Here is a 47,586-nt window from a genome sequence, read left to right on the forward strand (position 1 = left end):
GGAGCTCTACTATTTGCCATCCTTTTTCTGGCGACAGTATTCGACATAGTGCTACCACTCAATAAGTGGACCTTGTTCATCATAGTGCCGATTAGCCTTTCAACATGACCACCATAATGCTTCTTCCCTCTCGGTCTATGGGCATAGGAAATGCGAGCACGATCCAGGGATGAAAGGTACTTAGCGCTTGTGTACTCTTTTGCATTATCCATATGAATCGTTGATGGAGGCCCAAATATTGGATAATTGAATTCCGATAGATTCAATCTGCGAAGGAATTCATCCTTTCGCATAACAGCATGAGTTAATGCACAAGCGACAGATAGCGTGCTAGGGGCATGTAGACTTAAATAATATCCGAGTATTACTCTGCTATACACATCAATAAATAGAGTTAGCCAAGGACGACCAATTATTTCTTTACGATCATCCGACAGAACTTCGATGTCAACGAGCGTGTGATCTGACTGCACCCATTCCAAAGGCTTAGATACTTTATGCTCACCCGGCCTAGCGTCATGAGTTTGAGCAGCGACTTCCCGCCCATATCTCATGCGAGTTACTTCTTTTGATGTGAGACTAGCATTAATCCGGCTTCGAAGTGTTTTTCGCGAAGGGCACTTAACGCCGAGTGATATGCAGGCCGCCTCCAAATGACGCCGCATCTCGGCCAACGTCACACCGACCTTCCTTTTGAATTTATTTATTGTATTTTCTATTGCTTTTTCCACCACTAGATCTAAGTGCCTTGATCCTTTTTTATTTCCGCGCCGCTGAACCAATTGGGCACAATAACCGACATCATCATTGTGTTTCCCAAGCAACCTATAAACGTGCTGTGGTGAAATACCCAACCTTGACGCTGCTTGAGCGACAGTAATTTCTTTTTGCATAAGTTTCGAAATCACATTGTGACGCGTGGTAGCCAAATCTATTTCAATCTCAGTCGCTTCCGACTCTAGCTTAGCTATGAAAAGCAAATCAGAAGCAACATTTTCCTGCTCTACGTTCTTAATGAACTCGATTTCATGCAGCCCCACAACAATACGTTGCCGAGTTGAGAGCAGTAGGACCTCAAGTGACAATGAATCGACAGCCCCGATTACTAACGCAACTTTGCCGCGGGCTACAATTTGCAACCCTTTCACGATTTGCACATTCATGATCTGGAATTTTCTTATCCGAGAGAATTCCGTATAGCAAAAGAAATTTTACTTTCCATCGAAATTTGACCGCTCATCGGAAATCCTCACGAGAGATAGACGATAAGCTGTTGAGTTGTATGTTTTTTTACTTGGCTAATTTTTTTTCATTATTTTTTGCACTTGTGTAACGGATACACGACCATAATTGGTGCGGATTTTGCCGATAGGGCATGGTTTGGTACATCACTCACCCTTCGGCATCATCCATGATGGGCTGAGGGCAGATGTGCACCAAAAATGATAAATTCGAAAATCTCTTCATTTTATTTTCGCACCTATCAGGAACATTAAGCTAAGTTGCTGATAAATCTAGACTTAGAAAATTCGTATTTATGGATAACGGCGACACACCGCCTGAATCTGCGAAACCACCTGCATCGTTGCCTCCTCGACGGTTGCTTCATTACGGCACAACACCCAGCCCTGATCGGCAACCGCTTGCTCGAATGCCTTGGTACTCGCGACATGTTCTTCCAGCGTATGCATCACTGTACTGCTCAGCCCACGCCGGCGTGCCGCGGCCCTCGCCCATGAAACTTCAGGGTCGGTGACAACGCCCACATGCAGGTCCGGGACTTGCACCTTGCGGTCGATGTTCAATTGTAGGGTCTGTGCAAACGGGATGAGCCGGCGAAACGCGGCATCAGATGGGTACCAGCGATCAATCAGGATGATGCTGTCCTGCGGCTGTTTAGGCAGCACATGCCGGGAAATCCAGGCACGGCTGTCCGCGAAGCGCTCGCACACTGCCCACTCCAAATCCCGGCTGGGATGCCTGGCGAGCTGGTTGACGATGGCCATGGTTTCCCCTCTGTGGGGGTCGTTTTTTCTCTCGCACAGCCGGATCACTTTTGTGTTGGCTGCCCGCAGTGCTTTTGTAACTGCTTCCAACAGCGTGGTTTTACCGGTTCCCTTGGGACCATCTAAAGAAACAAACAGTGGACGATTCATGCTTCACATAACGATTGATGATTGACGGCCACTCTAACGGGTTTCCCTGTATTCAGCGCAGGCCAAAGCCCATGCGGTTCAGTTCTTCAACCAGCGCCTCGCGGCCATTGAGGTTTTTGACATTGCGCAACCGGTTGATCACCTGCTCCGACCACCCGGCTGCCTGGAGCCCTTCGCGCTGGTAAAACGCCCCCAGGCGCTCGTCATATTGCGCTATTACCTCTGGTTCACTGGCGACCGAGTAGGTGTCGTGGTGCAGCACGGCACGCTGAGGCAACCTGGGCTTGACCTGGGCCGTACGCTCGGTTGAGGGGTAGCCAACGCACAGCCCGAACACTGGGTACACCTGCGGGGGTAAATGCAGTTCCTTGGCGACGCCCTCGATGTCGTTACGGATGGCGCCAATGTAGACACTGCCGAGCCCCAGGGACTCCAGCGCGACCACCGCATTCTGCGCCGCCAGCGCGGCGTCTATCGTCCCCAATAGCAGGCTTTCCAGGTACGGCAGCGCCTCCAGTTTTACCCCTTGCTGTTCAGCCACCCGCGCCACCCTGGACAGATCGGCAACCCAGACAAAAAACAGGGGCGCCTGGCGAATGTAGGCCTGGTTGCCGGCCAGTGCCGAGAGCCGGTGCTTGCGCTCCGTGTCTTGAACGGCGACCACGCTCCAGACCTGCAGGTTCGAGGACGTGGAGGCAGACTGCGCTGCGGCGATCAAGGTTTGGATCGTGCCTTCGGGTAAAGGCTGATCCGTGAAGGCCCGGACACTGCGGTGGTCGAGCAATTGGTCGAGGGTGTCGTTCCAAGGCTCTAGCGGTGCGATGTCAGGCGCGCCATAGCGAGCGGATAATTTTGCCTGGGACGTAATAGTCATGGGAGTGACTCCGAAAAAAGTGAGTGGTTATTCAGCACCTTGATGACCAGCCCTTGCACTAGATGTTGCGTTGAAAGCGCGGCACCTCCAGCCCCAGGCTCTGGCGCAACGTCGTGCCTTCATACGCGGTGCGATACACCCCGCGCGCTTGCAGCAACGGGATGACCTCTTGGGTGAACCGTTTGAATTGCTCCGGGTGCCCGATGTAGATGTTGAAACCATCCACGGCCCGCGCCTCAAGCCAATCGGCCATTTTCTGCGCGACCGTATCAGCCGTGCCCACGAATGCGCCTGGGCGCAGTTGCCGGCCGAACTCCACGGTTTGGCGCAGCGTAAAGCCTTTCTCGCGGGCTTGGTCGGCGATGCGTTTGGCGGCGGTAAAAAAGCTGCTGCGCGCGGCCTCAAGGCTTGCCTGGGGAAACGGCGCATCCAGGTCGTACTGGCTGAAATCATGCCAGCCAAAATTGCGCCCGAATTCCTTTAATGCCAGTTCAAAGCTGTGATCGGCCTGATGATAGTGCTGCTCGATTTCACGGGCGTGCGCGTCGGTATCACCCACATAAACCTCCGCCCCCGGCATGACCAATAACTGCTCCGGGTCGCGCCCGTGCTGCACTGCCCTGCCCTTTATATCCCGGTAAAACGCCTGGCCCTGCTCGATGCTGGCAGCATGGGTAAAGACCACATCCGCCGTCGCAGCGCCAAGGTCACGGCCTTGCTCTGAATCGCCAGCCTGGAATATCACGGGCTGGCCCTGGGGTGAGCGCTGAATGTTCAACGGGCCCACCACAGAGAAATGCTCGCCGCTGTGGTTCAGGCTGTGCAACTTGCTCGGGTCGAGAAACTGGCCGGTGGCCCGGTCGCGTACAAAGGCATCGTCTTCGTACGAGTTCCACAGCCCCTGCACCACCTGCACATGTTCCGCTGCACGGCCATAACGGGTGTCGTAATCGTAGTGCTCGTCGCGGCTGTAATTGCCCGCAGTGCCTGCATCACCGCTGGTCACCACGTTCCAGCCAGCGCGCCCTTTGCTGATCAGGTCCAGGGAGGCCAACCGGCGTGCGACGTTGTAAGGCGAGTTGTAAGACGTGGTCAGCGTACCCACCAGGCCCAAATGCTGCGTGCTCACCGCCAATGCCGATAACAGCGTGAGCGGCTCCAGGCGGTTCAGGTAATGGGACGGCGAACCAGGGGTGATGAACTGACTGTCGACAATGAACATCAGGTCGAACAGCGCCGCCTCGGCCTGACGTGCAATGTCGATGTACCAGTCGATGTTCACGCTCGCATCGGCGGGCAATTGCGGGTCCAGCCACAGGTTATGGCGCCCCGGCCCGCCGCAGCCCATCGTCAAGGCGCCGAGTTTCAGCTGTCTTTTGCTCATGTCTAACGGATTCCTGGCAGGCTTCAAGGCTGGTTTTTGGCAGCGGCGGGTTGCAGGGACGCCGCGAACGAAGCGTCGAACAAACTGGCGGCCGAGTAAGACTTGACCAGGCTCTGTGCGGCAAAAAAGTCCACGGTCTTTTGCGCCTCTACCGGCGACTGGGCCGTCACGGGCTCGACCGTGGTGCGCGCGCGGGCAAACCAGGCGCGCGCAATGTCGGCATCCGCACGGGTGCGCTTGGCCCACGCATCGGCGTAGGCCTCGTTGTTGGCGGGGCTCTGGCGGGTCCACTCGCGGGCTTTCTTCAGGCGATCGAGAAAATCGCTGATCTGACTACGCTTGGCCTCCACGGCCTTGGCGTTGGCGGCAATGTAACTCTGCGCCGGGATCAAGCCGTCTGCCGTCGCCAGCACGCGCGCACCTTGGCGCTCCTGTTGAGTAACGTAGGGTTCCCAGGTGGCGATCACGTCAACCGAGCCGCCCTCCAGTGCGTGGGAGGCGTCCAGTGCGCTGAGGTAGCGCAGCTCCAGTGAGTCGCGCGGCACGCCGGCTTTGTCCAGCGCCGTGAACAGCAGTTGCTGGCTCCACGACCCCTTCCAGACGGCTGCGCGCTTGCCCTTGAGGTCGGCAAGGCTGTGGATGGACGAGTCCTTTTTCACCAGGATGGCCACGCCGTCGAGGCTTTGCCGTGTGACACCAATTACCTTGATCGGCGCACCCAAGGCGCCCAGGAACAATACGGGGGCATCCCCCAGCAGGCCGATGTCCAGGCTGTTGGCGTTCAGGGCCTCGGCGACGGGTGAACCCGCCGTAAATTGCTTCCACTCAAGGGTATAGGGCAAATCATCCAGCACTCCGGCCGCCTCCATCACGGCCTGGGCGTTGTAGCTTTGATCGCCCACCACCAGCGTCTGCGCGTGCGCAGTCAGGCACAGCAAGGTTGCGGCTATGCCGGTGGCCAGTTTTGTCAGGTAACGCACGTTCGTCTCCAGATGCCTTTGCAGGCAGTGCAAGTCGATCCGCGCGCGCGGTCTCGGCAGTATTCATGAGACGGGTACGATGAGGGGCTTAGCGATGCCTGTAAAATACTATTAATGCATATCTTAATTCTTTAATAATGCACGATATGCATTTAGGGACGACCTCAGGTCGAATGCGCTTCGTAGTGGTCATTTTCCAGGCGGGAATACCGCTGATAATTGGTTTGTTTGATATGTACATCAAAGTCCGTTTGGTCAACGGTTATGCCGGTTTGCTCGATCGAAGGCAGGTCGGCACGAGGCATGGCCAAAAGGTGTGGGTTCACGATGAATTCTTTTTGGTCCGCTCGCAAAATCCCCAGCATAAAGTGGGGCAGCAACCCGCCTCGCACTGCCACTTCACGTTGCCCAGGAAAAAGACCACTGTCGGCAGCATATTCGGGCAACCGCAACCTTCTGATGTGGCTGAAGGCCGAGCTGCCTATCGCCGAGCTGATGCAGTAGCGTTCAAAAGGGGTGGGGATGAAGTAGTAATAAACCACCTTGGCAGGCTGGTTGATGTCGTTGAATTTAGCTGCGGCATTCCATGAGGTGGACGTTGAGACGAGTATCGATTCGCTGGAAACACCTCTTAGTCCGGCCGTATGCAGGAGAAACAGATAATAGTCGCGCACCAAAGCCTTTATTTCCGGGGATTCGTTTTGTACCGATGCAATAAAGTCGGACCGGTTTTTTGTCCGCGTGAATAATTGAGCTATGTCGGGGTTAAGCCGCAAGAACTCTTCTTTTTTATGGAAATCACCTTGAAGGACCCTGGCGATCTTATTGAAGATAAAACCAAACGTGGCGTCGCTTACATCCTCGATCGTTTGCAAATAGTTCCGGCTGGCAACGGTTCGCTCCTGCTCCACGAAGTGTTTGGATTTGGCACCAAAATAAAAGGTTTTTTGGTAGACCTCGCCTTCACCATCGTCCTTGGTACAACCCACGCGCATCATTAGGTTGGTAAAGCTATCACCCCTGAAAGTGTTGAGTGCCTTGCTTTTGCTCAGCAACGCCACCGCGTTCCTGAAGGTGGTCTCCTGCTTCCTGGTCAAGGGCGCCACGTTCGCGCTGTAGGACGCTGTTGTCTTCCAGTCGTAGTCTCTCAGATAGTCAAGCAGGCGCATTGATGGTCCTTATCGTCGCAGCGTACAAAAGAGCGCAGATGCTACCCGTTTCACCCCCGCCACACACCCCTTCCCAACGCCTACGTATGTCTATAACGCATACCCCATTCTCAAACGTCATAATCCTACGTTTTCCTACATGGTAATCTCACACGTCTACCAATAGGCATTGATCGTATGCAGTCAATGGCCCCAACCAGGAAAGATCATGCCGAAAAAGTCTCACACAGCCCTGCGCCGTAATTTCCGTGAACTGCTTGCAACGCCAAGCTGCGTTGAAACCGCTTCTGTCTTTGACCCGATGTCTGCACGTATTGCCGCTGACCTGGGTTTTGAGGTTGGCATCCTGGGAGGCTCGGTGGCCTCGTTGCAGGTACTGGCAGCACCTGATTTTGCGCTTATCACGCTGAGTGAGTTCGTCGAGCAGGCCACGCGCATTGGCCGTGTGGCCCAACTGCCGTTCATTGCCGATGCCGACCATGGCTATGGCAACGCCCTGAACGTGATGCGTACCGTCGAAGAGCTTGAGCGCGCCGGCGTTGCCGCGCTGACCATTGAAGACACCCTGCTGCCTGCGCAGTTCGGGCGTAAATCCACCGACCTGATTTCCATTGACGAAGGCATCGGCAAGGTTCGCGCCGCGCTGGAAGCACGGGTTGACCCCGAGTTGTCGATCATCGCCCGGACCAATGCCGGTGTACTGCCGACCGAGGCCGTGATCGAGCGCACCCTGGCCTATCAAAAAGCCGGGGCCGATGGGATCTGCATGGTCGGCGTGAGTGACTTCGACCATCTGGAAAAGATCGCCGAACACCTGACGGTGCCGCTGATGCTGGTGACCTATGGCAACCCCAAACTGCATGACGCCCAGCGTCTGGCCAGCCTGGGTGTGCGCGTGGTGGTTGCCGGGCATGGCGCCTACTTTGCAGCCATCAAGGCCACCTACGACAGCCTGCGCGCTCAACGCCAGCTGACCCACAGCACGTCGAACCTCAGTGCCACCGAGTTGACCCACACCTACACGCTGCCGGAAAGCTACATGGCCTGGGCCGAAGAGTTCATGGACGTCAAAGAGTAAGCCTGCAAGCGGTGAGCGCCCTCCCCTGGGCTCACCGCTGCGCTGTCCTGCCCTAGGCCAGCGTCGGTAATGGCGAAGACGTCCCCCCCCCGATTGATCCCGTTACAGCACCGCGTATTCACGCCCGGAAAAACCGGTTGGCCGGCCTCGGCAGCCCCAGGTTGTCACGCAAGGTGGTGCCCGCGTACTCGCGGCGGAATATCCCGCGCCGTTGCAGTTCAGGCACGACGTTATCGACAAAGTCATCCAGCCCGCCCGGCAGCCACGGGAACATGATGTTAAAACCATCGCTGCCCTCCTCCTCCAGCCATTGCTGCATCTGATCGGCAATGCTGTGGGCCGTGCCCACGAACGACAGCCCCGCATAACCGCCCAGGCGCTGGGCCAACTGGCGCACGGTGAGTTGCTCGCGATCGGCCAACGCCAATACGCGTTCGCGGGAGCTCTGGCTGTCATTGGTGGGCGGGATACTCGGCAGGAATTTATCCAGATCGAACTTGGAGGCGTCCGTACCCAACGCGACGGACAGCGAGGCGATGGCGCTCTGTTCATGTACCAGGCTATCCAGGTGCGCACGTGTGCGCCGGGCGTCTTCCTGGGTAGCGCCCACAACCACAAAGGCGCCGGGCAGGATTTTCAAGTGATCCGGGTTGCGCTGGATCAACCGCATGCGGCGCTTGATGTCGGCATAGAACGCCTTGCCCTCCTCCAAGGTGCCCGGCGCCACGAAGATCACTTCGGCAGTTTCCGCCGCCAATTGCCGCCCTGGCTCAGAGGAGCCGGCCTGCACGATCACCGGCCAGCCCTGCACGGGGCGGGCAATATGCAGCGGGCCGCGCACGCTCAGGTAACGGCCTTTGTGATCCAGGGTGTGCAGTTTGTCTGGGTCGAAAAATACTCCGCTGTCGGCATCGCGGATAAACGCATCGTCGGCCCAACTGTCCCACAGCCCGGTGACCACATCGTAGAATTCGCGCGCACGGGCATAACGTTCATCGTGGGAATAGGCCTCGTCCAGGCCGAAGTTCAACGCCGCGTCCGGGTTGGCGGTGGTGACGATGTTCCAGCCGGCGCGGCCGTTGCTCAGGTGGTCGAGGGACGCAAAGCGCCGGGCGATATGGAAAGGCTCGTCGTAGGTGGTAGAAGCCGTGGCCACCAGCCCGATATGGTCGGTGGCCTGGCTCAAGGCGGACAACAGTGTGAAGGGCTCGAACGAGGTGGCCGTGTGGCTGCGCTTCAACGCCTCGGTGGGCATATTCAACAAGGCCAGGTGATCGGCCATGAAAAACGCATCGAAACGCCCACGTTCAAGGGTTTGTGCGAAACGCTTGAGGTGGGCGAAATTGAAGTTGGCGTCGCGAAAAGCGCCGGGATAACGCCAGGCGCCGGTGTGAATACTGACGGGGCGCATAAACGCGCCCAGCTTGAGTTGGCGGTGTGCAGTCATGGAGGGCTCCCTGAGGGTAAGCCCCAAGCATCGGCCGCACGGGTTTGGCCTGTCCAATAATCAAACGTGCTGGCTTATGCCTTAGCGGTTAAACGTCATGACGTGCGGTCGCGCCCAGCGTACGTGGTGTACCCAACAGCCTTGCACCTTTCCCGATAGGGATCAGGTTGCAGGGGCTGGCTCACCAAGTGCAACTAAGCGTCCAACTTTAAAACCAGCGCAACGAAAAAATCCGCCGCAGAATCTGCGGCGGCAACCAAAGGATTTTGTCGAAGCAGAGCGGCTAAGACAGTCGCCACCCTACTCTCCTGATTGATTAAAAAACGTGAAGTTTAATTAATCGAATTTCATCCCATTCCCCGCTGCAACCCCCGTCAACTGTGCTTAGAATCGGCCTCGGCACCCTCGCCGAGCACAATAAAAAACTGTAGCGCCTCACTTGCAAACCTCTGCCAACTCACTCTTTTCGCTGTTCAACCAGTGCAGTGTTTCTGTGCGCGCGTTCATTATTCCGGGGAAGTCAATAACATGATCAAACAGTCGAGCCTGTTAGCACTGGCGGTGTGTGCCAGTATCAGTCAGATAGCCCTTGCCGAGTCCGTGACGGACCAGGGCGAGGCCAAGGGTTTTGTCGAAGGCAGCAGCGTCACCGGGTTGCTGCGCAACTATTACTTCGACCGTGATCGCCAAAGCACCAAGGCCGATAACCGCGACTGGACCCAAGGCGCGATGCTCAACTACGCCTCGGGGTTCACCCAGGGCACTATCGGGTTTGGAGTGGATGCCTACGCGTATGGCGGGCTGAAACTGGACGCCACCCATGGGGATGCGGGCACCGGCGACCTGCCGACCGACCGCCATGGCGACCCACAAAATGCCTACGGTTCGGTAGGGGCGGCGGTGAAGATCCGGGTGTCCAAGACCGAGCTGAAATTCGGCGACATGCAGCCCACCGCTCCAGTGTTTGCCACCGGCGGTACGCGCCTGCTGCCGCAGACCGCCACCGGTTTTGACCTGACCAGCAGCGAGATCGCCGGGCTGGACCTGGAGGCCGGGCACTTCACCAGCACCAACAGCGGCATGACCAGCAACCATGACCACGATATTTATGCGACCTACGCCAATATCCCCGCCAGCAGCGCAAGTTTTGTCGGCGGCAAATACACCTTCACCCCGTCCCTGAGCGCAACCTTGTATGCCGGTGAACTGGAAGACATCTGGCGCCAGTACTACACCAACCTCAACTACGTGCTCCCGTTGGGCAATGACCAGTCCCTGGCCCTGGACGGCAACCTGTACCGCACCCTCGACACTGGCAGCGCCAAGGCCGGGGCGATCAACAACACCACCTACTCGCTGGCGGCGGCGTATTCGTTCTGGCAGGCGCACACGCTGACGCTGTCATTCCAGAAAGTGCATGGCGACACGCCGTTCGACTACATCGGCACCGGCAACAATGGCGCGGGTGAAGGCGGCGATTCGGTGTTCCTTGCCAACTCGGTGCAATGGGGCGACTTCAACGGCCCCGGCGAGCAGTCGTGGGGGATTCGTTATGACCTGAACATGGCCAGCTATGGCGTGCCGGGGCTGAGCTTCATGGGGCGCTACATCAATGGCTCCGACATCGATGGCACCCACACCCCCGAGCACAGTGCTTATGCCAATGACTACGGCTCCGACGGCAGCCATCACGAGACCGACTTGGAAGCCAAATACGTGATCCAGAGTGGGCCAGCGAAAAACCTGTCGCTGCGGGTGCGCGATGCCATCGTGTCGTCCAATGCCGACCAGGGCGATGGCAAGTTGAACGAGCTGCGCGTGATCGTCGACTACCCGTTTACCCTGCTCTGACGACCAGGAAGCGCCGGCCCCTTGGCAGGCCGGCGCATCGGCATCAGCCCATCCAACCGACGGCGGTCTTGGGAATGACGTCCGACTCGTCCAGTTTGGAGGCAAACATGCTCACCGCTTGCACTGCATCACTGGTGCTGGTGCGAATCTGCAGAATCACCGACCCCGCCTGATCCGCCAGGTGGACGCCACGTTGTGCACCTTCCTGGGTCGCCTGCATGCTGCTCACCGCGTCACGGGTTTCGCAGAGGATCAAGCCGATCATCTCGGCAATTTCCGCCGTGGAGCGGCTGGTACGCCCGGCCAGTTGCCGTACTTCATCGGCCACCACCGCAAACCCGCGGCCTTGATCCCCGGCGCGGGCCGCTTCGATGGCGGCGTTGAGCGCCAACAGGTTGGTCTGATCGGCAATGCCGCGAATGGTATTGACGATGGCGGTGATCTGCTCGGAACGGTCGCCCAATTGCCCCACCAGCCGCGCGGACGCACCGATGTTGTCAGCAATTCGACGCATCTCGGTGGCGGTGTCCTGAATCACCTGGGTGCCGTGCTCGGCGAAGCGTTCGGTCTCGGAGGAAATATGGTAGGCCCGGGACGCGCCACGGGAGTCTTCCTCGAACTTTTCCACGCGCTCGGTGATGTCGCTGGCAAACTTGACGATCTTGACCAGCTTGCCCTCGCCGTCGTAGACCGGGTTGTAACTGGCCTCCAGCCACACCACCCGGCCATGCTTGCCCAGGCGCTTGAATTGCCCGGTGAAGAACTCCCCGTTGTTCAAACGACGCCAGAAGTCGGCGTATTCATGGCTGTTGATCAGCTCTGGCTCGCAAAACAGCCGGTGCTGCTTGCCTTTGATTTCCGCCAGGGCATAACCCATCACGCTCAAGAAGTTCGCGTTGGCGTCCAGTACCAGGCCGTCGAGGTCGAACTCGATCACCGCCATGGCACGGTCCAGGGCAACCAACTTGCTGCGCGTGGCCGCCTCCTGCTCCACTTTGGTGGTGACGTCCAGGGCGTACTTGACCACCTTGAGCACTTGGCCGCGCTCATCCAGCACCGGGTTGTAGCTGGCTTCCAGCCAGAGGGTCCGACCCCGTGCGTCCACTCGCTTGAACGTGCCGGAGACAAACTTGCCGGCCTTCAAATCCCCCCAGAACTGGCTGTAGGACGGGCTGTTGGTCAGCGCCGGCAAACAGAAATCACGGTGCGACTTGCCGGCCAACTGCTCGGCGCTGTAGCCCAGGGTTTTCTGGAAGTTGTGGTTGGCTCGCAATACCTTGCCGTTCAGGTCGAATTCGACCACGGCCATGGAGCGCTCCAGTGCGGCGATCAGTCCCTTGTACTCAGTGGCTTCAGCCGTCCTGGCTGCCAGTTCTGTTTTGAGTGCTTGGTTGAACATGACGTACCCTCAGCCGTGCGCAGAACCCTGCGTATGCATTCGCTATCGGCTGGGAAATACACGACTTTACGCGGCGTGCAGGGTTTATTTTCTGACGTCAATTTGCTGCTTAATCAGCGCTTTATGGCCAGGGGCGCCAACCGTTCGCGCATGCCGGTACTGGCCGCAGGGCCTGCCTGCAACGTGCATTGATCCAGCGGCACCACCTGGCCTTCGGCGCTGGCCATCACCGGCTGCACAGGCTGGCCGGTGTCACGGGCCACCAACTCCACGCTGGTGCCTTCCTCGGCGTAATGCCGATTGCCCCAGGCCACCAGCGACATCAGCACCATGCGAAAGTCTTCGCCCTTGGCCGTCGGCACGTATTCGTAGCGTGGTGGCCGCTCACTGTAGGCCCGGCGCTCCAGCATCCCGGCCTCCACCAGGGCGTTGAGGCGACGCGTCAGCATGTTGGGCGCAATGCCCAGGCTGCGGGAGAACTCATCGAAACGGCGCAGGCCGTGCAGCGCGTCGCGCATGATCAAGATGCTCCACCACTCCCCTACCCGCTCAAGGCTGCGGGCAATGGGGCATTCGTCGCTGACGAGGGACTTGCGCTGCATGTGGGCTCCGGCGTGTGGCTACAAAGTTATGGGATGGCATGTTACTTTCATGATGATAGTGACGTCCATAGGGTCTGTTCCCTCAACGCAACCGGAGTCGATTGATCATGAGTAAACGCATCGTTGTGACAGGCATGGGCGCGCTGACGCCGCTGGGCGCCAGTGTGGAATCCACCTGGCAGCGCCTGTTGAGCGGGCAGTCGGGCATCCGTCGCCTGCCGCAAGACCTTATCGGCGACCTGGCCGTCAGCATTGGCGGCCAGGTACAGGACGTGCTGCAAGACCCCCAGGCCGGGTTTGATCCGGATCGCCTGCTGGCCGCCAAAGAGCAGCGCAAGATGGACCGTTTTATCCTGTTCGCCCTGGCAGCAGCGGATGAAGCCTTGAAGCAGGCCGGCTGGGCGCCGCACACCGCGCAGCAGCAGGAACGCACCGCAACCATCATTGCCTCCGGTGTCGGCGGCTTCCCGGCGATTGCCGAGGCGGTGCGCACCACCGACAGCAAGGGGCCACGGCGGCTGTCGCCGTTCACCATTCCGTCGTTTCTCAGCAACATGGCGGCCGGGCATGTCTCGATCAACTACGGCCTCAAAGGTCCGCTCGGCGCACCGGTCACCGCTTGTGCGGCAGGCGTGCAGGCCATTGGTGATGCCGCGCGGATGATTCGCGCCGGCGAAGTCGATGTGGCCGTGTGCGGTGGCGCCGAAGCGGCGATCCACCGTGTGAGCCTGGCAGGCTTTGCGGCAGCGCGGGCGTTGTCCAGTGACTTCAATGACACCCCGGCGCAGGCCTCACGCCCGTTCGACCAGGCCCGCGACGGCTTCGTGATGGGTGAAGGCGCCGGCATCCTGGTCATCGAAGAACTGGAACACGCCCTGGCCCGTGGTGCGCAACCCATCGCCGAACTGGTGGGCTACGGCACCAGCGCCGATGCCTATCACATGACCGCCGGCCCCGAAGACGGCGACGGTGCGCGTCGGGCCATGGTGCAGGCCTTGCGCCAAGCCGGTATCGAAGCCGCTGCGGTGCAGTACCTCAATGCCCACGCCACTTCCACGCCTGTGGGTGACAAGGGCGAGCTGGCCGCGATCAAGACCGTCTTTGGTACCAACGGCAGCCCCGCCATCAGCTCGACCAAATCCGCTACCGGCCATTTGCTGGGCGCTGCGGGCGGTATCGAAGCGATCTTCACGGTGTTGGCCCTACGTGACCAGGTCGCGCCGGAGACGCTTAACCTGGACAACCCCGACCCTCTGGCCGAGGGCCTGGACATGGTGCGCGGCGCCGCCCGGCCCATGGCGATTGAATACGCGCTGTCCAATGGCTTCGGCTTTGGTGGCGTAAACGCCAGTGTGGTGTTCCGCCGCTGGGCGTAGTTTGCCCCTGTTGTGATTTTCGGGGACCATGGGCGCCTTTCTGAACCTGCCAACAAGAGGCGCCCATGGCCAACCACGACTTGTCCTATACCCCTGACCCGGATGCCGACTCGATTTCTTCCGATGTGATCGGCTTCAACGGCATCCTGGTGTCCACCCAGATCCCCACCCGCGCCGACGGTAGCCTGGAGCTGGGCGATGTCACCGCCCAGAGTGAATGCACCCTGCAAGCGCTGAAAGTGGCCCTGGAAAAGGCCGGTAGCTCGATGGACCGAGTGATGCACTTGACCATCTACCTTACCGACATGGCCGACCGTGCCGCCTTCAACGAAGTCTACAAGCGCTTTTTTGCCAAGCCATGGCCGGTGCGTGCCGCAGTGGGTGTGGCTGCCCTTGCGGTTGAAGGCATGCGCGTGGAAGTGACTGCAATGGCCGCAAAAGCCTAAGCCGCCCCCCCCTATTTGGACCTGCGACAGGCGCAGATACCCAACACGCCACCCACCCCCTGTAGGAGCGGGCTTGCCCGCGAAGGCGGTGGGTCAGCCAATAAATATGGCGACTGACACTCCCCTATCGGGGGCCTGCCCCTTTCCACAAATGGCCCACCTCGCCCGCCAGCCCTGTGGTAGGTGCCCCTCCAGCGTTTCACGGCTACAATGCCCGCCTCGACCGTGACAAGCCTGACTAAAAAAACTATGTCCTTGCCCAAGCATCACCTGGAATTGCTCAGCCCTGCCCGCGATGTAGCCATTGCGCGCGAGGCCATCTTGCATGGCGCCGACGCCATTTACATCGGCGGCCCGAGCTTCGGTGCACGCCACAACGCCTGTAACGACGTGAGCGATATCGCCTCCCTGGTGGAATTCGCCCGCCGTTACCACGCCCGCGTGTTCACCACCATCAACACCATCTTGCATGACAACGAACTGGAACCTGCGCGCAAGCTGATCCATCAGCTCTACGACGCCGGTGTGGATGCGCTGATCGTGCAAGACCTGGGCGTGATGGAGCTGGATATCCCGCCCATCGAGCTGCATGCCAGTACCCAGACCGATATCCGCACCCTGGGCCGTGCCAAGTTCCTCGACCAGGCCGGTTTCTCCCAGTTGGTGTTGGCCCGCGAGCTGAACTTGCAAGAAATCCGCGCCATCGCCGACGAGACCGATGCCGCCATCGAGTTCTTCATCCACGGCGCCCTGTGCGTGGCGTTCTCCGGGCAGTGCAATATCTCCCACGCGCAGAATGGCCGCAGCGCCAACCGTGGCGATTGCTCCCAGGCGTGCCGCTTGCCGTACACCTTGAAAGACGATCAGGGCCGTGTCGTAGCCTTTGAAAAGCACCTGCTGTCGATGAAAGACAACAACCAGAGCGCCAACATCCGCGCGCTGGTCGAAGCGGGTGTGCGCTCGTTCAAGATCGAAGGCCGCTACAAGGACATGGGCTATGTGAAGAACATCACTGCCTATTACCGCCAGCGCCTCGATGAAGTGCTGGAAGACCGCCCCGACCTGGCCCGTGCTTCCAGCGGCCGTACCGCGCATTTCTTCCTGCCCGACCCGGAAAAAACCTTCCACCGTGGCAGCACCGACTATTTTGTCACCGACCGCAAGGTCGACATCGGCGCCTTCGACACCCCAACTTTCACCGGCCTGCCGGTGGGTGTGGTGGAAAAAGCCGGCAAGCGCGACTTGCAGGTGGTGACCCATGAGCCGCTGTCCAACGGCGACGGCCTCAATGTGCTGATCAAGCGTGAGGTGGTGGGGTTCCGCGCCAATATCGCCGAGCCTAAAGGCGAGTTCGAGGAAGACGGCGAAAAACGCTACCGTTACCGCGTCGAGCCGAATGAGATGCCGGCCGGCCTGCACCAGTTGCGCCCCCACCACCCGCTGAACCGCAACCTGGACCATAACTGGCAACAGGCCCTGCTCAAGACCTCATCCGAGCGCCGTATCGGCCTGTCCTGGGTCGCGCGTTTGCGTGAAGACGAGCTGACGGTCACCGCCACCAGCGAAGAAGGCATCAAGGCCAGCGTCACCCTGCCCGGCCCGTTCGGCGTGGCCAACAAGCCAGAGCAAGCGCTGGATACCCTGCGCGACCTGCTGGGCCAACTGGGTACCACCGAATACCACGCCACCGACATCCAGTTGGACGCACCGCAGGCGTTCTTCATCCCCAACTCGCAGCTCAAGGCCTTGCGCCGCGAAGTGGTCGAAGCGCTGACCGCCGCCCGTGTCGCTGCACACCCGCGTGGCGGCCGTAAAGCCGAAACCACACCAGCGCCGGTGTACCCGGAAGCGCATCTGTCGTTCCTGGCCAACGTCTACAACCAAAAGGCCCGCGACTTCTATCACCGTCACGGGGTGAAGCTGATCGACGCCGCCTTCGAAGCCCACGAAGAAACCGGCGAAGTGCCAGTGATGATCACCAAGCACTGCCTGCGTTTCTCGTTCAACCTGTGCCCTAAACAGGCCAAGGGCGTCACCGGGGTGAAAACCAAGGTCGCGCCCATGCAATTGATTCATGGCGACGAAGTGCTGACCTTGAAGTTCGACTGCAAGCCCTGCGAAATGCATGTAGTGGGCAAGATCAAGGGGCATATCCTTGGCCTGCCGCAACCGGGTAGCGCGGTGGAGCACTTCAACCCGCAAAACATTATTTTCCAGGGCACGCACTAACCCCATGGGCGCGGGGCCACCACCAGCCCCGCTGCAACCCCGCAGCGGCGAGTAGAATCGCCGCCACGCCCAGCCACTGCAACCAGCCCAGCCGGTGCCCGAAGGCGATCCAGTCCACAAAGATCGCCGCAATCGGGTAGATAAACGACAGTGCGCCGGTCAAGGCTGTCGGTAGTTTCTGGATCGCACCGTACAGCAGCACATACATCAAGCCGGTGTGCACCACCCCAAGTGTCACCAGCGCAGCCCAGGCATGGGGCGCTGCGGGCAAGCTGTGCCAAGGCACTAATGGCGCCAGCAGCACAGCGCCCGTGGTGACCTGAATCAACGCCATCAAATGCGGCGGCACCGCCTTCAAACGCTTGATGATCAATGCGGCAATCGCATACAACAACGCAGCCCCCAACGCCAGCGCAATGCCCGCCAGATAATCCCCACCACGTTGCTGCTCGCCGTGGGCGGTAACGATCGCCAGCATCCCCAGGAACGCCACGCTCAACCAGGCCAGCTTCTGCACGGTGATCTTCTCACCCAGGAACACCGCCGCCAGCATCACCAACATGAACGGCTGCACGTTGTACACCGCCGTACTGATGGCGATGGACGCATGGGAATAGGATTCGAACAACAGCAACCAGTTGCCGACGATGGCCACGCCACTGAGTACCGCCAAGCCGAGCGAGGCCCAACTGAGCAGGTCCCGACGCAGATAACCCCGCAGTGCACACACCAACAACAGCGTCAGCCCGCCGATCACGCAGCGCCAGAACACCACTTCGATCACCGACACGCCCGACACCAGCACACACCAGCCAATGGTGCCGGAGATCAGCATGGCGGCGACCATTTCCCACGTACCGCGACGGATGGATGTATCCACGATGAAGGCTCCTCAAATGAGGCTGAATTATGGCAATCTGCGCGACAGCGCCTCCAGCGACTAAAAAAGGCAAAACCTTGGGATTACCTTTTGTTATTAGGCAGACACCATGATTGACACTATCGACCAGCAACTGATTGCCGCCTTGATGGACGACTCGCGGCTATCCCTCAAGGCGTTGGCAGGCATCACCGGGTTGTCCTCCCCCAGCGTGGGCGAACGCTTGCGGCGCCTGGAAGAACGCGGTGTGCTCACCCACTACACGGTGGACATCGACGCCAAGCACTTCGGTTATCTGCTCCAGGCCATCGTGCGCATCCGCCCCCTGCCCGGCAAATTGCAGGAGGTGGAGCGGCAGATCCAGGCGATCCCGGAATTCACCGAGTGCGACAAGGTCACCGGCGACGACTGTTTTATCGCCCGCCTGCATGTGCGTACCATGGAGCAGTTGGACACCCTGCTCGACCGCCTCAACGCCTATGCCGAAACCAACACCGCCATCGTCAAGAAAACCCCAGTGAAACGGCGCTTGCCGCCGCTGGCAGGCCAGTGAAGGCAGGTGTTCAGTGTGTGAGTGTCTGGGCCGCTAACAGTAAACCCTGGAATTTGTGATAGCGCGCTTCCAGCACGGGTCGGTGTGCCAGGTCAGGCACATACCGCGCTTTCACCGGCAGGCCCGCGTGCAACAACCCCTCCCCCTGCCCAATCGCCATAAACCCCAGCTTCGCCGCACCAATGCTTGCGCTCAACTCACTGCCGTGCAGGGTGAAAATCTCCCGCTGCAGGATATTGGCCAGCAACTGCGCCCAATACTCACTGCGGGCCCCGCCTCCCACCAAGGCGCAGGCGCCCACCTGGGCACCGGCCGATTGCACCGCGTGCAAGGCATCCAGCAGGCCAAAGCCCACCCCTTCCATCACCGCATAGCCCAACATCGCCGGTGTGCAGTCGTGGCCAAGGTTCATGAAACCACCGCGCAGCAGCGGGTCGTTGTGGGGCGTGCGTTCACCGGCCAGGTAGGGCAAAAACAGAGGGGTACTCAGGGGCACCGTTTGTTCAATGGGCAATTGCGCCTGGACCTGGTCCAGCAAGGTTTGCTCATCGGCCGTCCCCGTCAGTCGGGTCACCCAACGCAGGCAACTGGCGCCGGCCAACATCGCCCCCATGGTGTACCAACGGTTGGGCAGCGCATGGCAAAAGCTGTGCACGGCACTGGCGGGGTTGCCGGCGGCATGTTCGGTAATAGCCACAATCGCAGCACTGGTGCCCAGGGTGATGAACCCATCACCGGCATTGATCGCACCGATGCCCACGGCGGCCACCGGGTTGTCGCCACCGCCTCCGGCGATCACCACTTCGTGTGGCAAGCCCAACTCGCGGGCCGTCACTGCCGCACTGGCGGCGCCACCTTCCACCAGCCGCGGCATTTGCTGCGGCGTCAGGCCCGTGGCCTGCAGCATGGGGTTGAACCATTGGCGCTGGGCCACGTCCAGCCACAGGGTACCGGCGGCGTCCGACATCTCGCTGACCCGCTCGCCACTCAAACACAAACGCAGGTAATCCTTGGGGGACAACACGCAGTCGATCGCCTCGAACACCTGCGGTTCATGGCGCTGCAGCCACAGCAATTTCGGCGCCGTCAGCCCCGCCATGGGCAAGCTGCCGGTGATCGCGGCAAACGCCGGCCCCAACTGTTCCGCCTCAGCGATGGCGCGGGAGTCGTCCCACAGAATCGCCGGGTACAGCACACGGTTGTCATCCCCCAACAACACCGCGCCGTGCATCTGCCCCGACAGACCGATACAGGCCACGCGGGCGAAGGCTTCGTGGCCACGCAATTGGGCCAAGGCCTGCAAACAGGCCTGCCACCAGTCTTGCGGGGCTTGCTCGGACCAGCCGGTGTGGCGCCGCGAGACCGTCAGGCGCACGCCAGCCTGGGCCAATACCTCGCCTTCAAGGTTCATCAGGATGGCCTTGAGTTCCGACGTGCCCAGGTCGATGCCCAGGGAAACAGGGTTGTTCATACGCAGGTCATTCCAGTCCAGTACAGCCACATGAATTACGTACCTGAAGCTGCGGCGCCAGGCGCAGGCTGACGGTCGGCGCGCTGGGCACCGTCATGCGTTGCAACAGCAAATGCACCGCGCGCGCGCCCAGGGCCTTGACCGGTTGCGCGATCAGCGTCAGGCGCGGTACGAAAAAATCCGCCCAGTCAAAATCATCAAAGCCTACCAACGCCATGTGCCCCGGCACGTCGATGCGGGCATCGCGCAGGGCATGCATGGCGCCAAGGGTCATCAGGTTATTGCCGGCCATGATCGCCGTGGGCGGTGCTTGCAGCGCCAATAACCTGGCAGTGGCCAAGCGTGCCGGCTCACTGCTGGAGCCGCCAGACACCAATAATTGCGGATCAAACGCCAGGCCCGCGGCCTGCAGCGCCGCACGGTAGCCCGCAATGCGTTCATCGGTGGTGCCCAGCCCTTCGCGCCCGGCAATAAAGCCGATGCGTCGGTGGCCATGCTCGATCAGATGAGCAATCAGGGCCTGGGTGGCTTGGCGGTTCTCCACCCCGACCTGATCAAATTGCTCGCTCATCATGCGGTCCACCAGCACCGTTGGCACCTCGTTGGCGCGCAAGTATTCCAGGGCCTTGGAGCCGGTGGACGGTGCCAGCAAAATCCCGTCCACCCGCCGGTGATGCAGCGCCGCGACCACCCGCAACTCCTGCTCCGGGTCATCGTGGGTGTCGACAAACAGCATCATGTAGCCGTGCTTGGCGCACTCGGTTTCAATCGCGTGCACCGTTTCACTGAAGTAGTGGTTGGACAGCGCCGAGATCGCCACGCCAATCGTGTTGGTGCTCGACCGGGCCAGCGAGCGCGCCAGGGTGTTGGGGATGTAGCCCAACGCCTGGATCGCTTGCTGCACCGCCTGCACCGTGGCCGGGCTGACCTTGCGGGTGCCGTTCAATACATGGGACACCGTGGACGTCGACACGCCCGCCCTGCTCGCCACGTCATCCATGGTCACCACGGCGCTGCTCCTCTTACTGAATCAATGTTTGCTCGACCAACCGCTGTAGCTGCCAACGTTATCGCGGGTGATCAGTTTGGGGGTGAGCAGCGTAACCGCTTGGGCCGGGGCTTTGTCATTGAGAATGTCATTGCCCACATCCACGGCGGTCTGGGCCATGGCCCATGGGTCCTGGCTGGACGACGCCTGGATCTGCGACTCGGTCTTCAGCGCGTTTTCGATATCCGGCGCGCCGTCCACCGAGGTAATGATGATGCCGCTGCGCTTGAGCTGCCTGGCCGCCAGGTCGCTGCCAATGGCTTGCGGGTCGTTGATCGCGAACAGCCCATCGATTGTGGGGAAGCGTGTGAGGTAACCCTGCATCACGTTCAAGCCACCTTCGCGTGAACCTTTGCCGTCCTGGTCGTCGGACAACACCTTGATAGCCGGCGCACCGGCCAGCGCGGCCTTGCAGCCTTTGACGCGGTCGGTCACGGCGGTGACCTGCGGGCCGTTCTGGATGATCACGTTGCCCTTGCCGCCGAGCTTGTCCACCAGGTACTGGCAGGCCAGCTTGCCGGCCTCGACGTTGTCGGTCTGCACCGTGGCATTCACGCCCTTGGCGTCTACGTCCACGGCCACCACCACAATGCCGGCGTCGCGGGCCTTCTTGATTGCCGAAGCCATGGCCGACGGGTCGACGGCGTTGATCAGGATCAGGTCGACCTTGGACGAGATAAAGTTGTCGATCTGGGAAAACTGCTTGCTCAGGTCATAGTCCGCCGACACCGAGGTGACCTTGACATTGGGGTTGATCGCCTTGGCCCGCGCCGTGGCACCGTCGGCCAGGGTCACGAAATACGGGTTGCCCAACGACCCCATGCTGATACCCAGGGCTTTCAGCTCTCGGGCTTCGACGGCTTGGGACATCAGGGCAGCCAGGGCAATAACGGGAAATACACGTTTGAAGTTCATGGGGTTCTCTCTTGTGATTGTTGTATGAGTCAGATCAGGTCCGCGCACCGGACTGGCGATAACGATCCAGCGCCACTGCGCCAATGATCACGATGCCCTTGATGATGTACTGCCAGATGTCCGATACCCCCAACAGCACCAAGCCGTTGGTGAGCACCGCGATGATCAGCGCCCCGATCAGCGTGCCGCCGATGGTGCCGACACCGCCGGTAAAGCTGGTGCCACCCAGGATCACCGCAGCAATCGCATCCAATTCATAGGACTGCCCCAGTTGCAGGCCGTTGGCCGCAAACAACCGCGACGCGCTCATCACCGCCCCCAGCCCGGCCAAGGCGCCGGACATGGCGTAGACAAACAGCAGCACCTTCCACACCTTGATCCCTGAAAGCCTGGCCGCTTCCGGGTTGCCGCCCACCGAATAGATCTGCACGCCCATGACGGTGCGGCGCAGGATGAACCACGACAGCGCCACCACCGCCACGGCGATCACCACCAACCAGGGCACGCCAAGGATCGAGTCATTGCCGATAAACGCGAACGGCAGGTCCGGGTTGAACACCGTCTTGTCATCGGCCAGCAACCGCGCCAGGCCGCGCATGGCGGTAAGCGCACCGAGGGTGACGATAAACGGCGGCAGGCGCATAAAGGCGATCAAGCCACCGTTGACCAGCCCCAGCAACAAGCCAAAGCCAATCCCGGCGGCAATGCCAAACATGCCGAACTGCGGCGACAACGACGCCTGCAACGCCACCACGGCAGACGCCGCCAGGATCGCCCCCACTGACAGGTCGATACCCGCCGTGAGGATCACAAAGGTCATGCCCGCCGCCAGCACCACATTCACCGAAGCCTGCTGGGTGATGATCGACAGGTTCTGCATCGTCAGGAAGTTTTCGCTGGCCAGGGCAAAGCCCACCAGCAGCAAGACCAGCACCGGCAACATGCCCACGGTGCGCATCAGTTCGCGGGCGCGTTCGGCCCGGCCTGTTGTTGCGATATTCAACTCAGCCATTGGCAGCCACCTGATCGCCACCGGTGGCGAGGTCAATAATGCGTTCCTGGGAGATGACGTGGCCCGAAGCCCCGCCGACTTCGGCCACCAACTGGCCTTCACGCATGATCAGCACGCGATCGCACGTGCCGATGATTTCCGGCAGCTCGCTGGAGATCACCACGATGCCCACGCCGGCCTGCGCGAGTTGGTTGATGATGCGGTAAATCTCGGACTTGGAGCCGATGTCCACGCCACGGGTAGGCTCATCGAGGATCAACACATGGGGCTTGACCTCCAGCAGCCGCGCTAGCAGCACTTTTTGCTGGTTGCCGCCGGACAGCGCGCCCACATTGACCTTGCCCGACGCCACGCGAATCGACAGCGACTTGATCGCGTCGTTGGAACGCTGCGCAGCATGCCCGCGATCCAGCACGCCGCCGGCGTGGGCATCCGGCACACAGGCGCACACGTTGATGTTGTCGGCCACGCTCATGTCCAGGAACAGGCCCTGGGCCTTGCGGTCTTCGGTGAGGTACACCACGCCAGCACCAATGGCATCGGCTGGGGTGCGCAGTTGGGTCACGGTCTTGCCCACCACTTCCAGGGTGCCGCTGGTGCGTGGGTCGGCGGCAAAGATCAGCCGCGCCAGCTCCGTGCGCCCCGCCCCCACCAACCCGGCAATGCCGAGGACTTCACCGGCGCGCAGGTCGAAACTGCAATTGCGCACGCGCTTGCCGTCGGCCATGTCACGCACGCGCATCACCACGTTGCCGGGGTTATAGGCGGCGTGTTCCTTCTTGTAGAAACCGGACAGGTCGCGGCCCACCATCATCTTTACCAACACCTCGGCCGACAGTGCCTCGCGGGTCAGTTCGCCGATGTACTGGCCGTCGCGCAACACCGAGACGCGGTCCGACAATTCGTAGATTTCTGCCATGCGGTGGCTGATGTAAATGATCGCCAGGCCTTGGCTGCGCAGTTGCTTGATCAACGCAAACAGGCGGTCGGTCTCGCGCGAAGACAGCGGCGTGGTGGGTTCGTCCATGACCAGGATGCGCGCATGGCCATGCAGGGCGCGGGCGATTTCCACCAGCTGGCGCTCGGCAATCGACAGGCTGCTGACCAGGGTGGCCGGGGTGAATTCGGCGCCCAGGCGTTGCAGCACTTCGCGGCAACCGGCCTGCATGCCTTTGCGGTCGATGGTCCAGCCACGGCGCAGTTCACGGCCCAGGTAAATGTTTTCGGCCACGCTGAGGTTGGGGCACAGGCTCAGCTCCTGGTAGATCACGGCGATGCCGAGGGCTTTGGCGGTGGCGGGGTCGAAGGTGGCGACCGGTTCGCCGCCGATGCGGATTTCACCGCCGGGGTCGGCCTGGTAGGCGCCGGAGAGGATTTTCATGAGGGTGGATTTGCCGGCGCCGTTCTCCCCCATCAAGGCGTGGATTTCGCCGGGGTAAACCTTAAGGCCGACATTCTTGAGCACCCGCAGACCGTTGAAGGTCTTGCTGATGCCCTGCATCTCAAGCAAGGGTTCAAGGCTCATGGCTGAGCTCCTGGGTTTTTATTTTTATTGTGAGGTCATGCCCGTGACAACCACGGGCATGCCTGAGTGCTGGCGACTCTAATGGAGACCCATTTGTTTACGCAAGCGCTTGCGTGCACCGTTTATCGATTGATTAAACGTTTCATCTTTCAAAAATGCCGACACTTCACGCAGCGTCGCTGACTTCGAACAACCCCACCAGTTTCTGCAGTTTGTTGGCATTGGCGCGTACCGTCTGCGCGCTGTTTTGCATCACACCGACCGTCACGCGCATCTGCTCGGACGAGTGGCTGACCTGTTTGATGGTCTTGCCGTAATCGAGGCTGCGTGCATTGAGCTGCTGGATGATGCTGAACATGCTTTCCACGGCCTGGTGCAGATGCACGTTTTCCGACGAGGCTTCTTCGGCCAGGCGCAGGCTGTTGTCCACATCTGTGACGCCGCTGTCCATGAAGCTCACCGCCTTCTGTGTTTCCCCCTGCAGCCCTTCGACCATCAGCCGGATATCGTCCGCCGCTTTTGACGTACGCAACGCCAGGCTGCGCACCTCATCGGCCACCACCGCAAACCCGCGGCCGTGCTCTCCCGCCCTTGCGGCTTCGATGGCGGCGTTGAGGGCCAGCAGGTTGGTCTGGTTGGTGATGGTGCTGATCAACCCGGTGATGGAACTGATCTGGCCCATGCGGCTGTCCAGCAGTTGCACGCTCTGGCTGGAGCGCAGCACCACCTCGCGGATGGACTGGGTGCCGGCCTGAACCGCCTGGAACTGTTCCCGCGCATGCCGCACCACTTCGTCCATCGCCTGCTTCATTTGCTCGGCGCTCACCGACGCTTGCTGGATTTCCCCCAGTTGCTCTTCGACGATGATCATCATGCGGTGGGTAGCGTCTGCCACTTCGATGGACATCAACCCGGCTTCCTCACTGCGCCCAAGCATCATCTGGTTGGTGCTGCCCACGCTGTGACTGGCCTTGACCACCTGGCCGACCACCGCGTCCAGGCGGTCGATGAAGCTGTTGATCCAGCGGCTCATTTCGCCGGTTTCGTCGTTGACCATGCGCTCGGTATCCAGCCGTTGACGCAGGTTGCCCTCGCCTTCGGCAATGGTGCGAATCACATCGGTCATTTCGTCCAGGCGCCTGGCCAGGCGCTTGGGCCCCAGGCGACTGAACAGCAACGCCGCCACGCCCATGCTGGCCACCTCGGCAGCATCGATCCAGGGTTGGGTCAGGCCGCTGTAGTGCTGGATCAGAAAGTTGCTGGCGAACAAACCGGCCATGGTCGCCACGTAGGGCTTCATCAAGCCATGGCTCAGGGAGCGGCGCCGGTACACCTCTTCCAGGTCGGCCTCGCACATCATGCCCCAGCGGTCTGGCGAGCCGGGCAGCTCAAAGGTCACGCCCTTGCCCACCACCGGGATGTGCCGGTAGTCGGAATAGCCTGGGTAGGTCACAAACAGGTTGGACCCCTTGCGAATGGTCTCGCGCACACCGGGGTGCAATTGCTGGGTGGCGGGGTCGATAAAGCGCAACTCCAGCTCGGTGTGCCGCTGGATCTGCACGGTTTTCCAGGGGGTGTGAACGCCGCTCTTGAGGTTCTCGCCATGGGTAAAGGCGCCATCTTCGAAACGCGAGCGCGACAAGGCAATGCCCGGCTGGATCGACGGGTCGAAACGCGACTGCACCATGAACAGGTAGTTGTCACCGGACTCGGGGTAAATGTGCCCAGCTTCGCGCTGGATCAGGTCACCGAGGATATCGTTGGGCACCCGCCCGCACAGGCACCCGACAGTGCGCCCCTCACGGATCAACGGCTGGTAGAACATGAGGGTAACTTCGTCATGAAAGCGCGATGACGAGGGCCCGATTTCCAGGGTCAGCGGGTCGATGTACGGCCCGTGCAGAAACGGCGCCTTCAAGCCTGCGGCCAGGGCCTGGGCGTTGAGGGATCGGTGCGCCAAGGTGTTCCAGGTGGACGCTTGCAACTGGCCACTGGCATCGACCACAAACAGTTCGGAAAAATCGTTGGCCTGGCGCAGCTTGTCCAGCAACGCAGCGTTGTCACTCAAGCCGTTATCGCGTACCAGCACGCCCGACAACTCACTGAGGTGCTCCCACTGCTCCCGTGCCCAGTGTTGCAGGAGCTTGACCCGCGTATCGGCAAAGGCATCAAAGGTGCGTTCCATCACCGGGTAGCGCGCCCGATTCTGGCGGCAAGACCAGCCCATGGCCAGTTTGCCGGTCTTGCCCAGCCAGGGTAACCACGACTGCTCGGAGGGCGACAACTGCATGGCGGCGCTTGATAAGCTCATGGCATTTCTCCGCAAGTGATATCCAATTGCCATGAGCCAACGCAATTACCAGGCCAGATAGCTAGCTAACTATTAACCAAGGGTTTCCACCACCTGCTCCGCCGGTGAATGCCATATGGCAGTGCATTTACAGTCACGCGCACCGCTTTGGGGCTCGCGTAACAGCGCTCCCTGGCGGCTTGAATCACATTGAACCTGCGTCCGTCGCCAGGCCTCCTACCTGTATAGACCACGGCCTGGACACAAAAGATGACATTCATTTTATGGATGGCCGTATTGGGTATGGTGTTACTCACCCTCGCCCTCACCTCTTCCTACCTGCGCTGGATGCCGGTCACCACATCTGCGGTATGCCTGCTGCTCGGGATGGGCATCGGCCCCCTGGGGGTCAACCTGCTGCACCTGGATATCCAGGGTTCGGCAGGCTGGATGGAGCACCTGACGGAAGTTGCCGTGCTGTTTTCGCTGTTTGTCAGCGGCTTGAAACTGCGCTTGCCTCTGCATCACCGTATCTGGCGTATCGCGTTCGGCTTGGCCGGCCCGGTGATGCTCCTGACTATCCTGGGCCTGTGCCTGGCCCTGCATTATGTGTTTGCGCTGCCGTGGGGCCTGTCGCTGCTGGTGGGCGCTATTCTGGCCCCCACCGACCCGGTGCTGGCAGGCCTGGTACAGGTCAACAACGCCCAGGACTATGACGCGCTGCGGTTTGGCCTGTCCGGCGAGGCGGGGCTGAACGACGGTACCGCGTTCCCCTTCGTGATCCTCGCCCTGCTGTTCATGCAACACGGCGGCTTCGACGCAAACTGGCTCAGCGGTTGGGCACTGAAAAACCTGCTCTGGGCAGTGCCGGCCGGTTTACTCATGGGTTATTGGATGGGACGGGGCATTGGCCGGGTGACGCTCTGGATGCGTATCACCTATGCCGACAGCACCCTGTCCCCCAACGATTACCTGACCTTGGCGCTGATCGCCCTCGCCTATGTAGCGGCAGAAGCCATCGGCGGTTACGGCTTCCTGTCGGTGTTTGCCGCAGGCCTTGGTTTGCGTCAGGCCGAATTCAAATCCACTGGCCATACCGAAACGCCCGCCGAGCACTTGGCATTGCCGGTGGTGGGGCATCTGGATATCGAGCCGGAAAAAGCCTTGCAGGGCGACACCACCCAACTGGCCGATACCCAGATTGCCGCAGGCGTGATGATGGGCGACATGCTGGCGTTTGGCGGGCTGGTGGAGCGTTCGATGGAGGTGTTCCTGGTGACCCTGCTGGGGGTGGTGCTGGCCAGCCACTGGGACTGGCGCGCACTGGCAGTGGCGGCGTTGTTGTTTTGTGTGATTCGCCCGTTAAGCGTGCTGGCCATGCCTTGGGGCAACCTCATGAATCGTCGTCAGCGCAGTTTGGTGGGTTGGTTTGGTATTCGTGGGATCGGCAGCGTTTACTACCTGTTTTACGCACTCAACCATGGGCTGAGCGACAGCACCGGCGCTGTGGCGGTGAACCTGACGCTGTCGGTGATAGCCCTGAGTATCCTCGCCCACGGCCTGAGTACTCAACCCATACTGGCCCATGAACATCGCCGTTCATGCTGAACCAGGTTCCACGCACCTGTAAGGGCCGCTTTCCCACATGACAATGCGCATCAACCGACGCCCACATCACTTTTGTTGAGAATAAAGCGGCCCGTTGCACTCAATGCCAACCTTCAGTCCTGGTTTTCAGTGTTGCCGACATCGGCCGCTTCATCCAGGTCATTGAGTGGCACCTCTGCATCGTCCATCAATGAGCCGGGGTCTTCGTTGCCGGGATCGTTGAGTTCGTCTTCCAGTTCTTTAGACATGATCGTTTCCTCTAACCGCCCTGGGTGTCGATATCGGCATCAGTTTCAGGCTTGGCCGTGGGCTCGGGCTTGAAGTCAGGGCTGTAGTCGTTTTCCTTGGCCTTGGGATCGGCCGCGGGCTTGGGGTCTTTCGGGGCATCCGCTGCCGTTGCGGGGGCCGGTTCGCCGCCGTCAATGGCCGGATCATTGCGATTGCTGGTTTGTGGATCGTTGTCTGTGCCCATGGGTCACCTCGTGGATGTAAACGCAGCCTGCGTATAGGTAAGGTCTCGCAGGCGGTGATGAAGTTCCAATTGCTTAAGAGGTGGGGTTATCTATCTGGATGTAGAACGCATAGGCGCCAAGCAATACCCAGAACACCATGAACAGCCACGGCGCACGCATCGAGAACAGCAGTGACTTGCGATAGCCCTTGTGCGACGACTCCATTTCGGAAAACAGCGGCGATTCGTCATAAGCCATGCCCATCACTGGCTCGCTGCGCAGCAATTCGCTCTGTTTGTAGTGCCAATGGTCAATGATCTCGTATGCCGCCCGGATACCCGGCCAGGCGTTAAGCGAGCTCAGAACCCCAAGAGACGCGAGGAACACCGGCACGATCAGGGTAAAAAACTTGCCCCACTCCGGGTTGAGGTTGCCCATACCGGACACAAAGGCGATCACCAGGAAGGACTGCGCCGTGAGGTAGGCATCGGTGCGGTTGGCCAGGATGGTGGTTTCGTACTGGATCTCGCGTCGATAGAAGTCCAAGCGGTCCTTGGGCGAGCCGAAGATCTTGGCGTTGTGTTCGCTGTGGTCCGTCAGGGCGGCTTCTGGGGTCTGCGGCGAAATGATTCTGGGCACGGAGGTGCTCCACGGATGGTCGAGTCCTGTTAGAAGAGTCGGCGTTGGGTGAAGTTCAAGTTTGTTCATGCACCGGTTCGGTGCGCATCATCTCCTGTAGCCGCGCGCTTGCTCGCGAAGAACGCACGGACGACGAGAGCCCCCTGATAGCGCTGCGTTTTTGATAAGGATTTTCGCGAGCAAGCGCGCTCCTACAAGGGAATGACAGGTTTCGGCACAGGCATTGCTTTATCCATTCATCACTGCCCGCCTACAGGAGCATTCGTTACCCCCCGACCCAGAGCCGATCCCATAAGAAAGTAAGGACCAGGCCCAGTGGCACCCTCAGCCACGGGCTCATAAAAATGCGTTTTTTTGAAACGGCAGTGCCATCCAAGCGTCCCTCGGCACTGACAAGGTACTGGAATGGCTCGATCTTTCTTCGATGAAATGAATGACGCAAACGGCGTTTGCCGTGCGCACTATCAGGATTTCTCCCGCTGGCTGGCCAACACGCCGCCGGAACTTCTGGCCCAGCGTCGCCGCGAAGCCGATTTGCTGTTCCACCGCGCCGGGATCACCTTCACCCTTTATGGCGACGAACAGGACACCGAGCGCCTGATTCCCTTCGACATCATCCCGCGCAGTATCCCCGCCAGTGAATGGAGCGTGATCGAACGCGGCTGCATCCAGCGCGTGAACGCGCTGAACATGTTTCTTGCCGACATCTACCACGACCAGCGCATCATCAAGGCCGGGATCATTCCCGCTGACCAGGTGCTGGGCAACGAGGGTTACCAGAAGGCCATGGTGGGCCTGGACCTGCACCGCGATATCTATTCCCATATCTCCGGCGTGGACCTGGTGCGCGACGGTGACGGCACCTACTACGTACTCGAAGACAACCTGCGCACCCCCAGCGGCGTGAGCTACATGCTCGAAGACCGCAAGATGATGATGCGCCTGTTCCCCGAGGTGTTCGCCAAGCAGCGCATCGCCCCGGTGGACCACTACCCCAATCTGCTGCTCAAGACCCTTAAAAGCTCCAGCCGTTTGGACAACCCCAACGTGGTGGTGCTGACCCCAGGCCGCTTCAACAGCGCATTCTTCGAGCACGCGTTCCTGGCGCGGGAAATGGGCGTGGAACTGGTGGAAGGCGCCGACCTGTTCGTACAGGACCTCAAGGTGTTCATGCGCACCACCGATGGCCCCAAGCCGGTGGATGTGATTTACCGGCGCATCGACGACGCATTCCTCGACCCCAAGGCCTTCAACCCTGAATCCATGCTGGGCGTGCCGGGTCTGGTGGCCGCGTACTGCGCGGGCAATGTGGTACTGGCCAACGCCATCGGCACCGGAGTGGCCGACGACAAGTCGATTTACCCCTATGTGCCGGAAATGATCCGCTTCTACCTGGATGAAGAGCCGGTGCTGCAAAACGTGCCGACCTTTCAGTGCCGCAAGCCCGATGAACTGTCCCATGTACTGGCGCACCTGCCGGAACTGGTGGTCAAGGAAACCCAAGGCTCTGGCGGCTACGGCATGCTGGTGGGCCCGGCCTCCAGCGCCGCCGAGATCGAGGACTTTCGCCAGCGCATCAAGGCCCGTCCCCATGCGTATATCGCCCAACCTACGTTGAGCCTGTCCACCTGCCCCACCTTTGTCGAAAACGGCATTGCCCCCCGGCATATCGATTTGCGGCCCTTTGTGCTCTCGGGCAAGGAAACCCGCCTGGTGCCTGGCGGCCTGACCCGCGTGGCCTTGAAGGAAGGCTCGTTGATCGTCAACTCGTCGCAGGGCGGCGGAACCAAGGACACCTGGGTGGTGGAGGGCTGAGTATGTTGAGTAGAACTGCCGCAGATCTGTACTGGATGTCCCGCTACCTGGAGCGCGCCGAAAACCTGGCGCGCATGCTCGAAGTCAGTTACTCGCTGTCGTTGATGCCCCAGGCCGGGCGCAGCGATGGCCTGGACGAATTGGCAATGTCGTTGCTCAGCAGCGGTACCCTGGACAGCTACCTGGAACGTCACAAGCAACTGGACGCCGAACGCATGCTGCACTTCTTCGCCCTCGACGAAGAAAACCCCGCCAGCATCTACAACTGCCTGCGCGCCGCTCGGGGCAACGCCCATGCCGTGCGTGGGCGCATCACCGCCGACATGTGGGAAAACCTCAACGCCACTTGGCTTGAAATGCGCAGCATCGCCGCCGGCGGCCTGGCGCGGCATGGCATCAGCCACTTCTGCGACTGGGTCAAGCAGCGTTCACACCTGTTCCGCGGCGCAACCTCCGGCACCATCATGCGCAATGACGCCTACCGGTTTATCCGCCTGGGCACCTTTGTCGAGCGCGCAGATAACACGCTGCGCCTGCTGGATGCGCGCTACGAGATGTTCGGCGAAGAGTCGGAAGAAGTCAGCGACTTGTCGGCACGCGGTTATTACCAGTGGAGCGCCCTGCTCCGTGCGCTGTCGTCATTCGAGGCCTATACCGAGCTTTATCCCAATGCCTTGAACGCGCGCTCGGTTTCCGAGTTGCTATTGCTGCGCAGTGATGTACCACGCTCCCTGCACGCGTGTATCGAGGAGTTGAGCCATATCCTGGCGGACCTGCCGGGCAGTTATGGCCGGGCGGCACAGCGCCTGGCCGCTGAGTTCGAGGCGCGGCTGCGGTACACGGGGATTGATGAGATTCTTGAGGATGGCTTGCATAGCCGGCTGACGGAGTTTATCGATACCGTGCGCGAACTGGCCCGGGCGATACATAGCTCCTACCTGGAAGTGGTGTGAGTGCATTACGGTCACTTCTCTGTCAATTCGGGTGATTGACCCTGCTTCACCCACCCTCTTATGTTGGGCAGGTGTAATGCCTTCCCACCATAAGAAGAGGTGCACCCGATGTCCGATTTATCCCTCGCCCCTGCCGCAGCCCTCAGCCTGCAACGCTGGCACGCGATGTTGGCGAACCGTGATCTCAAGGCTTTGCCTGAACTGCTGGCGCCCGACGCCGTATTCCGTTCCCCTATGGCCCACACGCCCTACCCTGGCGCACCCGTGGTGTCGATGATCCTCAACACGGTGATCAATGTCTTCGAAGACTTCCGCTATCACCGTGAACTGGCGACAGCCGATGGCCACAGCGTTGTGCTGGAATTCAGTGCCCGAGTCGCAGAAAAACAGCTCAAGGGCGTCGACTTGATCCGCTTCAACGAACAAGGGCAGATCATCGAGTTTGAAGTGATGATCCGCCCCTTGAGCGGGCTGCAAGCCCTGGGGGAAGAAATGGGTCGACGACTGGCACCTTACCTGGCCAAGGCCAAAGGCTGATTACTGATTATTCACACGCATCGGCTCGGCGCGGTATTTTTCGTTCTCGCCAGAAAGTCGAGCAACAGCGCGTTGACCTGCGCGCTTTGCTCGTTCTGGATCCAGTGACCGCAGTTGGCCAACACCTGTTGCTCCAGATTGGGCACCAAGCCCGGCATGCGCTTGAGGGTGTGGGCTTCAAACACCCCCACCGGGTCGCGGTCGCCGATCAGGAACAACGTGGGTTGCAGCACCTGCTTGCCGGCTAGGAACTCGGTGTGTTGCCAATTGCGTTCGAAGTTGCGGTACCAGTTCAACGGCCCGCGAAAGCCGTGTTCGGCGAAGGTCTGTACATACACATCCAGGTCCAACTGCGTACACCAATCGGGCAGTTCGCCCGGCGCCGCAACGCCTTCAAGCAAGGTTGCGCTGGCCGGTTTGTGTTGCAGGAATACATCCTGATCTTGCATGAACAGCCGTAACGTTCGCTCGATATCGGCATTCAATTCCTGCTCAGCCACACCCGGCGATTGGAAGTAGAGGATGTAGTTGAACCGTTCGGCATACAGCTCACGCATGATCTCGATCACTGGCCGCCGCGCCCTTCCGGCGAACGGCACCGACATGGTTACCAATGAGGCGACTCGCTCGGGCTCAAGCAGCGCTAAGTGCCAAGCCACTACGGCTCCCCAGTCATGCCCCACCATGGTCACCCGACGGTGGCCCAATTGGTCCATGGCGGCCTGTATGTCTGCGCAAAGCGTCAGCAGGTCGTAATCAGCCACGTTTGGCGGTGAGCTGGAACGGCCATAACCGCGCATCTCTGGGGCGAACACACGATAGCCGGCTTGGGCCAATGCGGGGATTTGCTCACGCCAGGAATGCCAGCATTCGGGGAATCCGTGCAGTAGCCAAATGGACGGGCCGGTTTCGGGGCCAGCGGTATGCACGCTAAGGGAAATGCTGTTGACCGCTAGCTGTAGGTGTTGAATCTCATCCATTGGAACTCCTGATGTTGGCTGGCGTGTTCAACATGAGGGTTTGGTTGACGGTGAACCACCTACATCGCTCTACGGAATGCCTGTTCATCAGGCGGGCAGTATCACCACCCGTACCATGACAGCTGTTTACCGTTTATCGGTACCTGTCAAGTATCACAGTATCGAGGCGTTCACATTTATCGTTTGATAACACGAACCGCACGCGTGGGTAGGCAGTCACGTGCATTAGCTTTTTCGGGAGAGCTCTCATGCCAGCTAAAAAACCTCAGGCTGCTGCCCTTGCTGTAAAAAAACAACCCAAGCCGAAAGTGCCTGCAAAAGCTAAAGCACCCGCCTCTTCAAGTAAAACCATAACGCTGAAGCAAAAGAAAAACCCCAAGTTCCTGGACCGCCTGTTCATCCCCGGAAGAACCCAGGGTATCGAGGGTTACCACGCGGGTGTTCCTAAGTGGCTGATTCAGTTTGGGCTGAACGTTACGGTCTATAGAAACTGGACCGCCAAAGTCGGCGATATCATCACGGTTGGTATTTTGATCAGCCCAACAGAATTGCGCCCATTGAAGGCCATGCAATTAAAAGAGGGCGACGAAAACAAGACAGCGTACTACTTCACCTTACCTCCAGGTGCGCTACCAGACGGCATCTGTGATTTGGTCTACACCGCGCACTATGCAGGGACCAATGATTACGACCAGTCTTATCCGCTAAAAACCGTTATCAAAACTGATGAGCCCGGCGGCGAAGACTCCGGCTTCCCCGCAACTGGCCATCCAAACCTCAAATTCGAGCTGTCGGACACCGAGGTGTCCCCCCCATTGCAACACGGGGCGTGACCGTAAGGGTCAAGGCGTACCCCAACATGCACATCCTGGATAAAATTCATTTCCGGTGGGGTGGCCTCGAAATCATCAAACAGATCAAGGGTGTAGGTCAGGAAACCGTCATTCTCGTCACACACGCCGATATTGTTGAAGCGGGTGATAGCTTTAACCTGAACGTCGATTTTTTGGTGGTTGACTTTGTGGGGAACGCCTCAAAACGTGCTTCCGCACCCCAGCAAGTACTCGTCGATCTCGACAAATCAAAAGTAGAAGCGCCCGCCATTATGACGGACGATCCTGAAGGTTATATCGACCTGGAGCGTCTCGATGGCCATAACCTGGAGCTTGAGCTCTATACACCGAGATCTATTGGCCTGGCGGGTGATATTTACGATATGACATTCAGGTCCTATCCAAGACTGGGCGGCGTCGTCGTACACCGAACCTTCAAGACAATCGAGGCACCCGGTATACCCCATTATGTGACGGTACCCTACGGTGTTGTTCGATCTGCTGTCGGGGGCAAGGCTGAAGCCAGCTTCGTATTGAGAAAGACCGCCGCACCTTACGAGGTGTTTTCGAAAAAACGATTCGCCCAGGTTGTAGGCAGCATCATTTATATAGATGCACCATTTTTCGAAGGTTATACCAATGAAGTAAACCCGATCCCTTCTTCCCTGGTCTTTGTCTGTCCTTGGTTTGAATGGCGCAATCCCACAGATGAACTCACGATTGTGATTCGTCATGAAAAACGAAACCATGAAACGCTGATTTACAGCGATACCCGCATCGTGGGTACTTCCTGGCCACACGGTTCGCCCGTCAAACGGTTGGTTTACAAACAAGACCTCGAACAATTCCGGGGATTGGAAGTCGAGATTTACTTCGTGTACCGGGCAGGCCAGGTCAAGGCGAGTTCACAAGATATCAACGAGTCGCTGCGCAACCATATCCAGTTTGGACAGTAACGCAGCTGACGGGAGAGAGCTATGTCTAACAAAACCCAAGTCACTCAACAGGACGTTCCGTCACTGGGGAGGCTGTCGATTCCTGGGCTTTTTCCCGCACACGACTGGGCGCCGGATATAGACGGTTATCTAGGGCGCGACAGCATCGACAAACCCTTGTTGGTCTATGTGTCTCTTCCCCATGACGCCCACGAAGGGCAATTGCTGGAGTTGTTCAGGGACAATACCCAACTGCCGGTTGCCCACACCTTTGTCAGAAAGGAGGACCTGCAGCGTGCGCACGTTCCCCTGGTGCTTCCCGCCTACGCCATCTACCCCAGCCTGATCGACACCTTGGTGTGTCGCATCAACCAAACTGGCGATTACAGTCAGCCAATGCGTTTGGGAGTCAACCTTGACTTCCCCGTAGGCGCAGACCCCGACCCTCTACAGTCAGGCCATCAGGGTTTATCCGTGGGGCTGCCTGCGGACATCGCAATCGACGGTATCAGCGAGCCACGGGCTCGCCAAAACGTAGTGATCCGGGTGACGCCCTATTCCGACATGGCAGCTCATGATCGGTTGTTATTGTGCTGGGGCAATCAGAAAATCCTGCGCTGGGTCGACCCCACAGAAGTGGGCAAGACCATCGACATACGGGTGCACTACACAACGATCTTGAAAGCCCGAGACAGCGAAGGCTTGTTGGTTACCCTCCAGGTGCGTGGGTATACCGGAAACCTGATGGTCCCGTCGGCGCGATGGTCGGCTGGCGCTTATGTGCACGTATACGCACAAGGCGACACGATGGAGTCGCCTGTTGTCGTCCCTATGAACGACACAACCAGGGAGATCACCCTCGCAGACGTGGCAGATCTGCCTGTGACTGCGTATGTCTTCGCCTCCCGCAACGTATTCGAAACTGCCGACAAGCTGCATTTTCATTGGGTAATGACCGATGCCCAAGGCAGGACACTTACCCACAGCGAGACACAGACTGTACACAAAGTCGGCCAGAGCTATACCTTTAATCTGGCGAACTCGCAAATCAGCAAGCTGGGCCAAGGCCACCTGACGATGAGTTACTCGCTGGAAAAACGCGACAGAATTCTATATTCCCAGTCAGCAAGCGCCACCGTAAATGGCCAGATTCACCAATGGCCAGCACCGAAGGTAATCGGAGTCAGTGAAAAGGGTTTGTTGCCCAGCACAGGGCAAGCCACCACCGTTGTGCTGCCCTGGGACGACAGTTGGCACTCGGAAACGCGCCTGACCCTGGTCTGGCAAGTACCTGAACCACATTGTGCGGTTGAATACCGTTGCAGCCGCAGCGTTGGCGAGCGCCCGGATAACAACTTAATTGAGTTTCAGGTCCCAGCCCTTGAGGTTAAACGCTTCGAAGGGCGACGGTCGCAAATGTTCTGCGTGATAGAGCAAGGACAAGGGTATCGGGACGAGTCGCGCTGCCTTCACCTGCAAGTGGGCCCGTTGCAACCGCAAATGCAAGCGCCGAGTATCGACCGGCTTAACCATGGCTACTTCCTTGACCCTGGCGACGTACCCAACGGTGTAGACGTGATCATCAAAGGAGCACCAGTGGGTTTGATCTGGCTCTACTGGAGCGGCCCCAAGTCCCACTTGGGCATTCCCTTGCTTGTACAACGCCCGCAAGATTTGACATTTCACGTGCCTGCACGGTATGTGCAAGACAACCTCAATAACACGGTGAAAGCCTATTGGACACTTACAGTCGCGGACGCACCCGTACGTTACTCTGAAGTGCAGACATTGCACATTACCCGCAAGAAGCCCAAACCACGTCCTGCCGTGCCCCGCAAACCTGGACGCCGTGACAACGAACTGCCGCCGATTGTAATCCCGAACCTGTTTGCCCCTCGCGAAGGTGATACCGAGTCAGATGGCGCCATGGGCATACGACATGCCGAGCAAGATTACGATGTCTTGTTGAAGAAGCCGGCTGTAATCCCTTTGAACAGCTATATTCGATTGTTTTGGGACAGCCCAACGCAACCGGTTAGCCACTTGATCGTTGATGAGAGAAACATCAACGTGGACTACTTTACGATCAGGGTGCCCAAAGAGCGTATACGCTCTGCGTGGGCTTACCCTTTTTGCATTATCAAACCCCCCAGCGACAATGAAACACCCACCCGCCCCTTGGCTATCTGGGTCGACCTGACACGTCCGGGTGGGCGTGACCCTAATGATGAAATACCAGGGCATCAAGGTTTGGCATTTGTTTTGCCGCGTGATATCGAGATTGATGGCGTTGACGATGATCGGGCGAAATTGAATATCGATATAGAAATACAGCCTTACCTCAACATGGGCGTCTTCGATACTTGTTTTATCGCGTGGGGATCACAGTTGGTCAGCCATGTGGTATCGGCCAGCGAGGTGGGCAATTCATTTATCATGACTGTTAGTTATCTGACTATTCAGCAGGCTGGCGACAATGACATGCTGACGGTGGCAATGCAGGTCATGAACCGTGCCGGTAGCTACCCTGATGAGTATGCGCGCTGGTCAGCCCCCAAAACGGTTCGTGTTGGGCTCGATGCCGACTTACTGGAGCCGCCGTACCTGCCGAGATTCTTAAATGACATAGTCGACTTGGATATACTGGCGGGCGCGCCGTTAGAAGTGCACATGTACATACTTCGCGCAGACGCCGAGGTCGGAGATGAACTACTCTTCATAGTACAGGGCGTTGACGCGGAAAATTTGACCATCGCCCACACAGAACTAATCAATATCGACAGGGTGCCAAAGCTGTATAGCTTTTGGATTGGCAATAAAACTATAACAGCGTTGGCCGATAGCACCGCCACACTCTCATACGAACTTTATAGTATTAACAATAAAGTTAAAAAATATTCGAGAAAGCTGACAGCCCCTATTATTGGCCGATATATACCCTGGCCAGCGTTGGACATACTAGAAGATGACGACAAAGGCTACCTCAGCCCTGACGTTTCGAAGGCAACAGCGGTTTTTTATGCACAGCCGGGCTGGACACCTGAGCATTGGCTAACGGTTAGTTGGACGGCCTCCGATTCAGATGGCACTGTCACGTTTTTTCAACAAAGACTCGTTGGTATTATCCCACCAGATGGAAAAATGGTATTTGAATTTTCCAGCCCGGACATTGTTAGTTTCAACGGTATGATAGTAAGCATCCTGTACACATTGCAGGATAGACAAGTGAACCCAGAGTTCAGAAGGAATTCGCTGCCTTTGTACCTACGGGTGGGTGAATTAAAAAAAGGGTTGGATTTTCCAATTGTGCATTTGGCCAAGGGGGATTGGTTGGGTGAAAATTTGGTTCCAGCAACGGGAGCTACGGGAGAAATACCGTTCATTGAAACCGTGAAGGGAGATACATTGATACTGGAGTTTCTGGGCGAAACGCCAGAACTGAGTGATAGTTTAACATTTAAGTTAGACGACGCCTCGGCAGGCAAAGCAGTTCCCTTTACTCTAACGAAGAATTTGATAACCGCCAATCTAAATAAGCGCGTAGCACTTACTTATAAGCTTGAACGCGAAGGACAACTCCCTCGCTTCTCTAAGACATTGTCTCTTATTATAGAAAGACGGACGCCCGTACTTTCCGACAACTTTGAAAATATCGCCACTCAGCTTGTTGGCCCAGCCGGAACAGTCGAAACGTCCAGCATGCAGATCTTAAACGTGAGTGGTGTTAGCCAATGTGGTGTTAGTGGATACCTATATACGTACGCAATGATGCGGGTGGGGCAAAGCATTTCCCTGAGTCACGAGACGCATGCAGATGACAATCCCCAAGTGGTACGCCTGACGTTTAAATTTCACTATCGATTTGTTAAATTTGCAATCACCTGGCTTCATTATCCCGCAGAAATTAAATTTTTTGATGGCGGAACTCTTCTCTATACGTATCGCGCTCAAGGATTACCCAACCACCTAAATGAATGGATCCAATATACAGCGAGCGCTGGCCACATAATCACCCATATTGACGTCACAACGACGGACCATTCGTTCCTTGACTTTTTCACCTACCGTTTATAACTCAGGAAACTTCCCACCACCCCGGCAACAACTGCCGCACCCGCGGCTCCCCAAACCGGTCATCAATCAACATGACCACCCCACGATCGTGCTGGCTGCGGATCACCCTCCCCGCCGCCTGCACGACCTTTTGAATACCGGGGTACAGGTACGTGTAGTCGTACCCCGCGCCAAAAATGGCGCCCATGCGCAGTTTCATCTGCTCATTGACGGGGTTTAGTTGCGGCAGCCCCAAGGTGGCAATGAACGCGCCGATCAAGCGACTGCCCGGCAAGTCGATCCCCTCGCCAAACGCCCCGCCCAAAACAGCAAACCCTACGCCCTGGCTGTGCTGGGTGAACTGTTCAAGAAACGCCTGCCGCTCGGCCTCGGCCATACCGCGCGATTGCTGCCACAGCGCAATGTGCGGGTATTGACCGGCGAGCAGCTGCGCCACTTGTTGCAGGTAATCGAAGCTTGAGAAAAACGCCAGGTAGTTGCCCGGCTGTTTGGCGAACTGGTCGGCGATCAACTCGACGATGGGTTCAAGTGAAGCGCTGCGGTGGGCAAAGCGCGTCGAGATTTCATCGACGATACGCACGTGCAACTGCTCGGCCTTGAATGGCGATTCCACATCGATCCACGCCGTGTCCGCTGGCAACCCCAGAAGGTCGGCGTAATAGTGCCGTGGACTTAACGTTGCGGAAAACAACACGCTGCTGCGCGCAGCGGTCAAGCGTGGGCGGATGAATTCGGCGGGCACCACGTTGCGCAGGCACAGGGTCGAGCTGCTGCGTTTTGTGCTGAACTGGCGCTTGCTGATATCGAAGATAAAGTGCTCGTTGAACAACTCGGCGACCTTGGAAAACTGCAAGGCCTCGAAGTAGAAAGCTTGCAGGTCGCCGCTGAGTGCTTCGGGGTGGTCATTGAAATAGTCGCCCATGGTGCTGGCGCACAGGCTCAGCGCTTGCAGCAGTTTTTCGGGCCTGGCGGTGTAGGCCTGGTACGGAGCGATCTGGTCCTTATGCAGCGCATTCCACTCGCGGTTCAGGCGCTGCAAGGGTTTCTTCAACGCCTCGGGCGCGGTGTCGCGCAGGGTTTTGAGGCGGTACTGGTCGAGGCTCGCGCTGTACATCGCGCGGGCACGTTCCACCAGGTTGTGGGCTTCGTCCACCAGCACCGCGACGCGCCACTGGTTGAGTTGGGCCAGGCCGAAAAGCATGGCGCCAAAGTCGAAATAATAGTTGTAGTCGGCGACCACCAGGTCGGCCCAGCGCGCCATTTCCTGGCTCAGGTAGTAGGGGCAGACGTTGTGGGCAAGCGCCACGTCCCGCAGGTTGCGCTGGTCCAAAAGGCGCACCTTGGACGCGGCGGTGCGGGCCGCGGGCAGGCGGTCGTAAAAGCCCTTGGCCAAGGGGCAGGAATCGCCATGGCAGGCTTTGTCCAGGTGTTCGCAGGCTTTGTCTCGCGCGACCAGTTCCAATACGCGCAATGACACATCCTGGTTATTGGCATACAGCACTTGGGCGGCATCCAGGGCAAGCTTGCGACCCGGAGTCTTGGCGGTGAGGAAGAAAATCTTGTCCAGTTGCTGGGGCACCAGCGCCTTGAGCAACGGGAAGATCGTGCCAATGGTTTTGCCGATGCCCGTTGGCGCCTGGGCCATCAAGCAGCGGCCGGTGCTGACGGCCTTGTACACCGACTCGGCCAGCACGCGCTGGCCGGCCCGGAACTCGGCATGGGGAAAGCCCAGATGGTGTGCGACGCTGTTGCGCGCCTGGCGGTGCTGCATCTCCTGTTCGGCCCAACCGAGAAACAGCGCACATTGCTGATTGAAGAACGGCTCAAGCTCGACAGCCTTGAAATGTTGGTTCAGCAGCGTTTCGCCTTCGCCGACGATATCGAAGTACACCAGCGCCAGGTTGATCTCGGTAAGGCCCAGCTTTTGGCACATCAGCCAGCCATACACCTTGACCTGGGCCCAGTGCAGTTGCCGGTGGTTGGCGGGCTGGGCGTCGAGGTCGCCGCGATAGGTTTTCACTTCTTCCAGGCGGTTGGTGTCCGGGTCGTAGCCGTCCGCCCTGCCTCGTACCTTGAGTTGCTGGTACTCGCCTTCCAATGCCACTTCGTTCTGATAATGCGGGCTGCGGCGCGAGGCGACGGTACGATGGCCGACGATACCCTCTTGGGCGCTGGGAGACGGCGTGAAGCGCAGGTCGAGGTCGCCGACCTTGGCCGTGAACTCACACAGCGCCCGCACGGCCACGCTGTAACTCAAGCCGACTGCTCCGCCCAGCGTACGTAACAGACGGTGACCGGCATCTGGTACTGGCCGCAGAACTCCAGCCAGCGCAGTTGGTTGTCTTGCAGGCGGTCGCCGGGGCCTTTGACTTCGATCATGCGGTAGGTCTTTTGCGCCGGCCAGAACTGGATCAAGTCCGGCATGCCGGCGCGGTTGGCACGAATATCCAGCAGCAAGCGTTCGAACCAATAGCGCAGGTGTTCGGCGGGCAGGCATTCCAAGGCCTGGTCCAGCAGTTCTTCACTGAGCAGGTTCCAGAATACAAAGGGGGATTGGATGCCCCATTTATCAGCGTAACGCTGGCGGATGGTGGCCTTGTAGCGCTCATCCTGCAATTGCTCGAAACACGCAGCGAACAACGGCGCACGGCGCTGGTGGAAATCTTCACTGTGCAGGTCCGCCGGGCCCCGTTGGAACGGGTGGAAAAACGAGCCTGGCAACGGCGCAAAGATCACCTCCCAGCACAGCAGCCCGAACAACGAATTGATCAGGCCGTTTTCCACGTAGTGCACCGGGCCTTCCGGTTCGCTCAGGTGGGCCTGTACGTAGTACTCCACCGACATCAGTGGGTCTGGCAGTGCGAGGTCCAGGTCCAGGCGCGTGACGGGACGCGGCTTGGTTTTGGGCAGCGCCGGCTCACCGAGTTTTCGCCGCAGTCGCGGCACTACACGCAGCAAGTGCTGTTGTTCGGCGGCGCTTTGCGGTGCCTGTTGTGCTGCGATCGCCAGGGCCATGGCCTGGGCGTAATCCTCCTGGCGCTCGAATACACGGATCAACCGTGAGCGCGCGCCGGGGTAGGTGCAAGTGCGGTAGATCTGCTGTGCCAGGTCCAGCTCGGCCATGCGTTCACAAGACTGCCCGATCTGGAACAACAGCTTGGCGCGGCGTTTTTCCAACCAGGGGTTATCGGTGCTGAGGCTGGCGATGTCGGCCAGCACGGCCTCCAGTGCCTCACCGGCTTCAAAGGCCTGCTGGCATTGGTGCAGGAATAAAAAGCCGTGCACGTCGTCACGGCTGCGCAAACCGCGGGACGCAGCACAGAATTCGACTTTTTCGTAGGTGTAAATACCAAGGTCTGCCAGCACGAACTCGGACCAGTCCTGATGCAAGTTGCCGAAGAACATCAGGCGCAGGCGGTCGCACAAGTCCATCACGCTGAGGCTGTACAAAGTGTCGGCCAGGTTGGGGCACCATCCGGCAAAGCTGCGGCTTTCGGTGAACTGTGTTGCCAAGCCTTCAAGCCAGTCGGCTTTGTTGCCCTTGGGTTGCGCGATCCAGGGTTTGAACGCACCCAGGATTTCGCCTTTTTGCAACAGGCCGAACAGTGTTTCAAAGGTCAATGGGCATTCGCACTGTACCCATCCCAATTCAAGTAGCGGTGCAGCGGCGGCATGGGTGCAGCCGATCTCTGAATAGTTGAGCTTGCCTGCGCGAAAATGCACGCCCTTGCGCATCACCATGCGTACCAACAGCGCCTGGGAAGCCTGGGGCAAGCTGTCGAATTGCTGAATGAAATGCTCTTCGTCGGGTTCGAGCAAATCCCCATAGCGCTGCCCCAGCCAATGCAGGACCTGGCGGAAGTTATGCAGGTAATAGAGCGGGTCGTCGAGGGGGTTGGCCATGGCAAACGGGGATCAAATACTGGTTATGCATACAGAGTGCCGTCGCCTGGCCGTTGTTGCAATCGGTAATAGATAAATGGTCCACGCAACTTTTTGTATAAAAGTGATCAGATGGGGAAGTCGTTAGCGTAAAATTTGTGGCCCGCAGCCATGACGCGGGATTTTTCAGGGTTAAAGGTAAAGGTTATGAACATGAAGAATTTGGGTCTGCCACTGGTTGCACTCACTTTTCTGGTATTGACCGGTTGCGCAACGCAAACCGTGGTAACACTCCAAAACGGCACACAATATTTGACCAAGGACCAGCCAAAAACCGAGACCGCCGACGGTTTCTACGAATTCACCGATATCGCTGGCAAGCGCGTACGGGTGAAGGCTGCCGACGTGGCCACCGTCATCAAGGAAAAGTGAGTTCTAACGGCCAGCACCCCGAAAACGTGGGAGCTGGGCCCACCGTTTTTTCGTGTCTAACGCAGTTCAAAATGTGGGAGCGGGCTTGCTCGCGAATGCAGTGGGTCAGCCGATAAATCTGCTAGCGGATAGACCGTATTCGCGAGCAAGCCCGCTCCCACATTTGAGCCTGCGCGTATCAGCCAGATATCAGCGCCATCCTGCGTTGCGTAATGCCTCCAACAACACGGTCCCCTTCAGGCCAGGCACTAGCACACCGTCATCGGTAAGCATGTCTTCGCCCGCCAGGATCGCATTGATAATGGCCTCCTCCACCGCCTCCGCCGCCGCACTGAACAGCGGGGAGATGTGGTCGTTATTGACCATCTGCACTGCACTGCAAAACGGCAAGCCCTTGCGCCCATAATCTGCCGGTGGCAAATCCTGGTTGCCGGTGGCAAACGCCAGGAACAGATCGCCGCTGGAATCCTCGGTGCCGCCGCCGGTGCGCGCAATGCCGATAGACGCACGCTGCGCCAGGCGCTTGCATTGGTGCGGCAACAACGGCGCATCGGTGGCGATGATCACCACAATGGAGCCCATACCCGGCGTACCACGCTCGGCGAACGGCGATGGAATGTCCATCAGCTCCCGACCCACGGGGTAGCCATCCACCCGCAGCTCCTGGCGCTTGCCATGGTTGGCTTGCACCAGTACACCGACAGTCCAGCCGCCCTGCTCCACCGGCAACCGCCGGGAGGCAGTGCCGATGCCGCCTTTGAACTCGTGGCAGATCATTCCGGTGCCGCCGCCCACGGCGCCCTCCTGCACCGGGCCGGCTTCGGCATTGTCCAAGGCTTGGCGCACATGCTCGGGCTTTACGTGCTGACCCCAGATGTCGTTCAGCAGGCCGTCATAGGTTTCCATCACCACCGGCATGCACCAGTACACCGACGGGTCCTCCAGGCGCTCACGCTCCAGGGCGATCAGGGTGTCACGCACAATACCGATGCTATGGGTGTTGGTGATGGCCAGCGGCGTGGTCAGCAGCCCCGCTTCGCCGATCCACTCAAGCCCGGTGGCATCGCCGTTGCCATTGAGTACGTGGTACCCGGCAAAGCACGGCTGCTGCCGCGCCTCCCCGCCGCGCGGCTGGATCACGCTGACGCCGGTGCGCACTTGCTTGCCGTTGATACGGGTCTTGAGGGTGCTGTGGCCCACCCGCACGCCCGGTACATCGGTGATGGCGTTCAACTCGCCGGGCGTGCCCAGCCCTAGCGTGATACCCATTTGACGTGCACGCATAACCACTCCTTACAATTTCTGAAAGACCGGACTCGACCGCCCGCTGATGCAATAAAAAATCACCGACACGGCCAGCAAGCCGACGATGATCATGATGTCCCGCACCGACGCCGCCGCCACCAGAGTAGCCAACAGGTAACCCGCCCCCAGCACGGCCAGCAGCGCGGGCAGCGGCCACAAAGGCATGCGATACGGATGCTCGCGGTCACGCAGCAACACCCGGCTCATCAACGCACTCAGCGCCACCACCAGGTACACCAGGATGATCAGCAACACGCTGAACGAGGTGAGGTCCGCCAGGTTGGAACTGAAGCTCAGCAGCGCCGAGGGAACCGCCAGGAACAGCGTAGCCAGCCAGGGCGAATCCCAACGCGGGTGAATACGGGTAAACAGCTTGTTGATGCTTGGCGTCCACAGTGCATCACGACCACTGCTGAACACCACGCGGCCGATCTGGATCACGATGGCCACGATGGCGTTGAACACCGACAGGAAGATCCCCGCGCTCACCAGTCGCGACAGGGTTTCATTGCCATGGCTGGTGAGCAGGTAACCGATGGGGTCGGGGCTTGCGATCATCTCGCTCAGGGACGGCGCGCCGATCAGCAGCGCGGTGATCGGCACCAGCTCGATGACCACCACCAGCCCCAGGGACCACAACACGGCCTTGTGTACGCCTTTGCCACCGCATTTCATGTCTTCGGCCAACAGCACCGCCGGGCCGTAACCGTTGTAGGAAAACAGACCGATGCCCACCGCACCGATCACCAACGCCCACGGCGCCAGCTGCAGCACGCCGTTTTCGACGATTTGCGGTTGCAACAGCACACTGGCCGGTTGCACCGGATTGCCGAAGCCCAGGTACACGATCACCAGCAGTGCGGCCACTTCGAGAACCAGGCAGGTGCCGGTGATCCACGCATTGAGTTTGATGTTGAGGATGCCCAGGCCGTAGCTGCACACCACAATCACCAGGGCGACGGTTTGTGAGTCAAATTTAGTGCCAAGGGCGTTGTTCAGGTAGGTCGCCGCGCCAGTGGCCAACACGGGCGGGATGAACAACAACATCACCAACACCGTCAGGAAAGTCGCGTAGCCGGCCATGCCGCCAAATACGCGCTTGGCGTACACATACTCACCGCCTGCGCTGTTGTGGGCGCGGCCCAGTTCGGCGTACCAAAACGCGAACATCAGGGCGAGCAAGCCGGCCATCACAAAAGCCAGGAACACGCCGCTGCCGGCCTGTTGGATGGCAAACGGCGCGATCACAAACACGGAACTGGCCGGTGTCACCGCTGATACGGTAATGGCCACTACATCGAACACGCCCAAGGTGGGTTTCAAGGCGCCATCGGGCACGGGGGAAGCACTCATATCGTTATCCTCTGTCGTTTTTCTTGGTGTGAGGCAGAAACGAAAAAATGATGTTTTTTTGCCGGGATATGTTTCCCGCTGAATGATGCCGACGTTAGCGGGCGCGTGCTTATCAGCCAATTCCCCTATTGGCGTACTCCCCTTGACGGCATCCGGTAAAAGCCGAACCCTTGGCGGATCTTTTGCTGGCGGGAGCCTGACACATGAGCCTGTTCCGGGAAGTCGGCATGCACGCAGGCCTGGGCCGCACCGTGGCGCACATCGGTACCGAGCGCTTCTGGAAACAACTGGTGCTGCTGCTTCACCAGTGCCTGGCGTTCGATAACGCGCTGGCGATCTACTACCCGCAAGAGGGCCCGCCCCAGGCCCTGGAAGAATACGATGCCCAGCCCAGCAGCAAACCGGCATCGATGCTGGTGTATCTCAACGGCTTGTACCTGCTGGACCCGTTTTTCCAGGCCTGCCGCGAAGGTTACCCAAGTGGTGTGTACCGCCTGGAAGAAGTGGCGCCGGACCATTTTCGCCAGAGTGAATACTTCCTCAACTACTTTCACGACAACGTGCTCGAAGACGAACTGCAGTTCATCCTGCAACTGCCGGGTGCGGGTACGTTATCGCTGTCTTTGGGGATACAACGCCCGTTCACCGCTGAAGAAACCGGGATGATGACCACGTTGGGCGCCTGGGTACTGCCTTTGATGCAGCAGCACTGGCAGCAATGCACCCAGCGCGCACCGGCCATGGACACCCAGATCCGGGATGCCTTGAGTCATTTTGGCTGCGGCGTGCTGTCGGACCGTGAGCTGGAAGTGGCCCGCCTGGTGCTGCGCGGGTTCTCGTCCAAGGCCATGGCCGAGCGCCTGAATATCTCGCCGGATACGGTGAAGGTGCACCGCCGGCATCTGTACGCGAAGCTGGATATCTCGTCACAGCCGGAGCTGTTTTCGTTGTTTATCCAGTCGTTGGGGCATGATTTGGAGAAGCCCTGAAACTTGGACCCGTACACAGTCCAAATGTGGGAGGGGCGGTGCGACGATTCGACTTGCTCCCGATTGCGGTGTATCAGTCAGCTGATCGGTAACTGACCCACCGCTATCGGGAGC

The 47,586-nt window shown here is 59.2% G+C and carries 39 protein-coding genes and 1 pseudogene (1 of these 40 running past the window's edge); 15 read left to right on the forward strand and 25 right to left on the reverse strand.

Annotation, left to right across the window (positions count from 1 at the left end; genetic code table 11):
- The 6 genes from DYL59_RS16965 to DYL59_RS16990 form a co-directional block, all read right to left on the reverse strand.
- A protein-coding gene (locus DYL59_RS16965; protein ID WP_135290171.1) for a Mu transposase C-terminal domain-containing protein crosses the window boundary here: on the reverse strand, positions 1–1,163 show its 5' portion. Its footprint begins 646 nt before the window's first position; 1,163 of the gene's 1,809 nt are visible here — the first part of the coding sequence; it begins with the start codon at positions 1,161–1,163; its stop codon lies off the left edge, out of view.
- 372 nt (positions 1,164–1,535) lie between these two features.
- Positions 1,536–2,156 (reverse strand): dTMP kinase, encoded by a 621-nt coding sequence (locus tag DYL59_RS16970; protein ID WP_135290172.1) that lies wholly within the window; start codon positions 2,154–2,156, stop codon positions 1,536–1,538.
- 52 nt (positions 2,157–2,208) lie between these two features.
- Positions 2,209–3,030, reverse strand: coding sequence for an NADPH-dependent oxidoreductase (locus DYL59_RS16975; protein WP_135290173.1), 822 nt, complete (start codon positions 3,028–3,030; stop codon positions 2,209–2,211).
- A gap of 58 nt (positions 3,031–3,088) precedes the next feature.
- Complete coding sequence (locus tag DYL59_RS16980; protein WP_135290174.1) at positions 3,089–4,414, reverse strand: LLM class flavin-dependent oxidoreductase; 1,326 nt, start codon at positions 4,412–4,414, stop codon at positions 3,089–3,091.
- Between the two features lie 23 nt (positions 4,415–4,437).
- Positions 4,438–5,394 carry an ABC transporter substrate-binding protein gene (locus tag DYL59_RS16985; RefSeq protein WP_135290175.1) on the reverse strand — a complete coding sequence of 319 codons (957 nt, stop codon included), beginning with the start codon at positions 5,392–5,394 and terminating at the stop codon, positions 4,438–4,440.
- Positions 5,395–5,558: 164 nt separating this feature from the next.
- The gene (locus DYL59_RS16990; protein WP_135290176.1) at positions 5,559–6,563 is read right to left on the reverse strand and encodes a hypothetical protein; all 1,005 of its coding nucleotides are present in this window, start codon (positions 6,561–6,563) and stop codon (positions 5,559–5,561) included.
- A 208-nt stretch (positions 6,564–6,771) separates the two neighbouring features.
- Here DYL59_RS16990 and DYL59_RS16995 point away from each other — a divergent pair, with 208 nt between their 5' ends.
- Entirely contained in the window at positions 6,772–7,641 is an 870-nt protein-coding gene (locus DYL59_RS16995; protein WP_135290177.1) for an isocitrate lyase/PEP mutase family protein, read from the forward strand.
- Positions 7,642–7,759: 118 nt separating this feature from the next.
- Here the strand turns inward: DYL59_RS16995 and DYL59_RS17000 are convergent, their stop codons facing one another.
- The gene (locus DYL59_RS17000; RefSeq protein WP_135290178.1) at positions 7,760–9,088 is read right to left on the reverse strand and encodes an LLM class flavin-dependent oxidoreductase; all 1,329 of its coding nucleotides are present in this window, start codon (positions 9,086–9,088) and stop codon (positions 7,760–7,762) included.
- Positions 9,089–9,616: 528 nt separating this feature from the next.
- Between DYL59_RS17000 and DYL59_RS17005 the strand changes: the two genes are divergently transcribed.
- Positions 9,617–10,939, forward strand: coding sequence for an OprD family porin (locus DYL59_RS17005; protein WP_135290179.1), 1,323 nt, complete (start codon positions 9,617–9,619; stop codon positions 10,937–10,939).
- A gap of 43 nt (positions 10,940–10,982) precedes the next feature.
- Here DYL59_RS17005 and DYL59_RS32110 read toward each other — a convergent pair whose 3' ends face one another.
- The 3 genes and pseudogenes from DYL59_RS32110 to DYL59_RS17015 form a co-directional block, all read right to left on the reverse strand.
- The gene (locus DYL59_RS32110; RefSeq protein ID WP_420359291.1) at positions 10,983–11,567 is read right to left on the reverse strand and encodes a methyl-accepting chemotaxis protein; all 585 of its coding nucleotides are present in this window, start codon (positions 11,565–11,567) and stop codon (positions 10,983–10,985) included.
- Between the two features lie 3 nt (positions 11,568–11,570).
- A pseudogene (locus tag DYL59_RS32115) lies at positions 11,571–12,338 on the reverse strand (PAS domain-containing protein); the annotation flags it as partial.
- 113 nt (positions 12,339–12,451) lie between these two features.
- A complete protein-coding gene (locus DYL59_RS17015; RefSeq protein ID WP_135290181.1) occupies positions 12,452–12,940 on the reverse strand; it encodes a winged helix-turn-helix transcriptional regulator in 489 nt (162 codons plus the stop codon).
- Positions 12,941–13,047: 107 nt separating this feature from the next.
- On the opposite strand from DYL59_RS17015, the gene fabF reads away from it, so the two are divergent.
- The 3 genes from fabF (at position 13,048) to DYL59_RS17035 (ending at position 16,991) form a co-directional block, all read left to right on the forward strand.
- Positions 13,048–14,316 (forward strand): beta-ketoacyl-ACP synthase II, encoded by a 1,269-nt coding sequence (gene fabF, locus DYL59_RS17020; protein WP_135290182.1) that lies wholly within the window; start codon positions 13,048–13,050, stop codon positions 14,314–14,316.
- Positions 14,317–14,381: 65 nt separating this feature from the next.
- Positions 14,382–14,762, forward strand: a complete 381-nt coding sequence (locus tag DYL59_RS17025; protein WP_135290183.1) for a RidA family protein — start codon at positions 14,382–14,384, stop codon at positions 14,760–14,762.
- 249 nt (positions 14,763–15,011) lie between these two features.
- Positions 15,012–16,991, forward strand: coding sequence for a peptidase U32 family protein (locus DYL59_RS17035; RefSeq protein ID WP_135290184.1), 1,980 nt, complete (start codon positions 15,012–15,014; stop codon positions 16,989–16,991).
- Here DYL59_RS17035 and DYL59_RS17040 read toward each other — a convergent pair.
- Positions 16,969–17,871, reverse strand: a complete 903-nt coding sequence (locus tag DYL59_RS17040; RefSeq protein WP_135290185.1) for a DMT family transporter — start codon at positions 17,869–17,871, stop codon at positions 16,969–16,971. The two genes, DYL59_RS17035 and DYL59_RS17040, sit on opposite strands and share 23 nt — an antisense overlap.
- A 109-nt stretch (positions 17,872–17,980) precedes the next feature.
- On the opposite strand from DYL59_RS17040, the gene DYL59_RS17045 reads away from it, so the two are divergent.
- The gene (locus DYL59_RS17045; protein ID WP_135290186.1) at positions 17,981–18,424 is read left to right on the forward strand and encodes an Lrp/AsnC family transcriptional regulator; all 444 of its coding nucleotides are present in this window, start codon (positions 17,981–17,983) and stop codon (positions 18,422–18,424) included.
- Between the two features lie 10 nt (positions 18,425–18,434).
- Here DYL59_RS17045 and xylB read toward each other — a convergent pair whose 3' ends face one another.
- The 6 genes from xylB to DYL59_RS17075 form a co-directional block, all read right to left on the reverse strand.
- The gene (gene xylB, locus DYL59_RS17050) at positions 18,435–19,895 is read right to left on the reverse strand and encodes a xylulokinase (protein ID WP_135290187.1); all 1,461 of its coding nucleotides are present in this window, start codon (positions 19,893–19,895) and stop codon (positions 18,435–18,437) included.
- A gap of 7 nt (positions 19,896–19,902) precedes the next feature.
- Complete coding sequence (locus DYL59_RS17055) at positions 19,903–20,904, reverse strand: LacI family DNA-binding transcriptional regulator (RefSeq protein ID WP_135290188.1); 1,002 nt, start codon at positions 20,902–20,904, stop codon at positions 19,903–19,905.
- 21 nt (positions 20,905–20,925) lie between these two features.
- On the reverse strand, positions 20,926–21,858 hold the full coding sequence (locus DYL59_RS17060) for an ABC transporter substrate-binding protein (protein WP_135290189.1): 933 nt from the start codon (positions 21,856–21,858) through the stop codon (positions 20,926–20,928).
- 34 nt (positions 21,859–21,892) lie between these two features.
- Positions 21,893–22,870 (reverse strand): ABC transporter permease subunit, encoded by a 978-nt coding sequence (locus tag DYL59_RS17065; RefSeq protein ID WP_135290190.1) that lies wholly within the window; start codon positions 22,868–22,870, stop codon positions 21,893–21,895.
- Positions 22,863–24,395, reverse strand: a complete 1,533-nt coding sequence (locus DYL59_RS17070; protein WP_135290191.1) for a sugar ABC transporter ATP-binding protein — start codon at positions 24,393–24,395, stop codon at positions 22,863–22,865. Before DYL59_RS17070 ends, DYL59_RS17065 begins: the two co-directional genes overlap by 8 nt.
- 166 nt (positions 24,396–24,561) lie before the next feature.
- A complete protein-coding gene (locus DYL59_RS17075; RefSeq protein ID WP_135290192.1) occupies positions 24,562–26,706 on the reverse strand; it encodes a methyl-accepting chemotaxis protein in 2,145 nt (714 codons plus the stop codon).
- A gap of 249 nt (positions 26,707–26,955) precedes the next feature.
- Here DYL59_RS17075 and DYL59_RS17080 point away from each other — a divergent pair, with 249 nt between their 5' ends.
- Positions 26,956–28,293 (forward strand): cation:proton antiporter, encoded by a 1,338-nt coding sequence (locus DYL59_RS17080; RefSeq protein WP_135290193.1) that lies wholly within the window; start codon positions 26,956–26,958, stop codon positions 28,291–28,293.
- Positions 28,294–28,406: 113 nt separating this feature from the next.
- Here the strand turns inward: DYL59_RS17080 and DYL59_RS31890 are convergent, their stop codons facing one another.
- The 3 genes from DYL59_RS31890 to DYL59_RS17090 form a co-directional block, all read right to left on the reverse strand.
- Positions 28,407–28,541, reverse strand: coding sequence for a hypothetical protein (locus DYL59_RS31890; RefSeq protein WP_272948862.1), 135 nt, complete (start codon positions 28,539–28,541; stop codon positions 28,407–28,409).
- An 11-nt stretch (positions 28,542–28,552) separates the two neighbouring features.
- Entirely contained in the window at positions 28,553–28,765 is a 213-nt protein-coding gene (locus DYL59_RS17085) for a hypothetical protein (protein WP_135290194.1), read from the reverse strand.
- Between the two features lie 73 nt (positions 28,766–28,838).
- Positions 28,839–29,384, reverse strand: a complete 546-nt coding sequence (locus DYL59_RS17090; protein ID WP_135290195.1) for a hypothetical protein — start codon at positions 29,382–29,384, stop codon at positions 28,839–28,841.
- 405 nt (positions 29,385–29,789) lie between these two features.
- Between DYL59_RS17090 and DYL59_RS17095 the strand changes: the two genes are divergently transcribed.
- The 3 genes from DYL59_RS17095 (at position 29,790) to DYL59_RS17105 (ending at position 32,689) form a co-directional block, all read left to right on the forward strand.
- Entirely contained in the window at positions 29,790–31,199 is a 1,410-nt protein-coding gene (locus DYL59_RS17095) for a circularly permuted type 2 ATP-grasp protein (protein WP_135290196.1), read from the forward strand.
- 2 nt (positions 31,200–31,201) lie between these two features.
- Positions 31,202–32,152, forward strand: a complete 951-nt coding sequence (locus DYL59_RS17100) for an alpha-E domain-containing protein (RefSeq protein WP_135290197.1) — start codon at positions 31,202–31,204, stop codon at positions 32,150–32,152.
- A gap of 108 nt (positions 32,153–32,260) precedes the next feature.
- On the forward strand, positions 32,261–32,689 hold the full coding sequence (locus tag DYL59_RS17105) for a nuclear transport factor 2 family protein (protein WP_135290198.1): 429 nt from the start codon (positions 32,261–32,263) through the stop codon (positions 32,687–32,689).
- 11 nt (positions 32,690–32,700) lie between these two features.
- Here the strand turns inward: DYL59_RS17105 and DYL59_RS17110 are convergent, their stop codons facing one another.
- Entirely contained in the window at positions 32,701–33,669 is a 969-nt protein-coding gene (locus DYL59_RS17110) for an alpha/beta fold hydrolase (protein WP_135290199.1), read from the reverse strand.
- A gap of 248 nt (positions 33,670–33,917) precedes the next feature.
- On the opposite strand from DYL59_RS17110, the gene DYL59_RS17115 reads away from it, so the two are divergent.
- The 3 genes from DYL59_RS17115 to DYL59_RS17125 are packed head-to-tail and all read left to right on the forward strand — an operon-like array spanning position 33,918 to position 39,511.
- A complete protein-coding gene (locus DYL59_RS17115; RefSeq protein WP_135290200.1) occupies positions 33,918–34,502 on the forward strand; it encodes a hypothetical protein in 585 nt (194 codons plus the stop codon).
- A 26-nt stretch (positions 34,503–34,528) separates the two neighbouring features.
- Positions 34,529–35,458 (forward strand): hypothetical protein, encoded by a 930-nt coding sequence (locus DYL59_RS17120; RefSeq protein WP_135290201.1) that lies wholly within the window; start codon positions 34,529–34,531, stop codon positions 35,456–35,458.
- 21 nt (positions 35,459–35,479) lie between these two features.
- Complete coding sequence (locus DYL59_RS17125; protein WP_135290202.1) at positions 35,480–39,511, forward strand: hypothetical protein; 4,032 nt, start codon at positions 35,480–35,482, stop codon at positions 39,509–39,511.
- 1 nt (position 39,512) lies between these two features.
- Here DYL59_RS17125 and DYL59_RS17130 read toward each other — a convergent pair whose 3' ends face one another.
- Both DYL59_RS17130 and DYL59_RS17135 read right to left on the reverse strand, forming a co-directional pair.
- Positions 39,513–41,768, reverse strand: a complete 2,256-nt coding sequence (locus tag DYL59_RS17130; RefSeq protein WP_135290203.1) for an ATP-dependent DNA helicase — start codon at positions 41,766–41,768, stop codon at positions 39,513–39,515.
- A complete protein-coding gene (locus DYL59_RS17135; protein WP_135290204.1) occupies positions 41,765–43,414 on the reverse strand; it encodes a VRR-NUC domain-containing protein in 1,650 nt (549 codons plus the stop codon). The genes DYL59_RS17130 and DYL59_RS17135 overlap by 4 nt, the downstream gene beginning before the upstream one ends.
- A gap of 186 nt (positions 43,415–43,600) precedes the next feature.
- On the opposite strand from DYL59_RS17135, the gene DYL59_RS17140 reads away from it, so the two are divergent.
- Positions 43,601–43,825 carry a YgdI/YgdR family lipoprotein gene (locus DYL59_RS17140; protein WP_135290205.1) on the forward strand — a complete coding sequence of 75 codons (225 nt, stop codon included), beginning with the start codon at positions 43,601–43,603 and terminating at the stop codon, positions 43,823–43,825.
- 189 nt (positions 43,826–44,014) lie between these two features.
- Here the strand turns inward: DYL59_RS17140 and DYL59_RS17145 are convergent, their stop codons facing one another.
- Positions 44,015–45,109 carry a DmpA family aminopeptidase gene (locus DYL59_RS17145; protein WP_135290206.1) on the reverse strand — a complete coding sequence of 365 codons (1,095 nt, stop codon included), beginning with the start codon at positions 45,107–45,109 and terminating at the stop codon, positions 44,015–44,017.
- 9 nt (positions 45,110–45,118) lie between these two features.
- Positions 45,119–46,483: an APC family permease gene (locus DYL59_RS17150; RefSeq protein ID WP_135290207.1), complete on the reverse strand. Its 1,365-nt coding sequence runs from the start codon at positions 46,481–46,483 to the stop codon at positions 45,119–45,121.
- Positions 46,484–46,686: 203 nt separating this feature from the next.
- Here DYL59_RS17150 and DYL59_RS17155 point away from each other — a divergent pair, with 203 nt between their 5' ends.
- Positions 46,687–47,472: a helix-turn-helix transcriptional regulator gene (locus tag DYL59_RS17155; protein WP_135290208.1), complete on the forward strand. Its 786-nt coding sequence runs from the start codon at positions 46,687–46,689 to the stop codon at positions 47,470–47,472.
- Positions 47,473–47,586: the final 114 nt, after the last annotated feature.

Origin of the sequence: Pseudomonas kairouanensis, assembly GCF_004682055.1 — a bacterium.
Taxonomy (GTDB): Bacteria; Pseudomonadota; Gammaproteobacteria; order Pseudomonadales; family Pseudomonadaceae; genus Aquipseudomonas; species Aquipseudomonas kairouanensis.

Excerpts from the sequence above, each read along its gene's own strand:
- DYL59_RS16970 (WP_135290172.1), bottom strand. The coding sequence starts at position 2,156 with ATGAATCGTCCACTGTTTGTTTCTTTAGATGGTCCCAAGGGAACCGGT.
- DYL59_RS16975 (WP_135290173.1), bottom strand. The coding sequence starts at position 3,030 with ATGACTATTACGTCCCAGGCAAAATTATCCGCTCGCTATGGCGCGCCT.
- DYL59_RS16980 (WP_135290174.1), bottom strand. The coding sequence starts at position 4,414 with ATGAGCAAAAGACAGCTGAAACTCGGCGCCTTGACGATGGGCTGCGGC.
- DYL59_RS16990 (WP_135290176.1), bottom strand. The coding sequence starts at position 6,563 with ATGCGCCTGCTTGACTATCTGAGAGACTACGACTGGAAGACAACAGCG.
- DYL59_RS16995 (WP_135290177.1), top strand. The coding sequence starts at position 6,772 with ATGCCGAAAAAGTCTCACACAGCCCTGCGCCGTAATTTCCGTGAACTG.
- DYL59_RS17000 (WP_135290178.1), bottom strand. The coding sequence starts at position 9,088 with ATGACTGCACACCGCCAACTCAAGCTGGGCGCGTTTATGCGCCCCGTC.
- DYL59_RS17005 (WP_135290179.1), top strand. The coding sequence starts at position 9,617 with ATGATCAAACAGTCGAGCCTGTTAGCACTGGCGGTGTGTGCCAGTATC.
- DYL59_RS17015 (WP_135290181.1), bottom strand. The coding sequence starts at position 12,940 with ATGCAGCGCAAGTCCCTCGTCAGCGACGAATGCCCCATTGCCCGCAGC.
- fabF (WP_135290182.1), top strand. The coding sequence starts at position 13,048 with ATGAGTAAACGCATCGTTGTGACAGGCATGGGCGCGCTGACGCCGCTG.
- DYL59_RS17025 (WP_135290183.1), top strand. The coding sequence starts at position 14,382 with ATGGCCAACCACGACTTGTCCTATACCCCTGACCCGGATGCCGACTCG.
- DYL59_RS17035 (WP_135290184.1), top strand. The coding sequence starts at position 15,012 with ATGTCCTTGCCCAAGCATCACCTGGAATTGCTCAGCCCTGCCCGCGAT.
- DYL59_RS17045 (WP_135290186.1), top strand. The coding sequence starts at position 17,981 with ATGATTGACACTATCGACCAGCAACTGATTGCCGCCTTGATGGACGAC.
- xylB (WP_135290187.1), bottom strand. The coding sequence starts at position 19,895 with ATGAACAACCCTGTTTCCCTGGGCATCGACCTGGGCACGTCGGAACTC.
- DYL59_RS17060 (WP_135290189.1), bottom strand. The coding sequence starts at position 21,858 with ATGAACTTCAAACGTGTATTTCCCGTTATTGCCCTGGCTGCCCTGATG.
- DYL59_RS17065 (WP_135290190.1), bottom strand. The coding sequence starts at position 22,870 with ATGGCTGAGTTGAATATCGCAACAACAGGCCGGGCCGAACGCGCCCGC.
- DYL59_RS17070 (WP_135290191.1), bottom strand. The coding sequence starts at position 24,395 with ATGAGCCTTGAACCCTTGCTTGAGATGCAGGGCATCAGCAAGACCTTC.
- DYL59_RS17075 (WP_135290192.1), bottom strand. The coding sequence starts at position 26,706 with ATGAGCTTATCAAGCGCCGCCATGCAGTTGTCGCCCTCCGAGCAGTCG.
- DYL59_RS17080 (WP_135290193.1), top strand. The coding sequence starts at position 26,956 with ATGACATTCATTTTATGGATGGCCGTATTGGGTATGGTGTTACTCACC.
- DYL59_RS31890 (WP_272948862.1), bottom strand. The coding sequence starts at position 28,541 with ATGTCTAAAGAACTGGAAGACGAACTCAACGATCCCGGCAACGAAGAC.
- DYL59_RS17085 (WP_135290194.1), bottom strand. The coding sequence starts at position 28,765 with ATGGGCACAGACAACGATCCACAAACCAGCAATCGCAATGATCCGGCC.
- DYL59_RS17095 (WP_135290196.1), top strand. The coding sequence starts at position 29,790 with ATGGCTCGATCTTTCTTCGATGAAATGAATGACGCAAACGGCGTTTGC.
- DYL59_RS17100 (WP_135290197.1), top strand. The coding sequence starts at position 31,202 with ATGTTGAGTAGAACTGCCGCAGATCTGTACTGGATGTCCCGCTACCTG.
- DYL59_RS17105 (WP_135290198.1), top strand. The coding sequence starts at position 32,261 with ATGTCCGATTTATCCCTCGCCCCTGCCGCAGCCCTCAGCCTGCAACGC.
- DYL59_RS17110 (WP_135290199.1), bottom strand. The coding sequence starts at position 33,669 with ATGGATGAGATTCAACACCTACAGCTAGCGGTCAACAGCATTTCCCTT.
- DYL59_RS17115 (WP_135290200.1), top strand. The coding sequence starts at position 33,918 with ATGCCAGCTAAAAAACCTCAGGCTGCTGCCCTTGCTGTAAAAAAACAA.
- DYL59_RS17120 (WP_135290201.1), top strand. The coding sequence starts at position 34,529 with ATGCACATCCTGGATAAAATTCATTTCCGGTGGGGTGGCCTCGAAATC.
- DYL59_RS17125 (WP_135290202.1), top strand. The coding sequence starts at position 35,480 with ATGTCTAACAAAACCCAAGTCACTCAACAGGACGTTCCGTCACTGGGG.
- DYL59_RS17135 (WP_135290204.1), bottom strand. The coding sequence starts at position 43,414 with ATGGCCAACCCCCTCGACGACCCGCTCTATTACCTGCATAACTTCCGC.
- DYL59_RS17140 (WP_135290205.1), top strand. The coding sequence starts at position 43,601 with ATGAACATGAAGAATTTGGGTCTGCCACTGGTTGCACTCACTTTTCTG.
- DYL59_RS17145 (WP_135290206.1), bottom strand. The coding sequence starts at position 45,109 with ATGCGTGCACGTCAAATGGGTATCACGCTAGGGCTGGGCACGCCCGGC.
- DYL59_RS17150 (WP_135290207.1), bottom strand. The coding sequence starts at position 46,483 with ATGAGTGCTTCCCCCGTGCCCGATGGCGCCTTGAAACCCACCTTGGGC.
- DYL59_RS17155 (WP_135290208.1), top strand. The coding sequence starts at position 46,687 with ATGAGCCTGTTCCGGGAAGTCGGCATGCACGCAGGCCTGGGCCGCACC.